At 70.8% G+C, this 57220-nt stretch carries 49 protein-coding genes and 1 pseudogene (1 of these 50 running past the window's edge); 26 read left to right on the plus strand and 24 right to left on the minus strand.

Annotation, left to right across the window (positions count from 1 at the left end):
* Nucleotides 1-187: 187 nt before the first annotated feature.
* The 3 genes from J2847_RS25935 to J2847_RS25945 all read left to right on the plus strand — a co-directional run bounded on the left by J2847_RS25935 (nt 188) and on the right by J2847_RS25945 (nt 3125).
* Nucleotides 188-787: a glutathione S-transferase family protein gene (locus tag J2847_RS25935; protein WP_209781677.1), complete on the plus strand. Its 600-nt coding sequence runs from the start codon at nt 188-190 to the stop codon at nt 785-787.
* A gap of 111 nt (nt 788-898) precedes the next feature.
* Complete coding sequence (locus tag J2847_RS25940) at nt 899-1822, plus strand: TauD/TfdA dioxygenase family protein (RefSeq protein ID WP_209781678.1); 924 nt, start codon at nt 899-901, stop codon at nt 1820-1822.
* A gap of 106 nt (nt 1823-1928) precedes the next feature.
* A complete protein-coding gene (locus tag J2847_RS25945; RefSeq protein ID WP_209781679.1) occupies nt 1929-3125 on the plus strand; it encodes an MFS transporter in 1197 nt (398 codons plus the stop codon).
* Between the two features lie 19 nt (nt 3126-3144).
* Here J2847_RS25945 and J2847_RS25950 read toward each other — a convergent pair whose 3' ends face one another.
* The 4 genes from J2847_RS25950 to J2847_RS25965 form a co-directional block, all read right to left on the minus strand.
* Nucleotides 3145-4008 carry an ABC transporter ATP-binding protein gene (locus tag J2847_RS25950; RefSeq protein ID WP_209781680.1) on the minus strand — a complete coding sequence of 288 codons (864 nt, stop codon included), beginning with the start codon at nt 4006-4008 and terminating at the stop codon, nt 3145-3147.
* Complete coding sequence (locus J2847_RS25955; RefSeq protein WP_209781681.1) at nt 4005-5654, minus strand: ABC transporter permease; 1650 nt, start codon at nt 5652-5654, stop codon at nt 4005-4007. The genes J2847_RS25950 and J2847_RS25955 overlap by 4 nt, the downstream gene beginning before the upstream one ends.
* Nucleotides 5655-5691: 37 nt before the next feature.
* Nucleotides 5692-6768 (minus strand): ABC transporter substrate-binding protein, encoded by a 1077-nt coding sequence (locus J2847_RS25960; protein ID WP_209781682.1) that lies wholly within the window; start codon nt 6766-6768, stop codon nt 5692-5694.
* 198 nt (nt 6769-6966) lie between these two features.
* Nucleotides 6967-7107, minus strand: coding sequence for a hypothetical protein (locus J2847_RS25965; RefSeq protein ID WP_209781683.1), 141 nt, complete (start codon nt 7105-7107; stop codon nt 6967-6969).
* Nucleotides 7108-7386: 279 nt separating this feature from the next.
* Here J2847_RS25965 and J2847_RS25970 point away from each other — a divergent pair, with 279 nt between their 5' ends.
* From J2847_RS25970 to J2847_RS25985, 4 genes are read left to right on the plus strand one after another with little or no spacing between them, the layout of a single operon-like run.
* The gene (locus J2847_RS25970; protein ID WP_233474790.1) at nt 7387-8334 is read left to right on the plus strand and encodes an aliphatic sulfonate ABC transporter substrate-binding protein; all 948 of its coding nucleotides are present in this window, start codon (nt 7387-7389) and stop codon (nt 8332-8334) included.
* Complete coding sequence (locus tag J2847_RS25975) at nt 8331-9191, plus strand: ABC transporter permease (protein WP_209781685.1); 861 nt, start codon at nt 8331-8333, stop codon at nt 9189-9191. The genes J2847_RS25970 and J2847_RS25975 overlap by 4 nt, the downstream gene beginning before the upstream one ends.
* A 4-nt stretch (nt 9192-9195) precedes the next feature.
* Nucleotides 9196-9996, plus strand: coding sequence for an ABC transporter ATP-binding protein (locus J2847_RS25980; protein WP_209781686.1), 801 nt, complete (start codon nt 9196-9198; stop codon nt 9994-9996).
* Between the two features lie 11 nt (nt 9997-10007).
* Nucleotides 10008-10916 carry a TauD/TfdA dioxygenase family protein gene (locus tag J2847_RS25985; protein ID WP_209781687.1) on the plus strand — a complete coding sequence of 303 codons (909 nt, stop codon included), beginning with the start codon at nt 10008-10010 and terminating at the stop codon, nt 10914-10916.
* 112 nt (nt 10917-11028) lie between these two features.
* On the opposite strand, the gene J2847_RS25990 is transcribed toward J2847_RS25985, so the two are convergent.
* On the minus strand, nt 11029-11856 hold the full coding sequence (locus J2847_RS25990; RefSeq protein ID WP_209781688.1) for a creatininase family protein: 828 nt from the start codon (nt 11854-11856) through the stop codon (nt 11029-11031).
* 221 nt (nt 11857-12077) lie between these two features.
* On the opposite strand from J2847_RS25990, the gene J2847_RS25995 reads away from it, so the two are divergent.
* From J2847_RS25995 to J2847_RS26020, 6 genes are read left to right on the plus strand one after another with little or no spacing between them, the layout of a single operon-like run.
* Entirely contained in the window at nt 12078-14138 is a 2061-nt protein-coding gene (locus J2847_RS25995) for a hydantoinase/oxoprolinase family protein (protein WP_209781689.1), read from the plus strand.
* Nucleotides 14139-14150: 12 nt separating this feature from the next.
* Nucleotides 14151-15950, plus strand: coding sequence for a hydantoinase B/oxoprolinase family protein (locus tag J2847_RS26000; RefSeq protein ID WP_209781690.1), 1800 nt, complete (start codon nt 14151-14153; stop codon nt 15948-15950).
* A complete protein-coding gene (locus tag J2847_RS26005; RefSeq protein WP_209781691.1) occupies nt 15947-17005 on the plus strand; it encodes an ABC transporter substrate-binding protein in 1059 nt (352 codons plus the stop codon). The genes J2847_RS26000 and J2847_RS26005 overlap by 4 nt, the downstream gene beginning before the upstream one ends.
* A gap of 8 nt (nt 17006-17013) precedes the next feature.
* Nucleotides 17014-18102 (plus strand): ABC transporter ATP-binding protein, encoded by a 1089-nt coding sequence (locus tag J2847_RS26010; RefSeq protein ID WP_233474791.1) that lies wholly within the window; start codon nt 17014-17016, stop codon nt 18100-18102.
* Nucleotides 18099-18968 carry an ABC transporter permease gene (locus J2847_RS26015; RefSeq protein ID WP_209781692.1) on the plus strand — a complete coding sequence of 290 codons (870 nt, stop codon included), beginning with the start codon at nt 18099-18101 and terminating at the stop codon, nt 18966-18968. Before J2847_RS26010 ends, J2847_RS26015 begins: the two co-directional genes overlap by 4 nt.
* Nucleotides 18968-19774, plus strand: coding sequence for an ABC transporter permease (locus J2847_RS26020; RefSeq protein ID WP_209781693.1), 807 nt, complete (start codon nt 18968-18970; stop codon nt 19772-19774). Before J2847_RS26015 ends, J2847_RS26020 begins: the two co-directional genes overlap by 1 nt.
* An 11-nt stretch (nt 19775-19785) precedes the next feature.
* On the opposite strand, the gene J2847_RS26025 is transcribed toward J2847_RS26020, so the two are convergent.
* The gene (locus J2847_RS26025; protein ID WP_209781694.1) at nt 19786-20610 is read right to left on the minus strand and encodes an IclR family transcriptional regulator; all 825 of its coding nucleotides are present in this window, start codon (nt 20608-20610) and stop codon (nt 19786-19788) included.
* 195 nt (nt 20611-20805) lie between these two features.
* Between J2847_RS26025 and J2847_RS26030 the strand changes: the two genes are divergently transcribed.
* The 4 genes from J2847_RS26030 (at nt 20806) to J2847_RS26045 (ending at nt 25242) form a co-directional block, all read left to right on the plus strand.
* Complete coding sequence (locus tag J2847_RS26030) at nt 20806-21579, plus strand: ABC transporter ATP-binding protein (RefSeq protein ID WP_209781695.1); 774 nt, start codon at nt 20806-20808, stop codon at nt 21577-21579.
* A 76-nt stretch (nt 21580-21655) separates the two neighbouring features.
* Entirely contained in the window at nt 21656-22429 is a 774-nt protein-coding gene (locus J2847_RS26035; RefSeq protein ID WP_233474792.1) for an ABC transporter permease, read from the plus strand.
* A gap of 68 nt (nt 22430-22497) precedes the next feature.
* Entirely contained in the window at nt 22498-23511 is a 1014-nt protein-coding gene (locus J2847_RS26040) for an ABC transporter substrate-binding protein (protein ID WP_209781697.1), read from the plus strand.
* A gap of 453 nt (nt 23512-23964) precedes the next feature.
* Nucleotides 23965-25242, plus strand: a complete 1278-nt coding sequence (locus J2847_RS26045; RefSeq protein WP_209781698.1) for an APC family permease — start codon at nt 23965-23967, stop codon at nt 25240-25242.
* A gap of 242 nt (nt 25243-25484) precedes the next feature.
* Here the strand turns inward: J2847_RS26045 and J2847_RS26050 are convergent.
* The 6 genes and pseudogenes from J2847_RS26050 to J2847_RS26075 form a co-directional block, all read right to left on the minus strand.
* Nucleotides 25485-25682 (minus strand): annotated as a pseudogene (locus J2847_RS26050) (transposase); the annotation flags it as partial.
* Between the two features lie 238 nt (nt 25683-25920).
* The gene (locus J2847_RS26055) at nt 25921-27243 is read right to left on the minus strand and encodes an NtaA/DmoA family FMN-dependent monooxygenase (RefSeq protein WP_209781699.1); all 1323 of its coding nucleotides are present in this window, start codon (nt 27241-27243) and stop codon (nt 25921-25923) included.
* A gap of 82 nt (nt 27244-27325) precedes the next feature.
* Nucleotides 27326-28351: an ABC transporter substrate-binding protein gene (locus J2847_RS26060; RefSeq protein WP_209781700.1), complete on the minus strand. Its 1026-nt coding sequence runs from the start codon at nt 28349-28351 to the stop codon at nt 27326-27328.
* Between the two features lie 47 nt (nt 28352-28398).
* Nucleotides 28399-29532 (minus strand): ABC transporter ATP-binding protein, encoded by a 1134-nt coding sequence (locus J2847_RS26065; protein WP_209781701.1) that lies wholly within the window; start codon nt 29530-29532, stop codon nt 28399-28401.
* Entirely contained in the window at nt 29532-31325 is a 1794-nt protein-coding gene (locus tag J2847_RS26070) for an ABC transporter permease (protein WP_209781702.1), read from the minus strand. Before J2847_RS26070 ends, J2847_RS26065 begins: the two co-directional genes overlap by 1 nt.
* Nucleotides 31326-31355: 30 nt before the next feature.
* Nucleotides 31356-32846, minus strand: coding sequence for a SidA/IucD/PvdA family monooxygenase (locus J2847_RS26075; RefSeq protein WP_209781703.1), 1491 nt, complete (start codon nt 32844-32846; stop codon nt 31356-31358).
* Nucleotides 32847-33022: 176 nt separating this feature from the next.
* On the opposite strand from J2847_RS26075, the gene J2847_RS26080 reads away from it, so the two are divergent.
* The 5 genes from J2847_RS26080 to J2847_RS26100 are packed head-to-tail and all read left to right on the plus strand — an operon-like array spanning nt 33023 to nt 38146.
* Entirely contained in the window at nt 33023-33991 is a 969-nt protein-coding gene (locus J2847_RS26080) for a LysR family transcriptional regulator (protein ID WP_209781704.1), read from the plus strand.
* Nucleotides 33988-35097, plus strand: a complete 1110-nt coding sequence (locus tag J2847_RS26085) for an ABC transporter substrate-binding protein (RefSeq protein ID WP_209781705.1) — start codon at nt 33988-33990, stop codon at nt 35095-35097. The genes J2847_RS26080 and J2847_RS26085 overlap by 4 nt, the downstream gene beginning before the upstream one ends.
* On the plus strand, nt 35094-35576 hold the full coding sequence (locus J2847_RS26090; protein WP_209781706.1) for a tripartite tricarboxylate transporter TctB family protein: 483 nt from the start codon (nt 35094-35096) through the stop codon (nt 35574-35576). Before J2847_RS26085 ends, J2847_RS26090 begins: the two co-directional genes overlap by 4 nt.
* On the plus strand, nt 35573-37096 hold the full coding sequence (locus J2847_RS26095; RefSeq protein WP_209781707.1) for a tripartite tricarboxylate transporter permease: 1524 nt from the start codon (nt 35573-35575) through the stop codon (nt 37094-37096). Before J2847_RS26090 ends, J2847_RS26095 begins: the two co-directional genes overlap by 4 nt.
* A gap of 51 nt (nt 37097-37147) precedes the next feature.
* Nucleotides 37148-38146 (plus strand): tripartite tricarboxylate transporter substrate binding protein, encoded by a 999-nt coding sequence (locus J2847_RS26100; RefSeq protein WP_209781708.1) that lies wholly within the window; start codon nt 37148-37150, stop codon nt 38144-38146.
* A gap of 54 nt (nt 38147-38200) precedes the next feature.
* Here the strand turns inward: J2847_RS26100 and J2847_RS26105 are convergent, their stop codons facing one another.
* The 10 genes from J2847_RS26105 to J2847_RS26150 all read right to left on the minus strand — a co-directional run bounded on the left by J2847_RS26105 (nt 38201) and on the right by J2847_RS26150 (nt 49633).
* A complete protein-coding gene (locus J2847_RS26105; RefSeq protein ID WP_209781709.1) occupies nt 38201-39268 on the minus strand; it encodes a CMD domain-containing protein in 1068 nt (355 codons plus the stop codon).
* Nucleotides 39265-40701 (minus strand): NAD(P)/FAD-dependent oxidoreductase, encoded by a 1437-nt coding sequence (locus J2847_RS26110; protein WP_325169481.1) that lies wholly within the window; start codon nt 40699-40701, stop codon nt 39265-39267. The genes J2847_RS26105 and J2847_RS26110 overlap by 4 nt, the downstream gene beginning before the upstream one ends.
* A 42-nt stretch (nt 40702-40743) precedes the next feature.
* Complete coding sequence (locus J2847_RS26115; protein WP_209781711.1) at nt 40744-41472, minus strand: ABC transporter ATP-binding protein; 729 nt, start codon at nt 41470-41472, stop codon at nt 40744-40746.
* A 13-nt stretch (nt 41473-41485) separates the two neighbouring features.
* Nucleotides 41486-42415: an ABC transporter ATP-binding protein gene (locus J2847_RS26120; protein WP_209781712.1), complete on the minus strand. Its 930-nt coding sequence runs from the start codon at nt 42413-42415 to the stop codon at nt 41486-41488.
* Nucleotides 42416-42422: 7 nt separating this feature from the next.
* A complete protein-coding gene (locus J2847_RS26125; RefSeq protein WP_209781713.1) occupies nt 42423-44261 on the minus strand; it encodes an ABC transporter permease in 1839 nt (612 codons plus the stop codon).
* A gap of 26 nt (nt 44262-44287) precedes the next feature.
* Nucleotides 44288-45487, minus strand: a complete 1200-nt coding sequence (locus J2847_RS26130) for an ABC transporter substrate-binding protein (RefSeq protein WP_209781714.1) — start codon at nt 45485-45487, stop codon at nt 44288-44290.
* Between the two features lie 43 nt (nt 45488-45530).
* Nucleotides 45531-46718: an ABC transporter substrate-binding protein gene (locus J2847_RS26135; RefSeq protein ID WP_209781715.1), complete on the minus strand. Its 1188-nt coding sequence runs from the start codon at nt 46716-46718 to the stop codon at nt 45531-45533.
* Nucleotides 46719-47016: 298 nt separating this feature from the next.
* Nucleotides 47017-47790, minus strand: coding sequence for an ABC transporter ATP-binding protein (locus tag J2847_RS26140; protein WP_209781716.1), 774 nt, complete (start codon nt 47788-47790; stop codon nt 47017-47019).
* A gap of 4 nt (nt 47791-47794) precedes the next feature.
* Complete coding sequence (locus J2847_RS26145; RefSeq protein WP_209781717.1) at nt 47795-48640, minus strand: ABC transporter permease; 846 nt, start codon at nt 48638-48640, stop codon at nt 47795-47797.
* Nucleotides 48641-48643: 3 nt separating this feature from the next.
* Nucleotides 48644-49633 (minus strand): aliphatic sulfonate ABC transporter substrate-binding protein, encoded by a 990-nt coding sequence (locus J2847_RS26150; RefSeq protein WP_209781718.1) that lies wholly within the window; start codon nt 49631-49633, stop codon nt 48644-48646.
* A 333-nt stretch (nt 49634-49966) separates the two neighbouring features.
* On the opposite strand from J2847_RS26150, the gene J2847_RS26155 reads away from it, so the two are divergent.
* The 4 genes from J2847_RS26155 to J2847_RS26170 all read left to right on the plus strand — a co-directional run bounded on the left by J2847_RS26155 (nt 49967) and on the right by J2847_RS26170 (nt 55420).
* A complete protein-coding gene (locus J2847_RS26155; RefSeq protein ID WP_233474793.1) occupies nt 49967-52009 on the plus strand; it encodes a sigma-54-dependent Fis family transcriptional regulator in 2043 nt (680 codons plus the stop codon).
* A gap of 198 nt (nt 52010-52207) precedes the next feature.
* Nucleotides 52208-53062, plus strand: coding sequence for an amidohydrolase family protein (locus J2847_RS26160; RefSeq protein ID WP_209781719.1), 855 nt, complete (start codon nt 52208-52210; stop codon nt 53060-53062).
* Nucleotides 53063-53111: 49 nt separating this feature from the next.
* Entirely contained in the window at nt 53112-54242 is a 1131-nt protein-coding gene (gene ssuD, locus J2847_RS26165; protein ID WP_209781720.1) for an FMNH2-dependent alkanesulfonate monooxygenase, read from the plus strand.
* A complete protein-coding gene (locus J2847_RS26170) occupies nt 54242-55420 on the plus strand; it encodes an acyl-CoA dehydrogenase family protein (RefSeq protein WP_211114856.1) in 1179 nt (392 codons plus the stop codon). Before ssuD ends, J2847_RS26170 begins: the two co-directional genes overlap by 1 nt.
* Before the next feature lie 169 nt (nt 55421-55589).
* Here the strand turns inward: J2847_RS26170 and J2847_RS26175 are convergent, their stop codons facing one another.
* Nucleotides 55590-57095 (minus strand): PLP-dependent aminotransferase family protein, encoded by a 1506-nt coding sequence (locus J2847_RS26175; RefSeq protein ID WP_209781722.1) that lies wholly within the window; start codon nt 57093-57095, stop codon nt 55590-55592.
* Nucleotides 57096-57108: 13 nt separating this feature from the next.
* Nucleotides 57109-57220 carry the 3' end of an ABC transporter ATP-binding protein gene (locus J2847_RS26180; RefSeq protein WP_209781723.1) on the minus strand. 743 nt of this gene lie beyond the right edge of the window, so the window shows 112 of its 855 coding nt (coding positions 744-855); the start codon falls outside the window, past its right edge; the stop codon is at nt 57109-57111.

Here is a 57220-nt window from a genome sequence, read left to right on the forward strand (position 1 = left end):
AGGACCCGAAATCCTCGTGTCAGCATGGTTCCACCTGAGTCAAATTTAACAGTTTGTTTTCGCAGAAAACACGGTGATCCAACGATCATAACTCATAGAAATATTGCTGAATACAGCATATTCCTATTGATACAGTAGATATTTGTGCTAACCTCCTCTCGACGCCATCCAAAAAGGAACCGCCGCAATGGCCACCCCCCTCGTCGTCTGGGGGCGACGAAGCGCGTTCAACGTTCAAAAGGTTCTGTGGCTGGTCGGGGAGCTTGGGCTCGAACACCGCCGGATCGACGTCGGCGGACCGTTCGGCGGACTCGACGATCCGGAGTTCCTGGCGCGCAACCCGAACGGCCGCATCCCGGTCATCGAGGATGGCGGCACGGTGGTCTGGGAATCGCACAGCATCCTGCGCTACCTCGCCGCGCGCCACGCCCCCGGCCGCTTCTGGCCGGAGGATCCGGCGGCGCGCTCGCGCGCCGACCGCTGGACGGACTGGGCTCTGTCCAGCCTCCAGCCGGCCTTCGTCGATCTGTTCCGCGGCTATTACCGCACGCCGGACGACCAGCGGGACTGGGCGGCGATCCGCGGCGCGCTGGAACGGACCGCGCGGCTCTACGGCCTGCTCGACCGCCATCTGGCCGACCGCCCCTATCTGGCGGGCGACGAGTTCACCATCGCCGACATTCCGGCGGGGGCCTCGCTGTTCCGCTATTTCGCGCTCGATCTCGACCGCCCGGCGCTGCCCAACGTCGAGGCGTGGCACCGCCGCCTGGCGGAGCGCCCGGCCTAGCGCGCCCACGTCATGGTCCCCTTCGAGGATTTGAAGGGCCGGCTCGATTTCTGAGCGCGCCCTTCCCCCCTTCCATCCCGCCCCCGCCCTTCGCATCAGGAGCTTGGATCGATGAGCACCGCCTCTTCCACCGACACCCTTCCGCCCGGCCTCGACATCAAGCCGATCAACGGCAACATCGGTGCCGAGCTGCGCGGCGTCGCCCTGTCCGGCGACCTCCACCCGGCGACGCTGAAGGCCATCCAGGACGCCGTGTACACCTACAAGGTGGTGTTCGTCCGCGACCAGCATCACATCGACGACGCCCAACAGGAGGCGTTCGGCCGGCTGTGGGGCGGTCTGGTCGGCCACCCGACCGTTCCCTCGCTGGGCGGGACCGAGGCGATCCTCGACGTCGACGGGGCGCGGGGCGAGCGCGCCAGCTCCTGGCACGCCGACATCACCTTCCTGGACGCCTACCCCAGCGTCACCATCCTGCGCCCGCACGTCCTGCCCGAGCGCGGCGGCGACACGCTGTGGGGCAACACGGTCGCCGCCTACGCCGAGCTGCCGGAGCCGCTGCGCGAGCTGGCCGACAAGCTGTGGGCGGTCCACTCCAACCTCTACGACTACGTCGGCGACCGCGGCTCCGTCCACAAGGATGGGCTGAAGCGCTACAACGAGGTCTTCACCTCGTCGGTTTACGAGACCGAGCACCCGCTGGTCGCGGTGCATCCGGTCACCGGCGATCGCACGCTGATCGTCGGGCATTTCCTGCGCCAGATCATCGGCTTCGGGACGTCGGATTCGCAGCGGCTGGTCGGCATCTTCAACGACCACGTCACCCGTCCGGAAAACACCGTGCGCTGGCACTGGTCGCCGGGCGACGTGGCGATCTGGGACAACCGCGCCACCATCCACCGTGCCGTCGACGATTACGGCGATCTGCCGCGCATCGTCCGCCGCACCACCGTCGCCGGCGAGCCGCCGGTCGCCGTCGACGGCCGCCGCAGCTTTACCCGCGCCCTCGGCAAGAAGCCCGGCCTCGCGGCCTGACGCGGCAAGCCCGCGGGCGAAAGCCCGGATGGCGCCGGTCCGCCGGCACCATCCGGGCTTTGCGTTTGCGGGCTTGCCGTCAACAAGGCATGACAGGAAAGCCGCCTTGACCGACACGACACTGAATGGCTGGCGCGACACGAACCGCTTCCTGCTCGTCTTCGGCCTGCTGACCTCGCTGATGGGCACCAGCGTCGGCGTCGCCAAGCTGACCACCGCGCTCTACGCCATCACGCTCGGCGCCGATCCCGAACAGCTCGGCCGGCTGGCCGCCGGACAGGCTGTCGGCACGCTGGTGATGAGCGTCCCGATCGGCTTCCTGGTCGACCATTACGGTCCCCGGCGGCTGTTCGTGCTGGGCAGCGCGCTGGCCGGGCTGACCTACGCGCTGGTCCCGGCCGTCGCCTCGCCGTCCTTCCTGTTGGGCTGCACCACCGCCGTCAGCTTCTTCATGCCGCTGCGTTTCGTCTCGCTGAACACCGTGTTCTTCGAGCAGCTCCGCCGGATAGGAGCCGGAAAGTCCGGCTGGTACCGCGCCACCCATCTGACCGGGCAGTTCCTCATCGGTCCCGGTCTGGCGGTCGCGCTGATCGCCCATCTCGGCTACGCGGGAACCTGGTGGACGCTGGCCGCGAGCTTCGTCCTGACCATCGCGTTCTCTTCCCTGGTGTTCGGGCGCCTGCCGCCCCGCCCGCTGGCCGATGCCCCCGGAAGGCTGGCTCCGCGCCGCATCGCCGGAGAGCTTGCGGCGTTGCTGCGCGACCGCGAGCTGCGCACGGTCTGCCTGATCGGCCTGGTCATCGAAGCGATCCTGACCTACCAGACGAGCTTCATCGTCGCCATCGCGCTGACCGTGTTCGGCCTTGGGGAAAGCGGCGCGTCGGCCTTTGTGACGGGCACCGGCCTGTCCTTCATCGCCACCCTCTTCCTGGCCGGCAGCGTCGTGGAGCGGCTGGGAGGAAACGCCAGCTGCCGCATCGGCTTCACGGCAGCGGCCATCGGGCTGCTCGGGCTGGGGCTGGCGGAAACCCCGGCGGCCCTGTGGCCGGGCGTGCTGCTCCTGGGCGCCGGGCTCGGCCTTCTGCAAACGGTGACGCTCGCCCGGACGGCGCGGATCGGCGGCCGGCTCGGCCAGGGGAAGGTGTCGGGGTTGACCCTGCTGACCTTCCCGGTGGGCAGCATCCTCGGCGGGCTGGTCGGCGGCTGGGCCGGGCAGCGGCTCGGCTTGCAGACGGTCTATCTGCTGTTCATTCCGGCCCTGCTCGCCCTGCTCGCCTGGCAGTGGCGGAGCCGGCCCCTCTGACCATCGGCGCGACGGGCGGTCACGGCACTGCCGCGACCGCGCCACCATGGGAGTCGCCGTGGGGGCCGACATGGGGAATATGCACGCCCAGCCGCTCCAGGACATGGTCACGCAACGCCACGAATTCGGGGCTGGACCGGTCGGCGCGGGCGGCCTCGGGAACATGGATGTCCTCGGCGATGCGACCCGGACGCGGATGCATGATGACCACGCGGTTGCCGAGATAGACGGCCTCGTCCACGTCATGGGTCACCAGCACCGCGGTGGCGCCCTCGTGGCGGACGATCCGCTTCAGCTCGTCCTGGAGACGGAGCCGGGTCAGCGCGTCCAGCGCGCCGAGCGGCTCGTCCAGCAACAGGAAGCGCGGGCGGTTCACCAGCGCGCGGGCGATGGCGACCCGCTGCGCCATCCCGCCCGAGAGCTGCCCCGGATAGGCGCCGGCGAAATCGGTGAGCCCGACCAGCGCCAGATGCTCGCGCACCGTCCGGTCCTTTTCGGCCCGGCTCAACCCGCTGCGCAGCAGCGCGGCCGCGACGTTGCGCTCGGCCGTGAGCCAGGGCAGCAGCCGATGGTCCTGGAAGACGATCGAACGGTCGAGGCCCGGACCGCGCACCGGCTTGCCGTCGAGCTCGACGCTGCCACGATGATCGAGGTCGAGCCCGAGGATCAGCCGCAGGAGCGTGGACTTGCCGCAGCCCGACGCTCCGACGATGGCGACGAACTCGCCGGGGGCGATGGTCAGGTCGATGCCGGACAGGACGTGGATGCGCTCGCCGTTGACGGAGAAATGCTTGTCCAGTCCACGGATGCGCAGCGTCGGCGACGGCGTTTCGACGGGGAAGACCCGATCGTCCGGAGCCGTGGGGGAAGGGAGGGCGCTCATCGGGTTTTCCACCTCACAAGCAGGGCTTCGGCGCGTTCGGCCAGCGCGTTGTAGACGAGACCGATGGCGGCGAAGATCAGGATGACCAGGAACAGCAGGTCGATCTGGAAGAGCTGGCTTCCTTCGCTCAGCCGCCCCCCGAGGCCGGACGAGATGTTGAGGAAGAGTTCGGAACCGACCGTCGCCAGCCAGGCGTAGATCAGCCCCGCGTGCAGTCCGGTGAAGATGGAGGGCAAGGCGGCCGGCAGGGCGACCAGGCGGATGTAGTCGTGCCGGCGGAACAGCAGCACCGCCGACAGCTCGCGGTAGCCCGCCGGCACTTGCGCGATGCCGTACCAGGTGTTGATGACGATCGGCTGGAAGGCGGCGACGCTGATGAACGCGATCTTGCCCACGTCGTTGCCGCCGAACCACATCGCCAGCAGCGGCACCCAGGCGAACAGCGCGGTCTGGCGCTGGGCGACCACCGTGGGGCCGACGACGGCGGCGAAGAGGCGCGACACGCCAAGCGCCGACCCCAGGACAAGCCCCACCGCCGCGCCGATCGCGAAGCCCAGGATGTTGCGGTGGAGCGTCGCCGCCACGTCCGCCAGGATGGTGCCGCCGGTGATCTCCGCGTGGAAGCGCTCGACGATCGCCAGCGGCGACGGCAGGAAGCGCAGATCCACCCAGCCGAACCGCCGGGCCGCGATCCACAGGACCAGAACGGCCGCGAAGGCGAGCACGGCCCGCCCGTCCCACCCGCCAAGCCATCCGCCCGGACGCCGCGACGGCACGGAGGAGACGACGCCGGCCGCGCCGGTCTCGCGGCCCCAGGGTTGTGCCCGGCGTTCGACCCATCCCAGAGCGGTGTCGAGCGACAGGCCGAGAAGGCTCACGACGATCATGGCGATCAGCACCAGATCGAGCTGGAAAAGCTGCCGCCCCCAGGTCATCAGGTAACCGAGCCCCTCGAAGGAGGCGAAAAGTTCGGCCAGCACCAGCGTCTGCCAGGCGTTGGCCAGCCCCTCGCGCAGCCCCGTGAAGATCGAGGGCAAGGCAGCCGGCAGGACGATCAGCCGCAGCCGGTCGCCGGCCCGGAAGGCGAAGGCGTCGCCCAGTTCGCTCAGCGCCGACGGGGTCCCGGCGATGCCGCGCTCGGTGCCGATGAACACCGGGATCGCCGCCGACCAGGCGATCACCACGCATTTCAACGCCTCGTCGATGCCCAGGAACAGCGCCAGCAGCGGCATCCAGGCCAGGACGTTGACCCGCGAGACCGCCTGCACCGGCGGATAGACGTAGGCGCGGAAGGTGGGGAACAGCCCGGCGGCGGCGCCGAGGAGCAACCCGAACCCCGCGCCCCCGGCGAACCCGACCGCCACGCGCCACAGGCTGACCCCCACATGCTCGGCGAGTTGGCCGCTGGCCCAGAGCTCCGCGAGGCTGCTCCAGACCAGCGGCGGGGCGGGCAGTATCTGCGGCGGCAGCCAGCCCTGGTCGGCCGACACCCACCACAGCGCCAACAGGACGGCCGGAAAGGACAGGCCGAGAAGAAATCCGGGAAGCCGGACCCGGAGGCCGGCCAGCCCGGCCGACAGGCGCCGTCCGAGGGGCGCGCCGTCACCGGCGGCCGGGGTTTCGATCGTTGTCTGGGAAAGGCTCATGGCGCGTCCTTCGGGGATAGCGTCGCGTCGCGTTCCGTCACTTCGTGTCGAGCGCCCCGGCCTGGACGATCCGGCCCTCGGCGTCATGGGAGGACCAGAAAGTCTCCAGCTTCAGCTCGGCCAGCGCGCGGTCGAGATACTGGCGGTCGAACCAGCTCTCGATCCGGGGATCGCCGCGCAGCAGGCCGTATTCCTTCGCCGCCCGCGCCTGCTCCTGGTAGCGCGCCACGACGTAGCCGTCGATCAGCGGGCTGAGGACGTCCGACAGGCGCACGCCCTCGAAATTCGCCTCGAAGGTCTCCTTGGGGAAGCCCGAGAGCGTCCAGGCGTCGAAGGCCTCCGCCCGGTTCTTCTCCTGTGAAATGAAGTGGGCGGCCTTGACGATCGTGTTGACCACGCGCTGGGTCAGGTCGGGGTGGGCCTGGGCGAAGACGTCGGTCACCAGGAAGGAGGTGTTGCGCCCGAGCGTCGGGTTGTCGCCCTTGGTGGTGTAGGGAATCGCCACCACGCCCCGCTGGGCGAGGGACAGATACTCCTGCCCGCCGAAAACCGCGTCCACGTTGCCCGACGTCAGCGCGGCCACCGCCGCGCCCGCGTCGAGGTTGACGAAGCGCACGTCCTTTTCGGTCAGGCCGTGCAGCGCGAGGATGCGGTCAGTGGCGTTCTGAAGGTTCGTGCCCTTGAACAGGGCGACCTTGCGCCCGCGCACGTCCTCCACCCGCTTGATGGGGCTGTCGGGCTGCACGGCCAGATAGATCGGATCGTTGCGGCCGGTGGCGAGGATGAACTTGTGCTTCAGGCCGTTCGCGCGGCCGACGATCGCCGGCAGGTCGCCGAGCAGGAAGAAGTCGAGCTGGCCGGCCGCCACCGCCTCGTTCAACGCCGGGCCGGCGCCGCGGTAGAAGGTCCAGGTCACCTTGACGCCGGGGTCGTTCGCGAACTCCTTCTCGATCAGTTCGCGCGCCCGGACATAGGGAACCGCGGTGCTGTGGGAATACGGCTTGTTGTCAGCTCCCACCCCGGGGAAACCGAAGCGGATTTCGGTTTCCGCCGCCGCCGGTCCCGCGAGCGAGAGGGCGACGGCCAGAGTGGCGAGGATGTGCGTCAGCTTCATCGAGCGGCTCCTGTTCACGCAGGGTCGAAGCGGCCGTGGCGGCAGAGATGCGAGCGTGCCCGCCCGCTTCCAGTTTGCACGGATCGATCCGGACGGCGGGGACGATTCATACATCGTTGTCTGGTTGTTAATTTTTATATATCATATTTTCCTGTTGTTTCATGCGAAATCTGAATAGTTCTTGGCGTAAAATTTCTTTCAGGATAAGAAAGAAAACATGTCTTTACTGTTGTTTTCCGTGATGCTGGTGGCCCTTTCCAGCACCGCCGGCTCCCAATCCCCATTCATCGCAGCCAGAGCGCGGCGGCCCGCTTCTTCCGAAAACAGGGACGCTTCCAAGGAGCCACCCCCGAGGCCTGGGTTCCATCCCGGCGAGGTGGAGCAATCGATGGGGATACGTCCCGGTTGCGTGCCGCCCTCCGGCCCGACGCCATTGCGAAGATGGCTTGACAGAGGCGCGCGTACAATGGAATACAAATCACTACTATGTTTGTGGGGATAAGCCTTGGCCTCGCTGTGGGTCCGGCTCCGCCCCCGAACGCCGGCCCCCGTTCAGCGGCCCGCGTGGCCCGACAACAAGAGAGATTCCAAACCATGGCCGCTTCCAGGATTGTCGCCTTGGCCGTCGCGGCCGCCATCGGTCTCGGGTTGACCGGCACGGCCGCCGCCGCAGACGCCCTGCGCATCGCCACGCAGCCCTTTCCCCTCTATGCGCCGCTGTTCGTCGCCAAGCAGAAGAAGTGGCTGGACGAGGAGCTGGCCAAGGCGGCGCCGAACACCGCCGTCCAATGGTCGTCCTTCCCCGCCGGCCCGCCGATCAACGAGTCCCTCGCCGCCGGCCAGCAGGACGTGGGCTTCCTCGGCGACACGCCGGCGCTGGTCGGCAAGGCGGCCGGCCTGGACACCAGCGTCGTCGCCCTGAGCTCGGACGGTCCGAAGAGCCTGGCGGTGATCGTCGGCGGCGGCTCCCCGATCGCCTCGCCCAAGGAGCTGAAGGGCAAGAAGGTGGCCGTGACCAAGGGGTCCTACGCCCACCATCTGCTGGCGCTGGTCCTCGATCAGGGCGGCCTGACCTTCAACGACGTCGAGCTGGTCAACCTGCCGGTCGCGGAAATCCCGCCGGCCATCGTCGCCGGCACCATCGACGCCGGCGCGGTGTGGGAGCCGATCCTGACCCGCTACGAATCACAGAAGGCGGTTCGCGTGCTGGCCGACGGCACCGGCATCAAGAAGGGCCTGCTGCTCATCGTCGCCGACAACGGCTTCCTCAAGAACCGGCCCGAACAGGCGAAGGCGCTGCTGAAGGCGTACAAGCGCGCGTCGGACTTCATCACCGCCAATCCCAAGGAAGCGGCCGAACTGATCAGCGGCGACGTGAACCTGCCGCCCGACCTGCTGACCCAGGTTCTCCAGCGCATGCATTACGACCCGGTCATCCACGACGACGACGTGGCCGAGGTCAGGAAGACCGAACAGTTCATGCGGGCCTACGGCCTGATCAAGACCGCCGTCGATGTGGACGCCTTCTTCAACCGCAAGCCGGCGGTCGAGGCGGGACTGCAATGACCGGCGGGCTGGCCGCCGAGGCGCCGTCGGCGCGACGGGCCGGGCAACAAACCGGATCCGGGGCCGCGGTGGCGGCCTTGCGCTCCCCTCTGGCCGGGCTGGGGCGGCTGGCGCTGTATCTGGCGCTGCCGGCGGCTCTGGTGGCGGCGTGGCAGACCGCGTACGAACTGGGCTACATCCGCCCCATCCTGCTCCCGCCGCCCACCAAGGTGGCCGGGGCGTTCGTGGAGCTTGCGGTCAGCGGCGACCTGTTCCGCCACCTGGGCGTCAGCCTGCTGCGCGTGCTGGAAGGCTTCGCCATCGCCGTCCTGATCGGCCTGCCGCTGGGGATCGGCATCGGTCTGTCGCGGCTGCTGGACCGGCTGACCGACCTGATCATCCAACTGACCAAGCCCATTCCGCCCATCGCCTGGATTCCCCTGGCGATCCTGTGGTTTGGCATCGGCGAGGCCGGAAAGGTGTACATCATCTTCCTCGGCGCCATCTTCCCCATCCTCGTCAACACCATCGACGGCATCCGCCAGACCGACCACCGCCATGTGGAGCTGGCGCGCGTGCTGGAGGTGACGCGCGGGCGCTTCATCCGTCAGGTCGTGCTGCCGGGAGCGCTGCCCAACATCATGACCGGCCTGCGCGTCGGCCTGATGGTGGCCTGGATCTGCGTCGTCGCCGCCGAGCTGATCGCCGCCTCCTCGGGGCTGGGCTATCTGATCACGGACGCCCGCCAGATGAGCCAGACCGACCAGGTGCTGGTGGGGATGATCACCATCGGTGCCATGGGCAAGCTGCTCGACGTGGTGCTGCGCGCCGCCGAACGCCGCTTGGTCACCTGGAAATCCACCTTCTCGGGACGCTGACGCCATGGCCGCCTCCGCCGCCGCCTCCGCCGCGCGGGCCGACGACCTGCTCGTCGGCCCGCTGTCCAAGACCTTCACGCTCAAGACCGGATCGGTCCAGGCGCTCAGCGACATCCGGCTCGACGTTCCGGGCGGGCGCTTCATCAGCATCGTCGGCAGCTCGGGCTGCGGCAAGAGCACCCTGCTGCGCATCATCGCCGGGCTCGAGACCAGCGACGGCGGTGCCGTCACCCTGGGCGGACGGCCGGTCGCCGGCCCCGGCCTGGACCGCGGCGTCATCTTCCAGGAGCACCGCCTGCTGCCCTGGCTGACGGTCGAACAGAACATCGCCTTCGCTCTGAAGAACCTTCCCAAGGCCGAGATCGCCCGGCGGGTGCGGGAGCATCTGGAGCTTGTCGGGCTGGACGGCTTCGCGAACGCCCATCCGCACCAGCTGTCGGGCGGCATGGCCCAGCGCGTCGCCATCGCCCGCGCCCTGGTCAATCGGCCGCGGGTGCTGCTGCTGGACGAGCCGTTCGGCGCGCTGGACGCGCTGACCCGGATCCAGATGCAGCAGGAGATCCTGCGCATTTGGCAGGCGCAGCGAACCACCATGGTCCTGGTCACCCACGACATCGACGAGGCCATCTTCCTGGGCGACGAGGTGGTGGTGATGTCGTCGCGGCCGGGGACCATCAAGACGGTGCTGCCGGTGCGGCTGCCCCGCCCGCGCGACCGTTCGAGCCCGGACTTCATCACGCTGCGCAAGGACATCCACCGGGAGTTCTTCACCGCGGCGGAACTCCCGTTCGCCTACGAAATCTGACAGGGGGGATCATGAGCTTCTACCGCGACTTCCACGACAAACGCGCCATCGCCGACTGGAACGGCCGCGAGCGCCCCGGCTACGAGACCATCGTGGTGCGCCCGCTGTCGCCCGCCCTGGGCGCCGAGGTGTCCGGCGTGGATCTGTCGAAGCCGCTGAGCGAAGCGCAGCTGGCCGACATCCTCAAGGCCATCGGCGACAATCTGGTGCTGGTGTTCCGTGACCAGGACATCACCGCCGAGGACCACAAGCGCTTCGCCCGTCACTTCGGCACGCTGCACCGCCATGTGCTGGGCGGCGCCCGGCAATTGTCGTCGACCGACCACGACCCCGAGATCCTGGCTTGGCGCACCGGCCCCGAGACCCGCTTTACCGCCGGCGACGCCTGGCACGCCGACGTGTCGTGCGATCCCGAACCCATCTGGGGTTCGTTCCTGCGCGTCACCCGGCAGCCCGGGATCGGCGGCGACACCGCCTTCGCCAACATGCACCTGGCCTACGAATCGCTGTCGGAGCCGCTGAAGACGCTGCTGGACGGCCTGACAGCCGTCCATGACGGGGGCAAGGCGTGGACGGCGGGCTACGGCGCCGCGCCCCAGCCCGGCCAGTCCTTCCCGGCCACCGAGCATCCGGTCGTGGCCCGCCACCATCTGACCGGGCGCAAGTACCTGTTCGTCAACGAGGCGTTCACCAGCCACATCGTCCAGCTGACGCGCGTCGAAAGCGACGCCATCCTGAGCCTGCTGTTCCGCCACATCGAACGGAACCCGGCGTTCCAGACCCGCATCCACTGGCAAGCCAATTCCCTGGTGTTCTGGGACAATTGGGCCACCCAGCACCACGCCATCTGGGACTACTACCCACAAGAGCGGTGGGGCGAACGCGCCTCGGCGTTCATCGGCTCGGCCCCGCGGGGCTGACCAGCGGTCCCCACGGTCCGCGCCGAACCCCTGCGCGGACCGTCAGCCTCTCCATCGACGCGCCTTCGGGCAGCCGTTCCAAAACACCGATGACGGATCCGGGCTGGAAAGGTCAGCCGACCCGCCTGGCGTAATGCAGCACGAAACGCGCCACCCGCTCCGTCAGCGCCTCGACGAGGGCCGCGCCGGTTTCGGGCGAACTCAGGCGGGCGTCGCCGTGCAGCACGCCGTTGGGCGTGATCTCGTCGACGGCGACCGGCATGGACACCTCCGCCCCCTCGAAGGTCACCGTGCCGAACCCGGCCATCGGCAGCCCCAGCACCTCGCCCGGCGGAATCGGTTCGGGCACCAGATCCGGGCGCATCAGGCCGGGAAACAGATGGTGGTAGACGCTGGTCAACGGATCGGCGCCATGCCCGGCGCTCCGCTTGGCCCGCTCCGGCCCGAGAATCTCGGACAGCAGCCCATAGCCGATCCGCCACAGGTACAGGCTGGGGATCAGCACCCGCCTTTGCCGGTAGACGCCGCGGGTCACGTCGTTGATCGGCTCGACGTTGCCGCCATGCCCGTTCAGCACGACGAGCCGGTCGATTCCCTGGTCGACGAGGCTGGCGAAGACGTCGCCGAGCACCGCCCGCATGGTGGTCTGGGAAAAGGCGATGCCGCCGACCGTGGTGGCGAAGAAGTTGCCGCCGCCAAACGGCAGGGTCGGGGCGACATAGGTCTCGACCCCGCGCGCGTTGGCCCTGGCCGCCACGAGGTCGGCGATTCCCCCGGCGGCGAGATGATCGCCCATCGGTGCGTGCGGCCCCTGGTCCTCGTGGCTGCCCATCGGCAGCAGCACCACGGGACGCCGGGCGAACACCTCGCGGGCTTCCTGCGCGGTCAGTTCGGCAAGCCTCGTCTTGGCCCGGCGATCGGGTGGGTGCGTGTCGGTCATCGGAAGTCCTTCGCGGCTCGTGTCATAAAATGATTATCATATTTGCATAGCGAATTTATGCCGAATGATCCAAGCATCGTCCCGGCCTGTCAACATTTTTTATGCAGCCGCAATGCTTGGCGCTTGACAGCGGACAAACGGCCCGTCAGGCTAATTTGCAGATATAAAATTCGCATAGCGAATATACAGACCCATACCAACCCGTGGAGACAGCCTTCGCCATGCACAGCCGCATTGGGTTCGACGTCGGCGGCACCTTCACCGATTTCGTGCTGCACGACGCCGCGACGCGGGAGATCCGCTGCTTCAAGCTGCCCTCGACGCCGCACGACCCGTCCGAGGCGATCGGCGCCGGCCTGTCCCAGATCCTCGCCCCGGCCGAGATCGGGGCGGGCGGGATCGAGCCATCCCGCATCGGCCGGATCGGCCACGGCACGACCGTCGCCACCAACCTCGTCATCGAGCGCAAGGGCGCCCGCACCGGGCTGCTGACGACCAGGGGGTTCCGCGACGTGCTGGAGATCGGCCGGCAGACCCGCCCGCATCTCTACGACGCCACGGTGCGGCGCCCGCCGCCCCTGGTGTCCAGGGCCAACCGCATCGAGATCGACGAGCGCGTGCTGGCCGACGGCACCGTGCTCATCCCGCTCGACCGGGCCGGGGTGGAACGCGCCGCCCGCCGGCTGGCGGCGGCGGGGGTCGAGGCGGTCGCCGTCTGCTTCCTGCACAGCTACCGCTTCCCCGGCCATGAGCGCGAGGCCCGCGACATCCTGCGGACGATCCTGCCCGACGCCTATGTCAGCCTGTCGTCGGACGTCCTGCCGGAGTTCCGCGAGTTCGAGCGCCTGTCCACGACCGTGCTCAACGCGGCGGTGGGGCCGCGCATGGGCGGCTATCTCGACCGTTTCCTGGCGGCTGTGCGCCGGCTGGGAATCGCCGCCGAACCGCACACCGTCCATTCCAACGGCGGGCTGATGTCGGCGGCGGCGGTGCGCGAGTTGCCGGTGCGCACCTGCCTGTCCGGGCCGGCGGCGGGAGTCGTCGGCAGCGCCGAGATCGGCCGGGCGGCCGGCTTCCCCGACCTGATCACCTTCGACGTCGGCGGCACCTCGACCGACGTGTCGCTGGTGGCGGACGGGCGGCCACTGTTCACCTCGGAACGGCTGATCGCCGGCTATCCCGTCAAGACGCCGATGGTGGACATCCACGTCATCGGCGCCGGCGGCGGCAGCATCGCCGCGCTCGACGAGGGCGGAGCCCTGAAGGTCGGGCCGCGCAGCGCCGGGGCCGTGCCCGGCCCGGCGGCCTACGGCAGGGGCGGCAGCGAGCCGACCATCACCGACGCCAACATCGCGCTCGGCCGTCTCGATCCCGCCGCGCTGCTGGGCGGCCAGCTCGCGGTGGACGCCGACGCCGCGCGCGACGCGCTGCGCCGCCGCGTCGCCGTCCCGCTCGGCCTGCCGCTCGAAGAGGCGGCGCACGGCATCATCCGCATCGCCAACGCCACGATGAGCCGGGCGATCCGCTCCATCTCCACCGAACGCGGTCACGACGCCCGTCGCTTCGCCCTGTTCGCCTATGGCGGCGCCGGACCGCTGCACGCGGGCGAGTTGGCGCAGGATTGCGGCATCCGCACCGTTCTCGTCCCTCAGGAGCCCGGTACCTTGTGCGCGCGCGGCATCCTGCTGTCGGACGTCAGCATGGATTTCGTCCGCAGCGTCATGGAGCTGACCGATCCGGCGGGCTGGCCGGGGATCGCGGCGGGCTTCGCGGCGCTTCGCCGCGACGCCGCCCTCTGGCTCGGCCGCGAAGGCATCGCGCCGGCCGAGCGGCGCTACCGGCACACCATCGACGCCCGCTTCCAGGGCCAGAACTTCGAAATCCCGGTGCCCATCGACGATCCTGAGGCAACCGGCCCCGACCCCTTCCTCGCGCGGTTCCGGACCATCCACCGTCAGACCCACGGCTACGACATCGCCGGCCGCGCGGTCGAGATCGTCAACCTGCGCGTCCAGGCCATCGGCCCGGTGGAGCGGATCGCCTGGACGCCGCCGCCGGCGGCGGGGAGCCCGGGCGACGCCCTCAAGGCGCATCGGCGGGTCTATTTCGGGGGCGGCGACGGCTGGCTCGACGTGCCGGTCTTCGACCGCGCGGGGCTGCCGGCAGGGACACGGATCGACGAGCCCTGCGTCGTCGAGGAGATGAGTTCGACCACCCTCGTGCTGCCGCGCCAAAGCCTGGGGATCGATCCCGCGGGCAACCTCGTCATCACCCTCGCCTGAGGCCCCGCGACCATGCCGCCCGCCGCCCTCGCCACCGCGCCCGTCGCCGACCCCATCGCTGCCGACCCCATCGCCATGGAGATCTTCTCCAACCGGCTGCTCGCCATCGTCGACGAGATGGGCCACACGCTGATCCGCTCCTCCTTCTCGACCAACATCAAGGAGCGCAAGGACTGCTCGGTGGCGATGTTCGACGCCGCCGGGCGGCTGATCGCCCAGGCGTCGCACGTCCCGCTGCATCTGGGATCCTTGACCGGCAGCGTGCGGGCGGTGCTGGCCAGCCGGACGCCGGAGGCGATGGAGCCGGGCGACGCCTTCATCTGCAACGACAGCTACCTCGCCGGCGGCACGCACGCGCCCGACATCAGCATCGTCACCCCGGTCTTCGTCGATGGCCGGGTCGCCTTCTTCGCCGCCAATTGCGGCCATCATTCCGACGTCGGCGGCAGCGTGCCGGGCTCGACCTCGCACACCGCGCGCAGCGTGTTCGAGGAGGGCATCCGCCTGCCGGTGCTGCGCATCCTGCGCGGCGGCGAGCTGGACACCGACCTGCTGGAGATGATCGCCCACAACACCCGCGACTTCGAGGAACGGATCCTCGACCTCAAGGTCCAGATCGCCACCAACCAGCGCGGCGGCGCCCTGATGGCGGATCTGGTGGCGCGGATGGGCCACGCCGAGGTGACCCGCGCGATCGACGATCTGCTCGCCTACACCGCGCGCCGGCTGCGCCGGAGGATCGTCGAGACCGGTGACAACCAGGGAAGCTTCACCACCTATCTCGACGACGACGGTTATGGCGGCGACCCGGTGCCGGTGCGGGCGACCGTCACCCTGCGCGGCGACCGGCTGAGCGTCGATTTCACCGGGTCGGGGCCGCAGTCGCGCGGCAGCTTCAACATGCCCCGCAACGCACTGGAGGCCAGCGTCTACTACGCGGTCAAGGCGATGCTCGACCCCGACCTGATGCCCAACCAGGGCATGGTCGAGGCGATCACCATCCACGCCCCGGAAGGGACCATCGTCAACCCGCGCTTTCCCGGCGCGGTGGGATCGCGCGCCAACACCGCCCAGCGCGTCGCCGGGGCGGTGATCGGCGCCTTCTGCCGGTTCCTGCCGGTCGAACGGCGGGTGGCGTCGGGCAACGACGTGATGTCGACCGTCGTGTTCTCCGGCCCGGCCAACCGCGGCGGGCGGACCTTCGTCTATGTCGAGACGATCGGCGGCGGCGCCGGGGCGCAATGGGACGGCGACGGCACCGACGGCGTGCACGTCCACGTCACCAACACCTCGAACCTGCCGGCCGAAGCGCTGGAGAAGGAATACCCGCTGCTGGTGGAGGAATACGCCCTGGTGACCGACAGCGGCGGGGCCGGGGAGTTCCGGGGCGGCATGGGAATCGCGCGGCAGATCCGCTCGCTCGACGACCGGATCGTCTGCCACGCGCGCCTGGACGGGGCGCGGCGGGGCGCCGCCGGCATCGAATCGGCCAAGCCCGGCGGGCGGAGCCGCGTCGTCCTCGACAAGGGGCGGCCGCAGGAAACGCAGGCCGCCTCCAAGATCGTCAATCTCGCCCTGGCCGCCGGACGCTCGATCCGCGTCGAGACGCCGGGGGCGGGCGGCTTCGGCCCGCCCGAACGGCGCCCCCCGGCGCGCATCGCCGGCGACCTCGCGGAGGGCAAGGTGACGCGGGCCGCCGCCGAGGCCGATTACGGCGCCGCCGCGGTCGCGGCCGCCGCCTCCCTGGTCGCCGCCTCCCTGGTCGCCGCCTCCCTGGTCGCCGCCTCCCTGGTCGAAGGAACCCCACGATGACGATCACACGCCGCGCCCTGGCGCGCGGGGCCGCCGGCCTCGCGCTGAGCGCCCCCTTCATCGCCCGCGCCCGCGCGCCGGACACCACCCTCACCCTGGCGTCGTTCAGCGGCGTGTTCCAGGAAAACTACCACGCCGCCGTCGTCGAACCCTTCATGGCGGCGCATCCCGGCATCCGGGTGAGCTACGCCGGGATGCGGAACTCGGCCGAGATGCTCGGCACCCTGCGCGCCCAGCGCAACGCGCCCCAGCTCGACGTCGTCCTGCTCGACATGACCTCGGCCAGGGTGGCCAGCGGCGAGTCCCTGTTCGAGCCGATCGCGCGGGAGTCGCTGCCGGTCCTCGACGAGTTGGATCCGCGCGCCTTCCTGCCCGGCGTCGCCGGACCGGCGGTCACCGCCGACCATCTGGTGCTGATCTACGCGCCGGACCGCGTGAGCCCGGCGCCGACCTCCTGGCGCGAGCTGTGGAAGCCGGAGCACAGGCGCAAGGTCGCCTTCGCCGGCGTGCCCGATCTGGGCGGCGTCGCCCTGGTGCTGATCGCCAACCGGCTGGCCGGCACCGACGATTACCTGGGCGGCGTCGACCGGGGCATCGCCCTGCTGGGCGACCTCGCCCCGAACGTCCTGTCCTTCGACCCCAAGCCCGACGCCTATGCCTTCATCGTCAACGGCACCTCCGCGCTGGGCTACGGGTGGAACGGGCGGGCCCAGCTCTACGCCCGGCAATCGCCGGGCCGCATCGCCGCGACGGTTCCCGCCGAGGGGTCGGTGATGCTGCTGAACACCATCAACCTCGTCCGCGATGCGCCTCAGCGGGAGGCCGCGCGGCTGTTCATCGCCTACGCGCTGGGCGCCGCGGCGCAGAGCGCGGTCGCCGACCGCATGTTCTACGCGCCGATGAACCGCCGGGCGGTGGTCGGCCCCGACGCGCAAAGCCGGATCGTCCGCCCCGACCAGACGGCGTCCTGGCTGCCGGTGAACTGGCTCGACATCGCCCCGCTGCGCGACCGGATCAACGATTCCTGGCGCCGCAACGTCGTGACGCGCGGGTGACGCCGCCCATGCCGCCGATGCCCGAAACCCTGACGCTGGACCGGCTGGAAAAGCGCTTCGGCACGGCTCCGCCGGCGGTGGCGGCGCTGTCGCTGACGGTCGGCGCCGGCGAGATGCTGGGCCTGCTGGGGCCGTCCGGCTGCGGCAAGACGACGGTCCTGCGGATGATCGCCGGGCTGGCGGCGGCCACGTCGGGCCGCATCCTGGTCGGTGGCCGCGACATCACCCGGCAGCCCGCCCACGGGCGCGGCATGGGCCTCGTGTTCCAGAACTACGCGCTGTTCCCGCACATGAGCGCCGCCGCCAACATCGCCTTCGGCTTGCAGATGCGCCGGCTTTCCGCCAGGGACATCCGCGACCGCACCCGCCGCGCGCTCGATCTGGTCCGCCTGGGCCCTCTGGCCGAGCGCCGGCCCAAGCAGCTGTCGGGCGGCCAGCAGCAGCGCGTCGCCCTGGCCCGCGCGCTGGTGATCGAGCCAAACGTCCTGCTGCTGGACGAGCCGCTGTCCAACCTCGACGCCACCTTGCGCGCCGACATGCTGGCGGAGATCCGCGACCTCCAGCGGCGCCTCGGCATCACGGCGGTGTTCGTCACCCACGACCAGTCGGAAGCGCTGGCCGTCTGCGACCGGATCGCCGTCCTGCGCGGCGGCCGGCTGGAGCAGGTCGGCACGCCGCGGGAGATTCACGACCGCCCGGCGAGCCGCTTCGTCGCCGGCTTCGTCGGGCGGGTCAACCAGTTGCCCGCCCACCGGGCCGCCGACGGGTCCTTGAGCGTCCACGGCCATGCCCTGCCGGGGGATTCCGCCGACGGCCGGGCCGGAACGGTCCAGTTGCTGGTGCGCCCGCACCACATCCGCCTCGACGCCCCGGCGACGGCCGTTCCCGACGGCGACCGGTTGCGGGTCGGCGGCGTTCTCCGCGACCGGATCTTTCTCGGCGACCGCACCACGCTGACGGTCATGGTCGGTCCCACCCCGGTCAGCGTCGAATGGCAGGGAAGCGACCCGCCCGCCGCCCTCGCCCCCGGCGATCCGGTGGCGCTGTCCTGGCGCCGGACCGACATGTCGGTCTTTCCGGAGGACGACCCGCCATGAACGCCGACGAAGCGGCGGAAGCCCTGCCAAGGCTCGCGCTGGCCTCCCTGATCCTGCCGGCGCTGGCCGTGACCCTGCTGACCTTCCTGTGGCCGCTGCTGCGGCTGGCCGGCTACGCCTTTCACGAAGGCGCACCCGGCGGCGCCATCGGCGCGGACTGGACGCTCGTCACCTGGGCGAAGGTCCTGGGCGACGGCTGGCATCACCGCCTCGTCCTGAATTCGCTCGCGCTGGCAGCGACGGTCACCGCGCTGACCCTGGCCGCCGCCTATCCGTTGGCGCTTGCCGTGCATCGCAGCCCACCCCGCTGGCGCAACACGCTGGTGATCGTCTTCGTGTCGCCGCTGCTGCTGTCCGCCGTGGTCCGCAGCTATGGCTGGCTGCCGATCCTCGGCGACCAGGGAGTCGTTCCCGGCCTTCTGCGGAGCGCCGGCATCGAGCCGCCGCCGCTGCTGTTCAACGGGACCGGGGTGGTGGTGGGGCTCGTCGAAATCCTGATGCCCTATGCGATCCTGTCGCTGCTGGCGGGCTTCGGCCGCGTCGCCGGCGATCTGGAGGATGCTGCCGCCAGCCTGGGCGCGCCGCCCTTCACGGTGTTCCGCCGCGTCATCCTGCCCTTGAGCGCGCCCGGCATCCTGCTCGGCGGACTGCTGACCTTCGTGCTGACGGTCGGCAGCTTCGTGACGCCGAAGCTGCTGGGCGGCGGGCGGGTCCCGTTGATCGCCACTGAAATCCACGACCAGGCCATCGTCACGCTCGACTGGCCGGTGGCGGCGGTCCTGTCGCTGGTCACGCTGCTGCTGTTCGGAGTCCTGCTCGGCGCCTACGGCCGCGTGATCCGCCGCGTCGAGGAGGCGATCGGCTGATGCCGTACCCCACGACACACTGGGCCGGACGGCTGGGCTTCGGGCTGCTGGTGGCGGTGCTGGCGGCCTATCTGCTGGCTCCGGTCATCCTGGTCTTCCCCATGTCCCTCTCGGCCGACACCGCTCTGTCCTGGCCGCCGTCAGGATGGAGTCTGCGCTGGTACGCCGCGCTGGCGTCGGACCGGGGCATGGTCGAGGCCTTGCGCAACAGCCTTCTGCTCGGCGCCGTGGTGACGGCCGTCTGCCTGCTGATCGCCGTTCCCGCCGCCGTCGCGCTGGTCCGGGGCCGGCTGGCGCCGCTGGCCCTTCTGCTGACCCTGCCGCTTCTGCTGCCCTCCATCGTTCTCGGGCTGGGCCTGCTGATCGTCTTCGTCCGGTTCGGGCTGGTCGGGAGCTGGCCGGGGCTGGTGGCGGCGCATCTGCTGGTCACCCTGCCCTACGCGCTGCGGGTCCTGGAAACGGCGCTGCGTGCGCTGCCGCCCGGTGTCGAGGAGGCTGCCGCCAGTCTGGGCGCCCGGCCGCTGGCGGTGACGCTGCGGGTCACCCTTCCTCTGGCGGCGCCCGGCATCGCGGCGGCGGCGATCCTGGTGTTCCTGGTCTCCTTCGACGAGGTGGTGATCACGCTGTTCGTCGCCGGACCACACCTGACCACCCTGCCGGTGGCGCTCTACCACCATGTCGAGAGCCGGACCGACCCGCTGGCCGCCGCCGTTTCCGCCCTTCTCGTCCTCGTCACCCTGGTGTCGGTCCTTGCGCTGGAACGCCTGGTCGGGCTGCGCCGCGCGGTCGGCGGCGGCGGGTCATGACGGCGCGCCGCTCAGCTCCGGCGCGCGGTCCCTTGGGCGGCCATGGCGTTCAGGTCGCCGATCAGGAGCGACAGCTCGCCGGCGATCTCGCGCAGCATGGGGCCGGCCTCGGCGCGGATCCTGGCCTCGGTGAAGTCGGTCGCCGCCCCCGAGCAGCCGAGCAGGTAGACGTCACGCGATTGGCGCACGCTCAGCGGCAGCGCCACGCCGTTGATGATCTTCTGCGACTTGCCGCAATTCACAACGAAGCCGTCGCGCGCGTAATCCGCCATGGCGCGCTCGATGTCGGCAAGCAGTTCGGCGCCGCCCTCCTGCGCCTCGACCTTCAGATCCGCCAGCAACCGCCGCCGCTCCTGCGACGGCAAGCCGGCGAGATAGCCCCAGCCGATCGCCGAGCGCGACAGCGAGACCGTGGACCCGGCCGACAGGTTCAGCGTCAGCATGGTGTCGGCCTGCCAGCGCTGGAGCAGCAGGATCGCGTCGCGTTCCCGGATGGCGATCGAGGCGGCGCCGCCGAACCGTTCGGCGATCCGCTGCAGATAGGGGTTGACCGCGTCGGCGAAACCCGCCCGGCTGACCGCCGAATAACCCAGCATGAGGACCGCCGGACCGACCGACAGCTTCTTGCTCGCCGGGTTGGACACCAGATAGCCGCACTCGATCAGCGTGTAGCACAGGCGCCAGACGCTGGGCTGCGGCAGGCCGGTCAACTGGGCGATCTCGACCGTGGTCAACTCGCGCCGGTTCAGCGAGAAGCAGCGCAGGATCTCCAGCCCGCGCGACAGCGCGGTGACGAACTGGCGGTCCTTCGGCTCGTCGTCGGTAGTCTTCGGCATGTGTCCTCCCCTCGGCCCTTCTGTTTGGCCGATGACTACAGTTCAAATTCGTTATTTGCAATGCAAATATCGTGGGGTATCCTTCATCGCTGCCATCGCCGCGCGGCGCGGGCCGCCCGCCCGTTCTCCCCGCGCGTCCCCGTCTTCCGACCGATAAGGGGGCGGGGGCGATGGAATCCTGAGGTTCGTCGCATCATGGATCTCCTCGCCCAAGCCATCGGGCATTCCTTCGACGGCCTGACCGTGCTCGCCGATGTGTCGCTCGCCATCCGCTCCCGCGAGGTCGTCGCCATCGTCGGGCCGTCGGGCTGCGGCAAGAGCACGCTGCTGTCGATCCTCGGCGGGCTGGTGGTGCCGGCCTCCGGCCAAGTGCTGATCCGGGGCCGCGAGCCGCCGGGTTGCATCAGTCCGATCGCCGCCGTCTTCCAGGATTTCGCCCTGTTGCCCTGGCGGTCGGTCGAGGACAACATCCGGTTCGTGCTGGACCACCGCCCGGTCGGCCCGGCCGAAAAGCGCGGCATCGTCGCCGACGCGCTGCGCCGGACCGGGCTTTCCGAGTTCGCCGCCGCCTACCCGCGCCAGCTTTCCGGCGGCATGAAGCAGCGGGTCGGCATCGCCCGCGCGCTGGCGGTGCGGCCGGCGATCCTGCTGATGGACGAGCCGCTGTCGGCGCTGGATTCACAGACCCGCGCGGTCCTGATCGAGGATCTGACCCGGCTCCTCGACGCCGAGCGGGTCGGCGTCGCCTATGTCACCCACACCCTCGACGAGGCCGTCCGGCTGGCCGACCGCGTCGTGGTGCTGTCCGCGCGGCCCGGCCGGATTCAGGACGTCGCCGACGTCGGCATCCCGCGGAGCGAGCGCGCGCGGCCCTCCGCCCAAAAGGAGCTGGCAGCCCTCCAGGCGCGGCTCTGGGCGTCCATCCGCGATGGCGCCATCGCCGCCGAACGCGAGGTCGCCCGTGCTTGACCGGCCGCCGCCCCCATCGGAAAAGGCCGCTTTGCAGGGTGCCGGGCCAGAGAAAGCCGGCCAACCGGCCCGGCCCATGCCGTTCCGGGGCCGCGGATTCGCGCCGGCCGCGACGGCACCGCCGGCGATTCTCGCCTTCGCGACACTGATAACCGTCTGGCAGGCCGTGGGAACGGCGGAGTGGGTCAACCCGCTGTTCCTGCCGAGCCCGGCCGCCATCGCCAGGGCGCTGTGGACGCTGGCGGCCTCGGGCGAATTGTGGACCCACCTGACGCGGTCGGCCCTGCGGGTCGGCGGCGGCTGGATCGCCGGCACCGCCGGCGGTCTGGTCGTCGGCTGCGCGGTCGGCCTGTTCTCCCTGACACGGTCGGTCGGGCTGTCGCTGGTCTCGGCCTTCTACCCCATCCCGAAGATCGCGCTGCTGCCGCTGCTCATCCTCTGGCTCGGGATCGGCGAGACGCCGAAGGTGGCGACCATCGCGCTGGGGGTGTTCTTCCCCACCGTCATCGCAGTGTGCGGCGGCGTCGACCAGGTCCCGCGCAACCTGATCCGCATGGCGCAGAGTTTCGACGTGCCGTTTTCCACCATCCTCCGGCGCGTGATCCTGCCGAGCGCCCTGCCGGCCATCCTGTCGGGCTTCCGCATCTCCAGCTCGACGGCGCTGCTGCTGGTCGTGTCGTCGGAAATGATCGGCGCCGACAGCGGGATCGGTGCCTTCATCACCCAGGCCGGCAACCTCATGAAGACCGCCGACCTGCTCGCCGGGGTGGTCGTCCTCTCCATCCTCGGGCTCGTGGTGGCCCGGACCATCTCATGGCTGGAAAGGCGCGCGCTGCGATGGCGCGCCTGAGCCCTATCTCCGAGCCCGATCCGCCGCACGCGCCGTGCAACCGCCTTTCAAACGGGGAGTTCCCAATCATGGTGACACGTCGTCTCCTTCTCGGCGGGGCCGCCGCCACCATCGCCGGCGCGTCGTGGCCGGTCCGCTCCGCCACCGGCATGCTCCGCCGGCTGCGCATCGGAACGCTTCGACCGGTGTCGTCGGCGCCGCTGTTCCTCGGGCATGAACTTGGCTATTTCGCCGATCTCGGCTTCGAGTCCGAACTGGTCTTCTTCGACGCCGCCCAGCCGATCGCCGTCGCCGCCGCGTCGGGCGACATCGACCTCGGCTGCTGCGCCTTCACCGGCGGGCTGTTCAATCTGGCGGGAAACCGCGCGTTGACGGTGGTGGCCGGCGGCAGCCCGGAAGCGCCCGGCTATCCGCTCGTCGGCTATCTCGCCGGCCGCCCGGCCCACGAGGCGGGGCTGAAAACCCTGCGGGATTTCCCCGGAAGGACGGTGGGGATCACCCAGATCGGCTCCAGCTACCATTATTCGATGCATCTGCTGGCGCGCAAACACGGATTCGATCTGGCGCAGGTCCGCCTGCAGCCGCTCCAGAGCCTGTCCAACATGGCGGCGGCGCTGACCGGCGGCCGGATCGACGCCACGCTGCTGCCGACCACCCTGGTGCCCGATCTCCTGCAATCGGGCGCTGCCCGGCTGCTCGGCTGGGTCGGCGATGAGACGCCCTGGCAGATGTGCGGCGTGTTCGTCTCGGCCAAGGCGGCGGCGGACCGGGAAAACGTCGGCCGCATCCTGCACGCCTATCGCCGGGGGTGCGAAACCTACGCCGCCTCCCTCCTGGCCAAGCGGGTGGACGGGATCGTCCCGCTCGACGCCGAAACCCGTCCCCTGCTCGACCTCCTCGCGAAGCACGCGCGGCTTCCGCCCGAACAACTCGCCAAGACCCTGCCGTTCATCCGGGCGGACGGCCGGTTGGCGCTCGACAGCGTCCAGGACCAGATCGACTGGATGGCGGGCAGCGGTCTTGTCACTGAACGCTTCGCGGTTCGGGACATCGTCGACACCGGCTATGGCTACATCGTCTGACGCAACCACCCGCTCGTCTTGTGGATCGCGTCCCGGTGAGTGGTGTCTGAGGGAGCCTCTGTGCTCTTCGGCGAGTTGAAGGCGCCGGCCTACTCCGCGGCAATGGGTAGCGGATCAGCGGCCTGAGGGGGGCTGTGAATCGGCTCGGAAGCGGGACCCCTATCAGAAGCAATGTAGCCCTTTGTAAATGAATGAGTTTTGGTCACCAATGTGGGGTCCCGATCGGCGCCGATCGGGATCCCACCTCAGCAGAGTTTTTCTCAACCACTTCAAATGATTGTGGTGCGTCGGCTTGGGGTTCCCGTTGACTGCTGGTTCACAGCTATTGCGGCAAGGTGCTGAGTTCCGAGGCGATCGTCGCCGCGCTGGACAGCGGACGGCCCATTGAATTCCCGGTCATCTACACGCCGTAACCGGACCACCTCCCCACCCCTTGACCGAGGACGACGCCCTATGGCCGACACCCCGACCCTGAAGCCGACGCTGGGACTGTTCAGCGCCGTGATGCTGGCGCTGAGCGTCGTCGTCGGCGCCGGCATGCTGATGCTGCCCGGCCTCGTGTTTCGCAGCGCCGGACCGGACGCCTACTGGAGCTGGATCGGTGATTCGCTGATGTCGCTGCCGCTGCTGTGGGTGTTCGTCCGGCTCGGCCGCGCCCACCCCTCGGCCGGCGGGGTGTCCCATTTCGTTCGGGTCGCCTGGCCGCGGGCGCAGGCCGGGGTCGCCTTCGTGCTGCTCGGCGCCTTCGGGCTCGGCATTCCCTCCATCGCCCTGACCGGCGGCTATTACGTCGCCGAGGGGCTGGCGCTCCCCGGCGGCACGGCGACCGCCGGTCTGGTCGCCGCCGCCCTGCTGGTGGGAGCGGCGGCGATCGTCCGGCACGGGGCGACGCTGGCGAGCCGCTGGCAGAACGCGGTGATGGTCGCGCTGCTGCTGATCCTCGTGGTTCTGGCCGGCAGCACGCTGCCACGCTGGGGCCGCGAGTTCCACTGGCCCGACGCCGCCGCGCTGCCCGCGGTCTGGCAGGGCATGGCGCTGGCCTTCTTCAGCTACACCGGCTGGGAGCTGTTCGCCGCCCTGTCGGAGGAGATGAGAAACCCGCGCCGCGACTTCCCGCTGGCGGTGGTGATCAGCTTCGTCGCCGTCTCCCTGCTCTACCTCGGCGCCGCCCTGGCGGTGCAGAGCACGGTGGCGGTCGACGACCCCCGGCTGATCCGCGCGCCCTTCCTGCCGGTGGTCGAGGCACTGGTCGGCGGGGCTTCCGGCCGGGCTGCGCTCGGCGGGCTGGTCGCCCTCATCATCGTCGCCAACCTGGTCGGCGCCGTCTGGGCGGCGTCGCGCCTCGTCTTCGACATGGGGCGCAACGGTTTCCTGCCTGCAGCGCTCGACGCCGGCCGGCTCGACGCGGGCGGCACGCCGGCACGGGCGCTGGCCACGGTCCTCGCCGGATTCCTGGCGGTGATCGGTTTTCACCTGATCGGCGGCGTGCCGCTCGACGCACTGCTGACGCTGGCCGGGCAGAACTTCTTCCTGCTCTACCTCGCCTGCGTCGCGGTGTTCGTGAAGATCGTGCCGGATCGCCGCGAGCGCGCCTTTGCCCTGCTCGCCCTGGTCGGGCTGCTGGCCTTCGCTGGGGCGTTCGGCTGGAGCCTGCTCTACCCGCTGGCGCTGTTCGCCCTCCCCTACGCCGCCCGCCAGGGCAGGGTCGTCCATTTCGGCCGCGCGGGATGATCAGCCCCTCCGCGCCCGCTGTCGCATGCGGAGCGCCGAGGGGACAGCGAGAGCGCGGCAGGGATCGAAGCCGGAGGCCGAGACTCCGCAGGAGGCTCGGTTCACGAGAGCCCGGTGCACGGGCCATGCCCGTGCAGCCGCCCCCATTTCGGCAGCAATGCGCCGATAGTGTTGAAAAAGTCGGGCGCTGCCCGAGTGCCGCTCTGTTGATCGCAAGGGCGGAACAGCAGGCACCGGCCCCTTCACGCCGGCCTGGGCTCCGGCATGGGGATGAGCTTGGCGAGCTTGCGGAGGTTCTGGGCGGCGGCGGCGAGGTGGAACTCGTCGCGGGCGCCGTTCGGCCCCCGCAATCGCAGGCGGTCGAGCCCCAGGATGCGTTTGAGGTGCGCGAACAGCATCTCGATCTTTTTCCGCTCGCGCCGCGAGATGGCATAGGCGTCGGTGGCGGCGAACCTTTCCCTCCGCGGTGATGCCATGAACCTGAAAGACATTTTTCGCCAGATCCAGACCGATCGTCGCCAGCGTGGTCATCAGCCGCTCCTGCAAGGTGGCTTCTTCGACGGACCCAGCTTGACACCGTTTCCCGGTGAAAGGGCCCTCCACCACATCATCTCACGGTCGTTTTCCCGTCATACCGCCCAGTTCATATCGTTTGTGAAACCGCCACCCCTGGATCGTTCAGGCGCCCTGGAGCCCATAATGCGCGGACAGGGTGTCGCCCTCATACCCGGTGCGGAACAGGCCGCGCTTCTGCAGGATCGGGATCACCTGCTCCACGAACCCCTCCAGTTCGTCCGGGGTCATGTTGCCGATGTTGAAGCCGTCGGCGGCGCGGTTGACGAACCAAGCCTCCAGCGTGTCGGCAACCTGCTCGGGCGTGCCGATGACGACGCGGTGCGGACCGCCGACCGGCTGCCGGGTCAGGAACTCCCGCAGCGTCGGCCGCTCACGGCGCAGCAGGGCGACCAGCGCGTCGGTGTGCCCGCGCGAGGCGGCGCGCTCCGGCGCGCGGTCGAGGATGTGGTCGGGAACCGGCGAGTCGAGGTCGAGGTCGGCGGGCTCCACCCCCAGCCGGGCGGCGAGCTGTTCGACGATCAGCGTCCGGCTGGTCTGCTTCTCCAGCAGGGACTGCCGCTTGCGCTCGGCCTCCTCGACCGTCCCGCCGAGATAGAGATAGACGCCGGGCAGGACGAACACCCGGTCAGGGTCGCGCCCTTCGGCGCGGACGCGGTCCTTGACGTCGCGGTAGTAGGCTTGCGCGTCGGAGAGGTCGAGGCCGATGGAGAAGATGGCGTCGGCGTGGCGCGCGGCCAGAGCGCGGCCCTCGGCGGAGCCGCCGGCCTGGAACAGCACCGGGCGGCCCTGCCGCGAGCGGGGAAGCTGCGCCGGCCCTTCGACGGAAAAGAAGCGGCCCTCGTGCTGGACGTGCTGGATGCGCGACCCGTCGATCTGGGGCGCTCCGCCGCCGGGGGCCGGACGGACGGCGTCCGGTCCCCAGCTGTCCCACAGCCTCCGCACCACGGTCACGAACTCGTCGGCGCGGGCGTAGCGGTCGGCGCGCTCCGGCAGGGCCGCCAAGCCGAAGTTGCGCGCCGCGTGCGGGTCGTAGGTGGTCACCACGTTCCAGCCGATCCGGCCGCGGCTGACATGATCGAGCGCGCCGAAGCTGCGGGCGATGTTGTAGGGCTCGTTGAAGGTGGTCGAGGCGGTGGCGACGAAGCCGATGCGCTCGGTCAGCACCGACAGGGCCGACGCCAGCACCACCGGATCGATCACCGGCCGCGGCGGGCGCCCGCCGCCCTCGAACAGATGCAGGTAGTTGGCGAAGAAGACGGCGTCGAACAGCCCGCGTTCGGCGATGCGGGCGATGCGGAGGTAATAGTCGAGAACGAAGTCGGCCGGCGCGTCGGCCGAGTCCCGCGTCCAGGCGCCGGCGTGCTCGCCGGCGGTGTTGCCATGAAAGTTGAGGTGGATTTGGCGGCGTATCGGGCGTGGGCTCATGGCAAGGCTCTCCTGTGTCCGCCCGCCGGGAAGGCGGGCGGGGCGTGTGTCGTGTTCGGTGGGCGCATCGGTCGACGATGGCCTAGTCGAAGATGGCCAGGGTGCGGGTGCGGAAGCTCTTCACCTGCCCCTCCCATTGCGCCAGCGGGATGCCGGTGAAGCGGTAGCCCTCCAGCGCCGGCAGGTCGGGCGGCACCGGCGCGCCGGTGCGGGTGCCGTAGCTCGACGCCTTGGTCAGCGCGGTCTGGCCCGCCGTGCCGAGCAGCCAGCCCTTGAACAGCCGGGCTGCGTTGGGGTGCGGGGCCTGGCGCAGCAGGCTGAGGCCGGGGCCGAAGGTGACGGCGGAGTCCGCCAGATACTTGACCTTGATCGGCGCCCCGTCGCGCTGGAGATTCCCGACATTCTGCGTCGGTCCCCACAGGCCGAAGGCGACGCGGCCCTGCGCCACATGGGTGAGGAGCTGCGCCGCCGTCGGCGACACCTGGCCGTTGGCCTTGATCGCCTTCAGCTGCTCGTCGGTGATGGCGTCGTTGTGGGCCAGCGTGGCGCCGACCAGATCGGGCGCCGCGGCGCCGGTGTAGCGGGTGTAGCCGAACTTCCCGGCCCAGCTCTTGCCGATGGCCTCGTCCAGCGTCCTGGGAAGCTGCTCCTCCTTCACGAGGGTGGTGTTGTAGACCAGCGTGAACAGGGTGGTGAAGGGAACCTGGAACAGGCCGTTCGCGTCCTTGTACTGCGGATCGAGGGCCGCCGCCTCGTCGGGCGTGTCGGGCTCCAGCCGGCCGTCGGCGGTCAGCGTGGCGATGTCGCCCATGCCGCTCAGCACGAGGTCGCCGACATGGTTGCCGCTGGCCGCTTCGGCGGCGATGCGGCCGACCAGCGGGGCGCCGCCGCCGGAGATCACCGCGGGCTGCACGGCGATGCCGGGGTAGGCCCGGGCGAAGGCGTCGAACACCGATTGCAGGTGGCCGTAGGGGGTGTAGAGCACGAGCTGGGTCTCGCCGGCCTGCCTGGCCTTGGCGTAGAGGGAATCGAGGCTTTCCGCGTGGGCGGCGGCGGCGGCCGTCAACGACAGCGCGGTGGCCAGCGGGAGAAGGGGAAGGCGCAGCATCGGAGGCACAGGTCCTTGGATCGGGGGTGAAGGGGGCGGGGGCGGAGTCAGGCCGCCGCGTCCAGCGCGACGAGATCGTCCGCCGGCAGGATGGCGCGGAGCGTGGCGCCAACGGCGCCGAGCAGGCCGGGGGTGCAGCGCTCGGCCGGGATGTTGGCGGTGAGGATGGCGTCGTCGGCGGTGCGCAGGCGGAACTGGTGGTGGTCGCCGAGGAAGCTGACATCCTCGACCCGGACCGGCAGGCCGTTGGAGGAACCGCCCGGCTGGCCCTCCGCCCGTCCTGCGGCCGGTTCGGCGGCCAGCCCGATGCGGCTGGCGCGGATCAGCAGGTCGGCCGTCCGTCCGCCTTCCAACGGGCCGGTGCGGCGGGCGATCAGCGGGGCGGACACCCCCGGCAGCGCGACGGCGGCGCGGTCGCCGTCGACGGACAGCACGCGGGCCGCCAGTCGGTTCTCGTAGCCGACGAACTCGGCGACGAAGCGGGTGCGCGGCGCGCGGAACACGGCGTCGGGGCTGCCGATCTGCTCGATCCGCCCCTCCTTCATGATCGCCACCCGGTCGGCCAGCGCCAGCGCCTCGGTCTGGTCGTGGGTGACGTAGACCGCCGTGTGCCGTGTCTCGCGGTGGACCAGATGCAGATCCTGCCGCAGGCGGGCGCGCAACTGCGCGTCGAGGTTGGACAGCGGCTCGTCGAACAGGATCAGCCGCGGCGAGGCCGCCAGCGCGCGGGCGAGCGCGACGCGCTGCTGCTGGCCGCCCGACAGCTCCGCCGGGTAGCGCTCGCCATAGCCGGCGAGGCCGACCCGGTCGAGGGCGCCGACGACCGCCCGGCCCACCGCCTCGCGCCCGACGCGGCGCGCGCGCAACGGATAGGCGACGTTGTCGTTCACCGTCATGTGCGGCCACAGCGCGTAGCTCTGGAACACCATGCCGATGTCGCGCTTGTCGGGCGGCACGAACAGGCCGCGCCCGGCGTCGGCGACGACGCGGTCGCCAAGCAGGATGCGGCCGCCGTCCGGCTCCTCCAGCCCGGCGATGCAGCGCAGCGCCGTCGTCTTGCCGCAGCCGCTGGGGCCGAGCAGGACGAAGAACTCGCCGTCGTCGACCGTGATGTCGAGCCGCTCGATGCCCCGGCCGTTGCCGAAGCCTTTGCTCATCCCGTCCAGTCGGATGGTGCTCATCAGGCGGCCTGCCTTTCCAGGGTGGAGGAGCGCGGGACGCGCGGCGTGCCGAGCGCCGGGCGCCGCCGTTTGACGGCAAGCAGGCGCAGGGCGCCCAGCCCCGACAGCCCGGCGGCGAACAGGCCGGCCATCGTCGTCACCAGCAGGGCGGTGGCGTCGCCGAGTTGCCCCTGGGTCTGAAGCTGGTAGATGTGCGAGGCGACGGTGCCGAGCGTCGGGGTGCCGAGCAGCAGCGGCACGTCGAGGTTGCCGGCGACGGCGATGGCGACGAGGAACCAGCCGGTCAGGAAGCTGGGCGCGATCAGCCGCCCGACGACGTCGAGCAGCGCGCGGGGCGCCGACGCGCCGGACACACGGGCCGCCGCCGTCAACTCCGGCGCGATCTGCGCGCTGGCCGCCTGGGCCGCCTGCATGGCGAAGGGCAGCGCCACGACGACCAGGGCCAGCACCAGCATCCAGACGGTGCCGTAGATCTGGCGCAGGCCGGGAACGCCGACATAGGCCCACATCACGGCCAGCGCCGTGACGATGCCCGGCATGGCGAAGGGAATCAGCGTCATCAGCCGCAAGGCCGAGCGGGCGGGCACCGGCAGGGCTTGACCGGCTTGGGCGAGCAGCACGGCGAGCGTCATCGCCAGCGCGCCGACGCCGACCGCCAGCAGCGCGGTGGTGCGCACCGCGTCGATCATGCCGGGGCGTTGGAACACGCGCTGGTAATGCACCAGCGTGAAGGAATCGAGCACGCCCGGCACCGACTGGACGGAGCCCAGCAGCAGCGACAAGAGCGGTCCGATCACCGCCACCAGCACGAAGGCGAGGATGGCGGCGTTCCCGGCCAGCCCCCAGCGGCCCAGCCGCAACCGGTGCTGGCGGGTCGCCTTGCCGGCGACGGTCACGAAGCTGCGCCGGCCGAGGACGCGGGCCTGCAACAGGCTGAGCGCGGCGGCAACGAGCACCAGCAGCAGCGACAGCGCGCTGGCGGTGGCGTATTGCGGCGGGTAGGCGTGGACCAGCCGGTCGTAGATGGCGGTGGACAGCACCTCGATCCCCGCCGCCTGCCCGAGGATCAGCGGGATGTCGAAGGAATGCAGCCCGGCCACGAAAGCGAGGATCGCCGCCCCGCTGAGCGCCGGGGTCAGCAACGGCAGGTCGATGCGCAGGACGGTGCCGAAGCGCCCGACCCCCGAGACCAGCGAGGCGTCCTCGTGCGCGCGGTCGAGCGCCAGGAAGGCCGGGGCGAGCAGCAGGTAGGTGAAGGCGGTGGCGCGGATGGCGATCACCGCCAGCAGGCCGGGCCCGGACTCGACGTTGACGAGTCCCGCCTCCGGCCCGAAGGCGGCGCGCAGCGCCGCGTTGGCGAAGCCGATCGCCGGGTTGCCGAGCAGGCTGAAGCCGATGCCGTGGAACAGCGACGGCGTCGCGTAGATCACCACCATCGTCGGGGTGACGAGCCGGCGCAGGCGCAGGTCGGTCCGCTGCGCCAGGAAGGCGAAGCCGGCCGCCGCGACGACCGCCACGGCGGTCGACAGCAGGGCGAGCAGCACCGAATGGGCGGCGGCGCTCCACAGCTTGGTCGAGCCCGGCAGGGCAAGCAGCGGCTCCACGCTCCAACCGCCCGGCATGCCCGGCGGCGCCGTGCGGAAGACGCCGATGGCGAGCATCGCCGCCGGCCACACCAGCAGCAGCGCCAGCCCGGCGAAGAGCGGCAACGGCCACAGCCGGCGCCGCCGGCGGCGGAGCCAGGACCATGCGGACCGGGCATGATGATCGTCGTGAAAAGGGGCTGGTGCCATGGTGGGCGTCTCCCGTCCGTCGACCGGCTGTCAGGCGCTGCGGAAGGCGGCCTTTTCCGGTTCGGGGGTCTTGAAGGCGAGGAAGTCGGCGTAATAGGCGTCGGCGTCCTCGACGAAGAGGTCGCGCACCAGCGCGTTGGTCAGCCGGGGAACGCTGAAGCGCAGGCCGGGGGCGCCGGCCGAATTGCCCATGCTGGCGACGGCGCTGCCGTTGAAGTTGTGGATGTTGCGCAGGAAGGGCGCCGTTCCCGGCTCGCGCTCCAGGAATTCGAAGGCGGGACCGAGATAGGGAAAGCGGGCCAGCCGCCCGCTTTCCTCGCCGGGCGGCGGGGTGAAGCGGTCGCCCCAGCGCGCGATGCGGTCGGCGAAGGGGACGAGCAGCGGCGAGCCCGCCGGATCCGGGTCGAAGCCGGTGCCACAGATGACGAAATCCACCTCATGGTCGCCCCGCTCGGTCTCCGCCAGGATGCCGGTCGGCCGGACCGTGGCCCGCCGCCACGCCGCACCGGTGCGCAGGTGGAAGTTCGCGAAGGCCGTGCAGCGCGCCACTGAGGTCGGCGGCGGCGGGTTCGGCGCGCTTTCGAAATGGCGGTTGAAGCGCCAGCGGTGGCGGTCCGGCAGCTCGGCGAAATGCCCCATCACCCCGGCGAAATCCATCCAGTACAGGGCGTTGATGGTGGGCAGGGTGTCGCGCCGGATGAACATCTCGACGCTGGCGGCGCCGGCCTCCAGCGCGGTCGCGGCGTTGTCGAAGGCCGAGGCGGCGGCCCCGATCACCGCCACCCGCCGTCCGGCCAGGGCCGTGAAGTCGATGTCCTCGGCCGAATGGGCGTAGAGGGCGCGGGGCAGCGCCTGGACCGCCGCCGGGATGCGCAGGCCGCCGCAGCCGATCTGCCCGGTCGCCAGCACCAGCTTGCGGGTCAGGCGTTGCTCCACCCCGTCGGGGCCGGACAGGGTGACGCGCAGGAGGCTGCCCGCCGGCTTGACGATGACGGGCTCGATCGCGGTCACGCTCGTCCCGTTGCGGACCGGAAGATCCAGCGTGTCGCGGAACCACAGCAGGTAGGCGTTCCAGTCGCCGCGCGGGATGCTGGTGATCCGCTCCCAGGCGTCCGGCCCGTGCTTTGCCTCGAACCAGGCGCGCGGGGTCAGGCTGGGGATGCCGAGGTCCGGCCCGGTCACCGCCTTGGGCGTGCGCAGATGGCGCATGCGGGCGAAGGTCGTCCATGGCCCTTCGCGGCCGCGCGGCGCCTTGTCCACCACCAGGATGTTACCGATCCGCTCCTGGCGCAGGGCGAAGGCCAGCGTCAGGGCCGATTGCCCGCCACCGACGACCAGCACATCGAGCGGCTCCTGCCCCTCGACCACGCGCGGCAGCGTCCAGCGGCGCGCCTTCGGGTAATCCAGATGGGACAGGTCGGCGGCGACGCGCTCCGCCAGTTCGGCGAGACAGGAGGGGGACGGGATGCCCGCATCGCCGCCCGGCCGCGACGGCCGGGTGATGGGAAGGGTCGCTGACATGGGAAAGCACCGGATTTCATTGTGAATATCGGGTCCTGAGAAACGCTAACTCCCAAAAACCTATTAATCAACTATATTTATAGGCTTCTAAAATTCTGTGAATCATGCCTAATTCCCCAGCGCTCTTTTGTCCGTGGTTGCCGCTCCACCGCGCGAAGGGAGGAGGAGGTCAGAAAATGTCGATCAGTTTCAGCCGCTTGCGCAGCTTCGTCGCGGTCGCCGAGGAACGTCAGTTCCAGCGCGCGGCGGAGCGGCTGAGCGTGTCGCAACCCTCGCTCAGCGGCCAGATCCGCGACCTGGAGGCGGTGCTCGGCGCCGTGCTGTTCGTCCGCACCACCCGCAAAGTGCAACTGACGGCCGAGGGCGAGCGCTTCTTCCACCGCGCCCGCCAGATCCTCGCCGACGTCGAGGCCGCGGTGTCGGACCTGCGCGACCGGTCGGACCTGAAGCACGGGCGGATCGTCGTGGCCGCGACGCCGTCGATCGCCTGCTCCCTGGCTCCGGCGGCGATGGGCGCCTTCCAGGCCCGCTTTCCCGAAATCACCGTCCAACTGCATGAGCTGACCGCGCCGGAGATCGAGGAGATGCTGCGCAACGGGCTGGCCGACATCGGCTTCGGCCCCCTGCCCTCGGGTCCGTCGGACCTCGCCGCCACGCCGCTCTTCGTCGAGCGCTTCCGGGGCGTGGTCGCCGCCGGCCACCCGCTGGCCGGGCAATCCAACGTGACGCTCACCCGCTTCCTGGAGCATCCGCTGATCGCCACCGACCACGGCACCGGCATCCGCGAGGCCATCGACCGGGCGCTGCGCGACTGCGGCCTGCGCGCCGGCACCGGGCACCACCTGCACCGCTACGAGACCATCGTCGCGCTGGTCGAGGCGGGCATGGGGGTGGCGCTGCTGCCCGAACTGTCCTTGTTCACCAGCGATCTGCGCCGGGTGAGCGTGCTCGACGTCGTCGAGCCGGAGATCACCCGCGAGATCGGCATCCTGCGCCGCAAGGGGGGCTGCGCCTCCTCGGCGGCGTCCGAATTCTTCGCGCACTGCACCTCCGAAGCGGTCCTCGCCCCCTTCCACGAGCGCTGGGGGCTGGGCCCCAAGCGCGGGCGGACCGCCAAACCCACCACCCGAAAGGCCAAGGCATGACCACGCTCTCCACCCCGCCCGACCTCCGTCCCGCCGAAACGGAATTGACCGCAACGGAACCGACCGACGTCTGGTACACCGTCTGCCCGGTTCCCGCCGCCTCCAGCCTGGCGATCGCGCGCGGCGAGCTGGACGAGGCCTTCCGCGACGGCGACGTGCGGCTGAACTCGATCCGCTCGCACCCCGACCGCAAGGTGCGCGAGGCGCATTACGACCAGAGCCAGCCCAACGCCTTCCGCGAGGGCGGCAACGTGCCGCCGCTCTGGGCGAAGTCGGTGGGCCGGAACCTGCGGGTCATCGGCCTGTCCTGGGTCGAGACCTATTCGGCGGTGCTGGCGCTGCCCGGATCGGGCATCCGCGAGCCGGGCGACCTGCGCGGCAAGCGGCTCGGCCTGATCGGGCGGCCGAACGACCCGGTCGACTACCCGCGCGCCACCTCCCTGCGCGGCTACCACGCGGCGCTGGAATCGGCGGGGCTCGGCTTCGACGACGTCACCCTCGTCAACATCCCCATCACCGAGACTCTGGTCGGCAAGCCGCCGGAGGCGGGCGCGCTCAGCCGCTCGCTGTTCAGCGCCCGGCTGATGCGCCGCCGCCAGGGTCCGGAGCTGCGCGCGCTGCTGCGCGGCGAGATCGACGCGCTCTACCTCAACGCCCAGGGCGCCGAGGTGCAGGCGCTGCTCGACGCCGAGGTCGTGTTCGACGTCGCCGCCGCCCCGGATGTCCGCAGCCGCATCAACAACCTGTCGCCGACCGTCTTCACCGTGCGCGGCGAGCTCCTCGACAGCCGGCCCGATATCGTCGCGCGTTATCTGGCGCGGGCAATCCGCACGGCGCGCTGGGCCAAGGCCAACCCGGTCGAGGCCAAGCGCGGCATCGCCCGCGACAGCGGCATCGCCGAGGAGTGGGTCGACGCCGTCTACACGCCCGAGGTGGCGGCCATCCTGGAGCCGACGCTGGACGACCACCTGATCGCCCTGCTGGAGGACCAGAAGAACTTCCTGCTGCGCCACGGCTTCCTCGGCGGCGATTTCAGCGTGCCCGACTGGATCGCCCGCGGTCCGTTGGAGGAGGCGCTGCGTCTGGTCGCCGACGACCCGCGATGAGCGTCCATACGGAATCGGCGCCGGAAACGGGCCGCCGGGCGACAGGCCCGGCGGTCGACCTGTGGGCGGCGGGGCTGTTCGTCGCCACCGGGACGGCGTGGCTCGGGCTGGCCGGCGGCTACGCCATCGGCAACGCCGGCCGGATGGGGCCGGGCTTCTTCCCGGCGCTGGTGGCCGGGCTGCTGCTGGCGGTGGGCGCCGCGATCGGCGGGACGGCGCTGGCGCGCGGCTCGGAGCGGTTCGAGCCATTCCGGCTGCGGCCGTTGGCGGCAGTGCTCGGCAGCGTGCTGGTCTTCGGGCTCGCCGTCGACCGGCTCGGGCTGCTGCTCACGGCGGTGCTGCTGGTGGTGATCGCCGGACAGTCGCTGCCCGGCGGCGGCCTGCGCCAGACCCTGCTGCTGGCCGCCGGCCTCGCCGCCGCCTGCTGGCTGCTGTTCATCGTCCTGCTGGGCGTCCCGCTGGAAGCGTTGCCGCGATGACCGACCTGTTCGCCAATCTCGGGGCCAATCTGGGGCTCGGCCTGTCGGTGGCGGCCTCGCCGCAGACCGTCCTGTGGTGTCTGGTCGGCTGCCTGCTCGGCACGCTGATCGGCGTGCTGCCGGGCATCGGGCCGGTCGCCACCATCGCCATGCTGCTGCCGGTCACCTTCTACCTCGATCCGGTGTCGGCGATCATCATGCTGGCTGGCATCTATTACGGCGCCCAGTATGGCGGCTCGACCACGGCGATCCTGATGCGGCTGCCCGGCGAATCCTCGTCGGTGGTGACCTGCCTGGACGGCAACGCCATGGCACGGCGCGGCCGGGCCGGGGCCGCCCTGGCGGTGGCGGCGCTCAGCTCCTTCTTAGCCGGCACGGTCGCCACGCTGCTGATCGCGCTGTTCAGCCCGTCGCTGACCGCGCTGGCCCAGAGCTTCGGCCCGGCCGAGTATTTCTCGCTGATGCTGCTCGGCATGACCGGGGCGGTGGTGCTGGCCCACGGCTCGGTGCCCAAGGCGGTCGCCATGGTGCTGCTCGGCCTGCTGCTCGGGCTGGTCGGCACCGACGTGGAATCGGGGATGCAGCGTTTCACCTTCGGCATTCCCGAGCTGGCCGACGGCATCGACTTCGTGCCGCTGGCGATGGGGCTGTTCGGGCTGGCCGAGATCATCGTCAACCTGGAGCGCGGCGTGGCGAAGGTCGACGACGTCGCCGCCATCGGCCGGCTGCGGCCGACGCGGGAGGAGATGCGCGCGGCCGTTCCGGCGGCGCTGCGCGGTACGGCGGTGGGCTCGCTGCTCGGCCTGCTGCCGGGCGGCGGGGCGGTGCTCAGCGCCTTTGCCGCCTACACGCTGGAAAAGCGGCTGTCGCCCACGCCCGAGCGCTTCGGCACCGGCGCCGTCGAGGGTGTGGCGGCGCCCGAGGCGGCCAACAACGCCGGCGCCCAGACCTCCTTCGTGCCGCTCCTCACGCTCGGCATCCCGGAAACCCCGGTGATGGCCCTGATGGTGGGGGCGATGATGATCCACGGCATCCAGCCCGGACCGCAGGTGATGACGGCCCAGCCGGCGCTGTTCTGGGGCCTGATCGCCAGCATGTGGATCGGCAACCTGATGCTGCTGGTGATCAACCTGCCGCTGGTCGGGCTGTGGGTCCGGCTGCTGCGGGTGCCCTACCACCTGCTGTTCCCGGCTATCCTGCTGTTCTGCGCGATCGGCGTCTACAGCGTCCACAACAGCGCCTTCGACGTGCTGCTGACCGCGCTGTTCGGGCTGGTCGGCTACGGGCTGGCCAAGCTGAAATGCGAACCGGCGCCGCTGATGCTGGCCTTCGTGCTGGGGCCGCTGATGGAGGAGAATCTTCGCCGCGCGCTGCAGCTCGCGCACGGCGACGCCGGCGTGTTCGTGCGGCAGCCGATCAGCCTCGGCCTGCTGCTGGTCACGCTGGCCCTTCTGCTGGGCGCCGTCCTGCCGGCCGTCCGCCGCGTGCGCGCGGTGGCCTTCGCCGAAACCGACACCTGAAGACCGGCACCCGTTCAAACCCATCCTCCAAACATCCGGGATCCTGATCCGATGCACACTCCCTCACCGCTCCGCCGCCATCTGCGCGGCCTCGCCGCCGCCCTGCTGGCCGCCTCCCTCGGGGTCGCAGGCGGAGCGGCCACCGCCGCCGACTTTCCTGCCCGCCCGATCCGCCTCGTCGCCCCGGCCGCGCCGGGGGGCAGCCCGGACATCCTGGCGCGCACCGTCGGCCAGTTCCTCAACGAGCGGGTCAAGCAGCCCGTGGTGGTGGAGAACAAGCCGGGCGGGGCCGGCAACATCGCCCACGAGCTGGTGGCGCGGGCGGCGCCCGACGGCTACACGCTGCTGGTCGCCACCGACCAGCTCGCGATCAACGACAGCCTGTTCCACGACCTGTCCTATGGCGGTTCGCGCGGCTTCGCCGGGGTGGTCCAGGCGATCTCGGCGCCCCAGGTGCTGGTGGTGAACAGCACGGTTCCGGCGCGCAGCGTCGCCGAGTTCCTCGACCTCGCCCGCGCCAGGCCGGGGGAGATCGCCGTCGCCACCCCGGCGGTCGGCACGGTCGGGCATCTCGCCACGGCGCTGCTGCAGCGGCGGACCGGGGTGCGCCTCAACCACATCGTCTACAAGAGCGCCCAGCCGGCCATCGCCGAGGCGCTGAGCGGCCGCGTCCAGGCGGTGTTCGTGACGCTGGCCCCGGCGCTGCCGCACATCCAGTCGGGCGCCCTGCGGGCGCTGGCCGTCTCGACGGCGGAGCGCTCGCCGGCGGTGCCCGAGGTGCCGACCACCGCCGAGGCCGGGCTGAAGGACTTCACCTTCAGCTCCTGGCAGGGCTTCTCGGCGCCCGCCGCGACCCCGGCGCCGGTCCTCGACGCGCTGAACGCCCATTTCAACGCGGTTCTCGCCGATCCGCGAACCCGGACGGCGCTGACCGCCCAGGGCTTCGACGTCGCCGGCGGAACGCGCCAGGCCTTCGACGGCCTCGTCGCCGCCAGCGCCGCGCAGTGGGGCGACGTCATCCGCGCCGCCGACATCAAGCCGGTCGATTGACGCGGTTCCACACCCGCTAAAGCGTACCCCGGCGTTCAGGGCGATCGTGCCCGGTCAGCGCGCAGCCTCGCCCAAGCTCAGCATCAGACGATTCGCCCAAGCGAAGATGGCGACCGCCAGCACCAGATCGAGACTATCGCCCTCCTCAAACCCGGCGTCGCGCAATCCGGCGACATCCTCATGGGCCAGGGCGGACGGGGTGGCGGTCAGCCGGGCGGTGGCGCGCGCGATCGCCCGCTGACGCGGGTCGGCGATGCCGGCCACGCCCTGGGCGAACAGGGCCTGCACCGTATCTCCCCGGCCGGTCAGTTCGGTGAAGCGGCGGGCGTGGACCGACGCGCAATAGACGCAGCCGTTCAGGACCGACTCGACGGCCGTCGCCAGTTCACGCTCCGCCCGAGGCAGGCCGCGCGGAGCGTACATGATGCCGTTGAACAGCGGCGTCCGGTGGAGCAAGGATTCCGGCTCGTGGGCCAGCACCAGCGAATAGGCGCCGATGGCCGTGTTCGACGGCGTCACCGCCAGCGCCTCCAACTGCTCCGGGCTGGCCTGCTCCAGCACCAGCGGGGGGATCCAGGGCGTCCAATCCAGAATATCGGCGGTGAAGCCGAGGACCGCGTCGGCCGGAACCGGTGCGCCGCCGGGTGGCTCCACCGCTTCGCCGCCGCGCCCATCCAGCGCACGCAGACCCGCCAGCAGGCGAAGCTGGTAGTTGACCAGGGCGATCAGTTGCGACAGGGCGACGATGCCGTGGGCGTCGAGGCCGGCCGCCTCCAGGGCGCCCAGATGCTCCGGCCGGGACTCGCGGGGCGCGCGGGTGACCCGCTCGGCATGGGCGAGCAGAGCCGGGCGCGCGACGGCGTCTCCGGCGAGCGCGCGGTAATGGTCGGCGAGCCTCTCGTCTCCGCCCAAGGCGGCGATCCGCCCCGCCACCGCCGCGCGTTCGGCCGCAGGAAAACGGCCGGGACGCCGGGGCGCCAGCAGGACGTCGTGAGCAGCCTGGGTGCGGCTGCGGATGTCGGCCCGGCGGGCGCGCAAGGCGACAAGGGGTGCGCCTTCGGCGAGTCCGGCCAGCCGGTCGATGAGGTCGGGCGCGACCGCGCCGGCAACGGTGACGGTCATTGGAAAGCCTCCGCTTCGGTCCATTCGTCCCCCAGCAGTTCCGGCGTCTCGAAAGCGAGCAGCCGCTGCCAGTGACGGTCGTAATCCTCGGTGAACAGAGCGGCGACGATGCTGTCGGCCAGCCGCTCCGCCCCGGCGCTGATGCCGGGGATGTCGCCGGTCACCTTGCCATGGCTGAGCGAGGCGGCGTAATTGAAAGCGTGGATGCGGGACAGCCAGGGCGCCTCGCCGGGGACGCGCTCTAGGAATTCGAAATCCGGACCGAGATAGGGGTGCTCGGCGAAGTCGCCACCTTCCTCGCCGGGCGCGACGTAGCGGTCGCGCCACAGGAGGGCGTGGCGGGCGATCCCGGCCAGTTCCGGCCGCTGCGCCCAATCCACCGAGAATCCGGTCGCCAGGATAACATGATCGACCGTCACCACCCCCCGTCCGGTGTGCAGCGTCAAGCGGCCACCGTCCGGCTTGGCCTGCTCGATCGGGCAGCCGGTCAGCAGGGCGAAGTTCGGGTGACGGGAGCAGCGCAGCATCGAGTTGTGCGGCGCCGGCACGCCGGTGTCGGCGATGTACTGGTTGTAGGCCCAGCGCCGCTCGTCCGACAGGGTGTGGAAGCCCAGGACCATGCCGGGGTGTCCGGCGCCGATCCCCTTGTTGATGCGCGGCAGCGTCGCGCGGCGCACCAGCATCAAGACCTTGGCGGCTTCGTTCTCCAACGCTTCGGCGGCGTTGTCGACCGCGCCGGCACCGGCGCCCAGCACCGCCACCGTCTTCCCTTTCAGCGCCTGGAAGTCGATCGCTTCGTGGGCGTGGCTCCAGAAGCGCTTGTCCACTCCCTTCCAGAAGGGCGGGATGAAGGGACCGCCCAGACCGTCGCGGCCGTTGGCCAGGATGACGCGGCGCGCCCGCACCCGCCGCAGCCCTTCCGGCCCGGTCAGGTCCAAGGTCACGCCGCTCCCGTCACCGGAGATCGCCGTCAGGACGGTTTCATTTTCCACCGGGGGGTTGGTGACGCGGCGGTACCAATTCAGGTAATCGAGCCATTGCAGGCGCGGGATCCGGTGCAGTTCCTCCCAGGCGGCGCGACCGAACTGGGCCTCGAACCAAGCGCGGAAGGTCAGGTTGGAAAAGCCCAGCGCCGGACCGGCCAGCGTCTTGGGCGAGCGCAGGGTTTCCATGCGGGCGTAGGTCGCCCACGGCCCTTCCCGCCCGGCCGGGGCACGGTCGAACAGGCGTATGTTGGCGACGCCGACCTTGCGCAGGGCGAAGGCGGCGGTCAGCCCGGCCATGCCGGCGCCGACGATGGCGACGTCGAGAACGCCCCCAGGCACGCCGTCCTGCGGCGGCACCCAGTCGGCCGGCGGCAGGGTGAGAAGGTCGAGGTCGCGGGCAAGCCGCGCTTCCAGCGCGTCCAGGGAGCGGGGGCCGGGGTCGGTCACGTCTGCGGTGTCCTTGGTCATCGAAAAGAAGGGCCGGCGGGGTCACGCGGCCCGGGTGCCGCCGAGATAGGCGTCGCGGATCTGAGGATCGCGGGCGAGGTCGGCGGCGGGTCCGGACAGCACGATGCGCCCGGTTTGCAGAACATAGCCGCGATGGGCGATCCGCAGGGCAAGGCTGGCGTTCTGCTCCACCATGAAGACGCTGACGCCCTGCCGGTTGATCGTCCCGATCAGCTCCAGCACCTTGTCGACGTGCAGCGGCGACAGGCCCATGGTCGGTTCGTCCATGACGATCAGGCGGGGCCGGCCCATCAGGGCGCGGGCCATCGCCACCATCTGCTGCTCGCCGCCCGACAGGGTGCCGGCCTGCTGGGCGTGGCGCTCCCGCAGCTTGGGGAAAAGGTCGAGGACCCGCTCGTGATCCTCGACCACCGCCTTGCGGTCGTCGCGGGTGTAGGCCCCCATCAGAACGTTCTCGCGCACCGTCATGGTGGCGAACAGCCGGCGGGATTCGGGGACCGAGCCGATGCCCCGCCGCACGATCTGCGGCGTGGCCAGGCCGGTCAGCGGCCGGCCGTCGAAACTGACCTGGCCGGAACGCGGCTTCAGCAGCCCCAGGATGATCTTCATCGTCGTGGACTTGCCGCTGGCGTTGCCGCCGAGCAGGCAGACGATCTCGCCCTTCCCCACCTCCAGCGACAAGTCGAAGTGGACCTGGACCGGTCCGTAGAAGCTGTTCACGCGGTCGAGCCGCAACAACGCGTCGGTCATTCCTCAGCCTCCCCTACCTGGCCGCCCGGGCGACAACCGGCCGTTCCCCATGCTGGTTGCCCCCGCCCTGCCCGGCCCCATCCGGCTCGGCCCCATCCGGCTCGGCCAAGCCCCCCACCGCCTTGTGGCCGAGATAAGCCTCGATCACCGCCGGGTCGGCGGCGACGGCGGCCGGCAGCCCTTCGGCGATGCGGGCGCCGTGGTCCATCACCACCACCCGGTCGGACAGCTGCATCACCAGATCCAGCTTGTGCTCGATCAGCAGGATCGTCAGGCCACGCCCCTTGAGAGAGCGGATGATCGCCAGCATCTCCGCCGTCTCGGTCGGGTTCATCCCGGCGGTCGGCTCGTCGAGCAGCAGCAGGCGCGGGCGCAGCGCCAGCGCGCGGGCGATCTCCAACCGGCGGCGGTTGGCGTAGGACAGGCTGTGCGCCGGCTGGTCGAGGCGCGGCGTCAGCCGTTCGCCGAACAGCGCGACGATCTCCAGCGCCTCGGCGCGCAGCCGCTCCTCCTCCGCCCGCACCGGCGCCGGGCGGACCAGGGCGAGCGCCAGCTCGGCCAGCGGCCCCAGCAAGGGCAGGCGCGGCCGCGGACGCACCGCGCGCAACCGGGTGTGGGCGCCGACCAGCACGTTGTCGAGCACACTGAGATTGCCGAACACCCGGCCATGCTGGAAGGTGCGGGCCAGCCCCAGCGCCGCCAGCCGCTCGGCGGGAAGGCCGCTGACGTCGCGGCCGTCGAAGGCGACGGCACCGGCGTCCGGCGCGTCGAGCCCGGCGATCAGGTTGAACAGGGTGGTCTTGCCGGCGCCGTTCGGGCCGATGACGCTGACCAGTTCCCCCTCCCCCACCGTCAGGTCCAGCCCGTTGACGGCGGTCAGGCCGCCAAAGCGGCGGGTCAGGCCGGCGACCTCCAGAAGGGGTTTTCCCGGTTGGCTCGTCATGGCGTCCTCACACCGTTCCCAGAAGGCCCTGCGGGCGGAAGCGGATCAGCAGAAGCAGGACGATTCCGTAGATCAGCATGCGGTACTCGGCCGCCGCGCGGAACAGCTCCGGCAGCCCGACCAGCACCGCCGCCCCCAGCACCGCGCCGGCGACGTTGCCGAGCCCGCCGAGGATGACCATGGTCAGCGCCAGCATCGACACCGGCGCCGGAAAGGTCTCGTGGTTGATGTAGGAGTAGAAATGCGCCATCAGCGCCCCGCCGATCCCAGCGACGAAACCCGCCACCGCGAAGGCCAGCGCCTTGTAGCGGTCCAGCTCGACGCCATAGGAGCGCGCCGCGATGTCGTCCTCGCGGATCGCCCGCAGGGTGCGGCCAAGATGCGAGTCCAGAAGCCGCGACTGGACCGCCGCCAGCGCCAGCAGGACGACCAGCGGCACCCAGTAGACCCATTGGCCGCTGACCAGCGGCGTGCCGGCCACCGCCAGCGGCGGAATGCCGGTGACGCCGATCGGACCGCGCGTCAGGCTCTCCCAGTTCAGGATGACCAGGGTGACGATCTCGCCCACCGCCAGCGTGGCGATGGAGACGTAATGGCCGCGCAGCCGGAAGGCCGGGTAGACCAGCGCGGTGCCCAGCGTCGCCGCGACCAGCCCGGCCAGCGGCACCGCCAGCAGCACCGGGACGCCCGCGTCGAGCGTCAGCAGGGCGGAGGCGTAGGCCCCGATGGCGAGCAGCCCGGCGTGCCCGAGCGACACCTGCCCCACCGTGCCGGCCACCAGCGTCAGGCTGAGCGCCAGCAGGGCGAACAGCCAGGCGTTGCCCAGCGTCTGCAACAGATAGGGCTGCCGGACCGCCAGCGGCAGGGCGAGCGCGGCGGCGGCGAGCCCCCAGACCGCCCAGCGCGGCAGCACGACCGGCCGGCTCGGCGCGATGAAGGTGCCGGTCAGCGGCTCCGGCGGCAGGCGGCGGGCCCGCGCGAACAGGCCATTGGGCCGCAGCACCAGGATCACGATCAACGCCACGAAGGCGAACAGGTTGCGGTAGCTGGTGCCGAACAGAGCAATGCCGTAACTCTCGATCAATCCCAGCAGCAGGCTGCCGGCGATGGCGCCGGGCACGTTGCCGACGCCGCCGATCAGTTGGGCGACGATGCCCTTCAGCCCGGCCTGGAAGCCCATGTTGGGGTCGATGGTGTTGTAGTACATACCGACCAGCAGCCCGCTGACCCCACCGAGCGCCGAGGCGATGGCGAAGACCGTGCGGTTGACCTTGTCGACGTCGACGCCGCATTGCCGGGCGGCGTCGCGGTCGAGCGCCGTGGCCCGCACCGCCCAGCCGAGCCGGGTAAAGCGCAGGAATCCGTAGAGCAGCGCGGCACTGCCCACGCCCACCCCGGCGATCAGCAGGTCGAGCGCACCGATGCTGCCGCCGCCGACGGCGATGCGCCATGCCGGCAGCTGGGTCGGCGGGGCGCGCGGATCCGGGCTGAACAGCAGTTGCGCCGTCTGGTCCATCACCACCGACAGGCCGATGGTGGCGAGCAGCGGCGCGATGCGCGGGGCCTCGCGCAACGGCCGCAGCCCCACCCGCTCGATCACGACGCCCAGCAGGCCGCACCCCGCCGCAACCACCACAAAGGTCACCGGCAGCGGCAAGGCAAGTTGCGTCACGCACAGCCAGCCGATGTAGGCGCCGACCATGTAGACCGAGCCGTGGGCGAAGTTGATCAGGTGCGAGACGCCGAAGATCAGCGCCAGCCCGACCGCCAGCAGGGCGTAGATGTTGCCGATCACCAGCCCGTTGATCGTGTAGTCGAGCCACGGGCCGAGGGAGGTGGGGAGCACGATGCGCGGTCCTTCCCGCCGGAGGTTCAGTTCGCCGCCTTGCCGGCGCCGTCCCACAGGGCGAAGGCGCCGTTGCGCACCACCAGCCGGGTGCTCAACGGCTTGTCGACGCGGCGGGTCTGCGGGTCGAAGCGGACGGTGCCGTAGACGACGCTCGGCGCGTCCTTGACGGTGGCGAGGCCGTCGCGCACGGCGGTGCGGTCGGTGCCGGACTGGCGGATCACCGTGGCCAGCAGCAAGAGCGCGTCGTAGGCGCGGCTGGAGTAGGCGTCGGGCTCGGCACCGTACTTGGCGACGTAATCCTTCACGAAGCCCTGCACCACCGGACGCGGGTCGCCGGGGAAGAAGGGGGTCGTGGTATGGACGCCGTCGACCGCGGCACCGCCCAGCTCCAGGAATTTCGGGGAATAGACGGAACCGGCGGCCACCACCGGCTGGGCCAGCCCGGCCTCGCGCAGCTGCCGGGTGATCTGGGCGCCGTCGGCGTAGTAGGACACCAGCACGATGCCGTCCGGCCGGGTGTCGCGCACCCGCACCAGGGCGGAACGGAAATCCTTCTCGTCGGCCAGATAGCCCTCGGCGCCGACGAGTTCGGCCCCACGTTCCTTGGCCGCCTTGGCGAACAGGTCCTTGCTGGTGCGGCCCCAGTCGTTGTTGATGAACAGCACGGCGATGCGCTTCAGCCCCAGCGCCGTCACCGCGTAATCGGCCAGGACCGGCATTTCCTCCGCCTGGTTCAGCGCGTTGCTCCAGATGAAGTCGCCGCTCCTGGTGAAGTCGGGGTGGGAATTGGTGAAGCCGAACTGCACCAGCCCGGCGTTCTGGTAGATCGGCGAGGCCGCCATCGAGGCGGCGCTGGTGAAGTCGCCCAACTCGGCGACGATGCGGGCGTCGGCGGCGAACTTGCGGGCGATGGCGACGGTCTGCTTAGGGTCGCTCTGGCTGTCCTCGAACTGGACGCGGAGCGGACGGCCCTGGATGCCGCCGGCCGCGTTCACCTGGTCCAGCGCCAGATCGAAGCCGCGCTGCCACTGCGCGCCGTACTGGGCGTATTGGCCGGTCAGCGGGCCGCTGACGCCGAGGACGACCGGCTCCTTCGCCGGATCGGCGGGCGGGCCTTGTGAAAAGGCCGGCTGGACGACGCCGAGCGCCGCGAGGACGGACAGGGCGCCGGTGACGAGCGCCGCGGAACGGACAAGCAAGGCGAGCGTGGGCAAGGCGGGCATGGGACAGGCTTTCGAAGGCGGGAGCGGATGCGGACGGGCCGGATCAGTGGGCGGGAGCGGGGACGCCGCCGTCCCACAGGGCGAAGGCGCCGTCCTTGACCACCAGCTTGACGTTGCGCACGCCGGACACCCGGCGGGTCGCGGGGTCGAAGCTGGCGCTGCCGAAGATGACGCTGGGGATGTCCTTCACGCGCGGGAAGGCGTCGCGGATGGCGGTGCGGTCGGTCCCGCCGGCCTCGATCACCCGGTGCGCCACCAGCGCCGCGTCGTAGGCGTAGGCGGAGAAGGCGTCCGGCTCCTCGTTGTGCTTGGCGCGGTAGGCGGCGACGAAGCGCTGCACCTCCGGCCGGGGTTCGGCGGGGAAGAAGTTGGCGCGGGTGTGGACACCCTCCACCGCCTCGCCGCCCAGCTCCAGGAACTTCGGCGAATAGACGGAGCCGACGGCGACCACCGGCTGGGTCAGCCCGACCGGCTTCAGCTGCCGGGCGATGGCCGCCCCGTCGGCGTAGTAGGAGATCAGCACGATGCCGTCCGGGTTGGCCTCGCGCACCCGCACCAAGGTGGAGCGGAAGTCCTTCTCCTCGGGCAGGTAGCCTTCGGTGGCCACCACCTCCGCCCCGCGCTCCGTCGCCGCCTTGACGAACAGATCCTTGCTGGTGCGGCCCCAGTCGGTGTTGAGGTGCAGCACGGCCAGCCGTTTCAGCTTCAGGGAGTTCACGGCGTAATCGGCGACGTTCGGCTGCTCCTCGGCCTGGCTGATCGAGTTGCTCCACACGAAGTCGCCGGTCCTCGTGAAGTCGGGGTGCGAGTTGGTGAAGCCGAACTGCACCAGCCCGGCCCGTTGGTAGATCGGCGAGGCGGCCATCGAGGCCGGGCTGGAGAAGTCGCCGAGTTCGATGAGAATTTTCGGATCGGCGACGAATTTCTGGGCGATGGCGATGGACTGGCGCGGGTCGTTCTGGCTGTCCTCGAAGACGTAACGCAGCGGCCGGCCCTTCACCCCGCCGGCGGCGTTGATCTCGTCGAGCGCAAGGTCGAAGCCTTTCTTCCATTGCGCGCCATACTGGGCGCCGGGACCGGTCAGCGGGCCGCTGACGCCGAACCACAGCGGCTCGCCCGTTGCGTTCGCCGCGGCGGCCGGGCTGCCGGCCAGGACGGCACCGGCAAGCAGCAAGCCGCCGGCCAGAGCGTTGAAAACTGCGGAGCGTCGCGAAAGGACCGGTCCGATCATGCCCGCCTCCCAAAGAAACGAATGACAGCGATTGACAAGAATGGCACCGCCGCCCCTTCGCGGGGCGTGGACCCGCGGACGGGCGGCGTCTAGGTACAAGAAGACAAGCCGTTGTCGGCGCCGTTGTGCAACGGACGGAACGGCACGCCCGCAACTCCCCGATCAACCACACTGCGGTTTGATCATAACCATTCTAATTTCCTACTGTAAATATGGATTTATATAAGCGTACCACTTTTCCAATCGTTGATTTTACACCCAACGCAATCCACCCCCGCTCCGCGCGACGGAGGAGCCGTCAGATCGCCGCCGCCGGGAAGGCCTCGTCGCCGTCGGTACGGTGACGGGAGGCGCGGCCGAGTTCACCCAGCAGCCGGCGTTTCCACTCCTCGAACAGAGGGTCGCTGCGGTCGCGCGGGCGCGGCAGCGGCGGGGTGGCCACCGTCAGGATGCGACCCGGCCGGGGCTGCATCACCACGACCCGGTCGGACAGGACCAACGCCTCCTCGATATCGTGGGTCACCAGCACCAGGGTCGGCCGGTCGTAGGCCCAGAGATCCAGCAGATGGTCCTGAAGGTCGCAGCGCGTCAGCGCGTCGAGCGCCGAGAAGGGTTCGTCGAGCAGCAGCACGGAGGGCCGCCCGACCAGCGCGCGGGCCAGCGCCGCCCGCTGCGCCATGCCACCGGACAGCTCGCGCGGCCAGGCACCGGCGAAGTCGATCAGCCCGACGCGGGTCAGCGCCTCGTCGGTGCGCGACCGGCGTTCGGCCTTGGGCAGGTGGCGGATGCCGAACCCGACGTTGTCGCGGATCGACAGCCAGGGCATCAGGCGCGGCTCCTGGAAGACGACGCCGATCTCTCCGCGCGGCCCCCGCACCGGCTGGCCGTTCAGGGTGACGGTGCCGGAGGTCGGGACCTCCAGCCCGCTGAGGAGGCGCAGCAGCGTGCTCTTGCCGCAGCCCGACCCGCCGACCACGCCGAGGATCTCGCCGGGCGCCACCTCCAGCCCGATGCGGTCGAGCGCCAGATGGCCGTTGGGGTAGCGCTTGGACAGGGAATCGACGAGCAGCATCGGCTCAACCCTCCGGCTTGAAGGAATCCTGCCAGCGCAGCAGCGGGCGGGACAGGGCGGCGAGCAGCCCGTCGGTCAGCTTGCCCAGCACCGCGAAGGCGAGGATGGAGGCGAGGATCGACTGCGGCTGGCCGGTCATCTGGCCGTCGACCAGCAGGAAGCCCAGCCCCTCGCTGGCCCCCATGAACTCCGCGGCGACGACGAACATCCAGCCCAGCCCCAGCCCGGCCCGCAGCGCCAGCACATAGGCGGGCAGGGTCGCCGGCAGCAGGATCCGCCATACCAGCTCCCAGCCCGACAGGCGGAAGACGCGCCCGACCTCGACCAGCTTGCGGTCCACCCCCAGGATCGCGCCGGACAAAGCGAGGTAGATGGGGAAGAACACGCCGACCGCGATCAGGATCACCTTCGAGGTCTCGAAGATGCCGAACCACAGGATGAACAGCGGCACCCAGGCGATGGACGGGATGGCGCGCAACGCCTGGAGCGTCGGGTCGAGCAGCCGCCGCGCGCCGGTCAGATAGCCGGTCAAGGCCCCCAGCAGGGTTCCCGCCAGCACGCCGAAGAAGAACCCCGCCGCCACCCGGCCGAGCGTCGCCAGCACATGGACGATCAGGTCGCCCGACCGCCACAGCCCCCACAGCGTGGCCAGGATTCGGCTGGGCGGCGGCAGCAGCCGCCCGTTGCCCCAGCCCCTCGCCACCGCCAACTCCCAGCCCAGCGCGAGGGCCAGCGGCAGGACGAGGCCGATCAGCCAATCCTTCCAGGGCAGGCGGCCCCGCTCCGCCGCTCCGGCGGAAGCGACGGGCGGCACCGGGGCGGCCGGTTCGGACACGGTCACGGCGGTCATCCCTTACGGCGCCAGCCCCTTGGTGTAGGACGGATCGATCAGCGCCGCGACCTGCCCCTTCACATCGACGTCGGCGGCCAGGAAGCCGACCTGCTGAAGCGCCAGACCGGCCTCCAGCAGCGTCGCCGCCTGGGCCTCGCCGATGGCGGCGTGGCCGAGGTCGGTGCGCTCCAGCTGGCGGGCGGCGACCGGTTCCGACAGCTTGGCGGCGGCGGCGATGGTCGCCTTCAGCTCCGCCGGGTTGGCGAGCGCGTGGGCGCGGGCCTTCTCGTAGGCGCGCAGCACGCGGCCGACCAGCTCCGGCTGCTCCTTGGCGAAGGACTCGCGGACGTTCAGCACGCCCCAGGTGTTGGCGCCGGCGTTGCGGTGGAACAGCCTGGCGCCGTTGTCCAGCTCGGCCTGCGCCATCAGCGGATCCAGCCCGGCCCAGGCGTCCACATCGCCCTTCTCCAGGGCCAGACGCCCGTCCTGGTGCTGGAGCAGGACCAGCTTCACGTCCTTGTCGGTCAGCTTGCTCTCGGCCAGGGCGCGGACCAGGAAGATGTGCGGGTCGGTGCCGCGCGTCACCGCCACGCGCTTGCCCTTCAGGTCGGCGACCGAGGCGATGGCGCTGTTCGGACCCGCCACCAGCGCGGTCCATTCCGGCTTGGAATAGACGTAGACCGACTTGATCGGGTTGCCGTTGATGCGCGCGATCAGCGCCGCCGAGCCGGCGGTGGAGCCGAAATCGAGGCTGCCCGCGTTCAGGAACTCCAGCGCCTTGTTCGACCCGAGGCTGAGCACCCAGCGGACGCCGATGCCGTCCTTCTTCAGCTCCTCCTCCAGATAGCCCTTCTCCTTCAGGACGAGGCTGACCGGGTTGTAATAGGCGTAGTCGAGGCGGATTTCGCTGATCGTCCCGGCGGCCCGCGCCGCACCCGGCAGGGCGGCGACCGTGGCGGCGCTCAGGGCCAGAAGGGCGAGAGCGGCGCGGCGGGTGATGGAAAGCGGCACGTGGGACCTCCCTGTGGATTGTCGTCTGATGGATCGGCGTCAGGCGGGAACCGGAGTCCGCGCGGTCAGGCTGCATTGCCTTTTCTTTTGATAGGCAATCCATGTGCCATTCGATCAGGTGGTTGATTTTTCTGAAGAACATTGTCCACGAACGCGCCGCGCAACGCTGCAAACGCAGCAGGCAGCGGGGAGGCGGTGCTGCCTATGCAGCAGACGGCCGATCGGACGGGAACGCGATTCACAGATAATACCTATTTTATTGGTGATATATTTCGAATTTCTCTGCACATACATTGGTGAAACTTGATGATTTAACGTTGCGCTGGTGTTGGCATGAGCAGGACCGACTTTCCCGATGAAGGGCCGGCGATCCGGGGGCCGGGCATCCGCGCGTCCGACCGCGAGCGGCGCCGCATCGTCTCCTTCGACCCGGAGGCGCGGAACCGCCACCAGACCACCATCCGCGCCACCGCCATGGTGGTCCAGGATCCGGCGTCGCAACGGCTGCGCGACGACCTCGACCGCATCGCGCCCTGCGACGCCACCATCCTGGTGATCGGCGAAACCGGGACCGGGAAGGAACTGGTCTCGCGCTACATCCACGCCAACAGCCTGCGGCATTCCGGTCCCTTCGTCGCGGTCAACTGCGGCGCCTTCACCGACACCCTGGCCGAGGCCGAGCTGTTCGGTTTCGAGAAAGGCGCCTTCACCGGCGCCCTGAAGACCCAGCCGGGCTGGTTCGAGGCGGCCCACGGCGGCACCCTGCTGCTCGACGAGATCGGCGACCTGCCGCTGGCGCTCCAGGTCAAGCTGCTCCGCGTCCTCCAGGAGCGCGAGGTGGTGCGCGTCGGCTCCCGCAAGCCGATCCCGGTGGATGTGCGGGTCGTCGCCGCCACCAACGTCGATCTGGAGGCCGCCGTCCAGGCCAGGCGGTTCCGCGAGGATCTGTATTTCCGCCTCAACGTCGCCCCGGTGCGGCTGGCGCCGCTGCGCGAGAGGCCGGCCGACATCCCGCCACTGGCCGGTTATTTCCTCGACCTCCACAAGGAGCGGCTTGGCCGTCCCGACCTGACGCTCGGCGCGGACGCGCTGCGGCGGCTGGCGCTCTGCCCCTGGCCCGGCAACATCCGGCAGTTGGAGAACACCCTGCACAACGCGGTGCTGCTGGCGCCCGGACCGGTCATCGGCGCCGACGACCTCCGCCTGCACGGCCAGGGGCCCACGCGCCACGCCGTGCCGGAGGCGCCGGACCTGGAAAGCGCTGTCAAGGCGCTGGTCGGACGCGCGGTGGCCGAGGGAGAAGCCGACATTCATGAGCGGATCGTCCGCGGCGCCATCCGCGCCGCCTTCGATCTGGCCGACGGCAACCAGCTGCGGGCCGCCGAGAGCCTGGGGATGAGCCGCAACGCCTTCCGCACGCAGCTGGCCCATCTCGGCGCCATCCCGCCGCGCCGCCGCCCATCGCCGAGCCTGCCGCCGATCCCGCCGAGCGCCCCGCCATCGGCCCGCCGGCTGGCCGAGCTTTCCATCGGCTACCAGAAATACGGGACCTCCAGCATCCTGAAGAGCCGGGGCGCGGTGGAGCGGCGGCTGGCCGCCCATGGCTACCGCGTCACCTGGACCGAATTCCTGTCGGGGCCTCAGTTGATGGACGCGCTCGGCAGCCTGCAGGTGGAGTTCGTCGCCACCGGCGAGGCGCCGCCCGTCTTCGCCCAGGCCGCCGGGGTGCCGCTGGTCTATGTCGGCCACGATCCGGCCGCCCCCAGCGGCGAGGCGCTGCTGGTCCGCCGCGACAGCCCCCTGCGCGGCGTCGGCGACCTGCGCGGCCGGACGGTCGCCCTGCACACGGGATCGAACGTCCATTACTTCCTGCTGCGCGCGCTGCAGGCCCACGGCCTGTCGCTCGACGACATCCGCCCCGTCCACACCCGCCCGGCCGACGCGCTGGACGCCCTGCTGGAGGGCCGCGTGGACGCCTGGGCGATCTGGGATCCCCTGCTCTCCTCGGCGCAGATCCGCGGCGACACGCGGGTGCTGGCCGACGGCAACGGGCTGGTGCCCAACCACCAGTTCTACCTGACCAGCCAGTCCTTCGCCGAGCGCGACCCGGAGGCCGTCGCCATCCTGCTCGACGAGTTGGGCAAGGCGGGCGAATACGCCGCCCTGCATGCCGCCGAGGCCGCAAGATCAATGACCGCCGCCTTCGGCATCGAAGCCCCGGCCCTGGAACTCGCCTTCAGCCGCCTGACCTACGGCGCCAAGCCGCTGGACGACCGGGTGGTCCGGCGGCAGCAGGGGGTTGCCGACAGCTTCCACGCGCTGGGCCTGCTGCGCTCCAGCATCTCGGTGCGCGAGGCGGTGTGGACAGGAACCTGAGGACGGGCGTGAGGACGGGAGCATGAGCACGGCGGCGGCCCGCTCCGCTGCCAATGCAGCAGGCTGTTGCCGGCGCTGTTGCCATGGCAGCGCCACGGCCGGAAGGCGTCCCCTCAACCCTTTGTAAATCCATGGAAATCGGTTGGCACCGATGTTGCGTTTCCCGGACCCGGCATTCCCATCCGGAGACCATCGCCCGTGTCCCGCAAGATCATCGACCTGCGCAGCCGCCCCGCCTTCCTGCATGATTTCTACGGCGCCACGCCCGGCACCCCGGCCTATGAGGGCGCGAAGTGGCTGAACCGGCGCGTCGGCTCGAAGGACGACGAGCACTTCACCCGCTCCCACACGCTGGACGGCTTCATCGCCGAGATCCATGACGCCGGCATCACGGCGGCGGCGGTGATCGGCCGCGACACCCCCGGCGTCAGCACGTCGAACGATCAGGTCGCGGCGCTGATCGCGGGACGGCCGGAGCTGATCGGCGTCGGCTCCGTCGATCCCCAGCGCCAGGGCGTCGCCGGGGCGTTGGCCGAGGTGGAGCGGGCGGTCGGCCGGCTCGGGCTGAAGGGGATCAACCTGGAGCCCGGCTTCCTCGCCCCGGCCCTCGCCTTCGACGACCCGCTGCTGCTGCCGGTCTACGACGCCTGCGACCAGTTCGGCGTGCCGGTGTTCCTGATGTCGGGGCCGACCACGCCGGATCCGGCCTTCAACGACCCCGCCCCGGTCGGGCGCATCGCGCGCGACTTCCCCAACCTGACCATCGTCTGCCACCACGGCTTCTGGCCGCACGTCGCCGAGATCGTCGGCATCGCCTTCCGCCATCCCAACGTCCACCTCGTGCCGGACATGTACCTCTTCCTGCCGGGCAGCCGTCTCTACGTCGAGGCCGCCAACGGCTTCCTGCGCGACCAGCTTCTGTTCGGCACCTCCTTCCCCTTCCGGGCGATGAAGCAGACGGTCGAGGATTTCCTGGCGCTCGGCTTCGACGAGGCGGTGCTGGACGGGCTGCTGTCCGGCAACGCCGAGCGCGTCCTGAAGCTGGACCTCTGACGCCCTTCCCCACTTTTCAGGCCCCCTCCTTTCCAGGAACACCCCGATCATGGACATCTTCTGGTTCCTGCCGGTCTACGGCGACGGCCCCTATCTGGGCAGCCAGGACGAGAGCCGCCCCGCCACCCTGGCCTATCTCAAGCAGATCGCGCAGGCCGCCGACCGGCGCGGCTACCACGGCGTACTGGTGCCCTGCGGAAAGACCTGCGAGGAGCCCTACATCGTCTCCGCCGCCCTGATCGAGGCGACGGAGCGGCTGCGCTTCCTGGTGGCGACCCGCCCCTCGGCGCTGACGCCGACCTTCGCGGCCCGGCTCGCCAGCAGCCTGGACCGGCTGTCGGGCGGGCGCTTCTACCTGAACGTGGTCGCCGGCGGCGACGCCGACGAGTTGGCCGGCGACGGCGTCTTCCTCGACCACGACGCCCGCTACGCCCACGCGGCGGAGTTCTTCTCGGTGTGGAAGCGCGTCCTCTCCGGCGAGCGGATCGACGCCGCCGGTGACCACGTCACCGTGCGCGGGGCCGAGGTTCCCCTGCCCCCGGTGCAGCGCCCGCACCCGCCGCTGTTCTTCGGCGGCTCGTCGCCCGCCGGGCACGCGACGGTGGCCGAGCATTTCGACACCTACCTGACCTGGGCCGAGCCGCCGGGCGCGGTGGCCGAGAAGATCGCCGACGTCCGCGCCCGCGCCGCCCGCCATGGCCGCACACTGACCTACGGCCTGCGCGTCAACGTCATCGTCCGCGAGACCGAGGCCGAGGCCTGGGCCGCCGCCGACCGGTTGATCAGCAAAGTCGACCGGCAGGCGGTGGAGACCGCGCACAGCGCCTTCCGCCGCTTCGAATCCGAGGGGCAGCGCCGCATGACGGAGCTGGCCTCGCGCCCCGATCTGGTGGTGTCGCCCAACCTGTGGGCCGGGGTCGGGCTGGTCCGCGGCGGGGCCGGCACCGCCCTGGTCGGCAGCGCGCGGCAGGTTGCCGACCGGCTGCTGGAATATCGCGATCTCGGCATCGACGCCTTCGTGCTGTCCGGCTACCCGCATCTGGAGGAGGCGCACCGGGTCGCCGACCTGCTGTTCCCGCTGCTGCCGGTGTCCGCCCAGCCGCCGGCCGCCCAGCCCGCCCCGGAGGTCGCCTTTGTCAGCCCCTTCGGCGAGCTTCAGCCCGCGCGCGGGGCGGCGTGATGCCCGCACCGCTCTCCAATCCGGCCCACCGCACCGCCCTGGCCGATCTGAAGCAAACCCTGGCGGCCACGGCGGTCGAGCGCGACCGCGCCGGTGGAACCGCCAAGGCCGAACGCGACGCGATCCGCCGCTCCGGCCTGCTCGACCTTGCCGTTCCCACCGGTCACGGCGGAGCCGGGGAAGGCTGGCCGGCGATCCTCGGCGCGGTGCGGGAACTGGCGCAGGTCGATTCCTCGCTGGCCCATCTCTTCGCCTTCCAGCACCTGATGGTCGCCTCGGTGCTGCTCTACGGCAACCCGGCGCAGCGCGAGGCGCTGCTGGGCGCGACGGCGCGCGGCCCCCTGTTCTGGGGCAACGCGCTGAACCCGCTGGACCGCCGCACCACCTTGGTCCCCCACACGAGCGGAGGCTGGATCCTGAACGGCACCAAGAGCTTCTGTTCCGGAGCCAGCGATTCGGACCTGTTGCTGGTGTCGGCGGACGATCCCTCCGGCACCTTGCGGGTGCTGGCCCTGCCGACGGCGCGGGCGGGCGTCGCCGTGCTGGACGACTGGGACAACATGGGCCAGCGCCAGACCGACAGCGGCACCGTGACCTTCACCGATGTGGCGGTGGACGCCGACGACGTGCTGGGACCGCCGGGGCCGTTCGGCGATCCGGCTTCCAGCCTGCGGCCCTGCATCGCCCAGTCGATCCTCGCCAGCATCTATCTGGGCATCGCCGAGGGGGCGCTGGCGGCGGCGCGCGGCTTCACCCTGGGCGAATCCCGGCCCTGGCGCGCGTCGGGCGTGGCCAGCGCCGCCGAGGATCCTTACATCCTGCGCCATTACGGCGAACTTCACGTCGCCATCGCCGGGGCCGAGGCGCTCGGCGACCGTGCGCTCGACCGGCTCCAGGCGGCGTGGGAGCGCGGGCGGGATCTGACCCCCGCCGAGCGGGGCGAGGCCGCCGTCGCCATCGCCACCTTCAAGGCGGCCAGCACCCGCGCCGCGCTCGACGCGACCACCCGCCTGTTCGACGTCACCGGCGCGCGGGCCACCGCGTCGCGTTTCGGTTTCGACCGCTTCTGGCGCAACGTCCGCACCCACTCGCTGCACGATCCGCTGGACTACAAGCTGAAGGAATTGGGGGCCTGGACCTTGACCGGCGTCCTGCCCGAGCCCGGCTTCTACTCGTAAAGATCGCCTCCATGGAAGGATGCGGGAGTTGCGAGGAATTGGCCCACCCAAGCGCTCCCGAGTTGGTCCCCGTCGGACTGGCTGGGTCTGGTTCCCCCAGGATGAGCCGCTCGACGGGGAGGCGGCGATCATCCGAGGCCGGAGGCTTTGAAGCACCGGCCCTCGGGCCTCATCCCCGGTCCTGTCCGGTCTCCCGCGCCGCGCGCTCCGTCCAGTCCTGCAGCAGGATCAGGGTGTGGAAGACGGCGCGCACCGCCAGCCGCATGCGGTCCTCGATCAGCCGCCCCTCCCCGTCCAGCGTGCCGGCGCCGGGGGTGATCAGGATGTTGGCATCGTCGGACAGGTTAGGCAGCACGCCGGCCCGCGCCAGCGCCTGGTTGAACAGGTTGCTGCGGGCGATGCGGTCCTCGTGCGTGAAGATCGGGATGCCCCAGGGTCGGTCGCCCCGGCTGGCCGGCGCCCAGGTCCGCTGGTAGTTGATCTCCACCCCGCCGAGGTTGGCCGAGGCGGCGATGGCGATGCCGTCCCACAGCCGCCCGCGCGCCCGCTCGAACTCGTCCAGCACGATGGCGTGGGTCTGCTCGATCGGCGCCAGGATCGTCTCCGGGGCGTCGCGCAGCGTGCGCAGCGCCGCCAGCGTGCCGTGCAGCGCCTCCTTGCCGGGATCGACCGCGACGTGCGAGCCCTTGCCGTGCGACGACACGGTGCCGAACCGCTCGCCATGGATGCCGAGCGCGCGGCGGATGTTGACCATCGGCCCCTCGCGCCCGACGATCAGTCCGGCGCTCGGCCCCCCGGCCACCTTGTCGAGGCTGAACAGCATGACGTCGGCGCCGATGCGGCGGATGTCGGTGCCGAGGAACGGCACGCCCCAGGCGTTGTCGGCGATGTAGGGCACGCCGAAGCGCGCGGCCAGCTCGCCGATCCGCCGGTGCAGCACCGCGGTGCCGTCGGCGAACCTGGTCCCGTAGCCGAAGCCCGGCGTGTCGTAGGCCAGCGAGACGAAGCCGCCCAACTCGGCGGCGTGGCGGTCCGCCGCGGCGCCCAGCGCCAGCGCAGCCGCCTCGGCGTCGACCTCCAGCAGCAGCGGCGCCGGGTAGCTCTTGATGCCGTGGACGTCGTAGCGGGCGCCCGGCAGCTTCACCAGCGCGACGTCGACGTTCTCCTGCCGGCGGCCGAGCAGGCCCAGCTCCCCGGCGGTGGCGCCGCGGTCGGCGAACAGATCCTTGTAGAATCCCGGCACCGGCCGGCCGTAGCTGGCGTGATGCTCGATGTGGCGCTCGTAGGGGACCACCGCCTTGACCCGCGACGGGTCGCCGCGCCCGACCAGCGACGGGGCGATCAGGGTTTCGTAGGAGACCCACAGCCCGGCCTCGGCGCTGTTGACCACCGCCGCGTCGTACTCGTCGCCGTAGACCGACTTCACGACCCGGCGGATGGCGTCGCCGACGCGGACCAGCGGCACCAGATCGCGCGAGCCCGCCGCGATGGCGTCGATCACCGCGCGGCGCAGGGGGCCGGGATGGCTGGAGTTGCTGGCCGACAGGCCGAAGCGGCCCTCCCAATCCTCGGGGATGGCGAGGTCGGCGGCGCGCCGCCCGGAATCCTCGACGATGGCGGCGGCGTGGTTCTGGAGGAACTGGTAGAGGTCGAGACGGAACGGGCCGGCGGGCATGGAGGGGACATCCTCAGGAATTGGGTTGGTGGGCATGCGCCTTGCGCGCCTCCTCGCGGACGAGCCGGACGACGTCGCGCCGCAGCGCCATCAGCACCGGGTCGTCGAGGAAGCCGTCGACGTCG

It is taken from the genome of Azospirillum agricola (assembly GCF_017876095.1).
In the GTDB taxonomy this organism is placed as follows: Bacteria; Pseudomonadota; Alphaproteobacteria; order Azospirillales; family Azospirillaceae; genus Azospirillum; species Azospirillum agricola.

Excerpts from the sequence above, each read along its gene's own strand:
- J2847_RS26010 (WP_233474791.1), top strand. The coding sequence starts at position 17,014 with ATGCCGCCGATGCCCGAAACCCTGACGCTGGACCGGCTGGAAAAGCGC.
- J2847_RS26060 (WP_209781700.1), bottom strand. The coding sequence starts at position 28,351 with ATGCTGCGCCTTCCCCTTCTCCCGCTGGCCACCGCGCTGTCGTTGACG.
- J2847_RS25950 (WP_209781680.1), bottom strand. The coding sequence starts at position 4,008 with ATGAGCGCCCTCCCTTCCCCCACGGCTCCGGACGATCGGGTCTTCCCC.
- J2847_RS26065 (WP_209781701.1), bottom strand. The coding sequence starts at position 29,532 with ATGAGCACCATCCGACTGGACGGGATGAGCAAAGGCTTCGGCAACGGC.
- J2847_RS26175 (WP_209781722.1), bottom strand. The coding sequence starts at position 57,095 with ATGCCCGCCGGCCCGTTCCGTCTCGACCTCTACCAGTTCCTCCAGAAC.
- J2847_RS25980 (WP_209781686.1), top strand. The coding sequence starts at position 9,196 with ATGGCCGCCTCCGCCGCCGCCTCCGCCGCGCGGGCCGACGACCTGCTC.
- J2847_RS26085 (WP_209781705.1), top strand. The coding sequence starts at position 33,988 with ATGACCACGCTCTCCACCCCGCCCGACCTCCGTCCCGCCGAAACGGAA.
- J2847_RS26000 (WP_209781690.1), top strand. The coding sequence starts at position 14,151 with ATGCCGCCCGCCGCCCTCGCCACCGCGCCCGTCGCCGACCCCATCGCT.
- J2847_RS26045 (WP_209781698.1), top strand. The coding sequence starts at position 23,965 with ATGGCCGACACCCCGACCCTGAAGCCGACGCTGGGACTGTTCAGCGCC.
- J2847_RS26170 (WP_211114856.1), top strand. The coding sequence starts at position 54,242 with ATGCCCGCACCGCTCTCCAATCCGGCCCACCGCACCGCCCTGGCCGAT.
- J2847_RS26105 (WP_209781709.1), bottom strand. The coding sequence starts at position 39,268 with ATGACCGTCACCGTTGCCGGCGCGGTCGCGCCCGACCTCATCGACCGG.
- ssuD (WP_209781720.1), top strand. The coding sequence starts at position 53,112 with ATGGACATCTTCTGGTTCCTGCCGGTCTACGGCGACGGCCCCTATCTG.
- J2847_RS25960 (WP_209781682.1), bottom strand. The coding sequence starts at position 6,768 with ATGAAGCTGACGCACATCCTCGCCACTCTGGCCGTCGCCCTCTCGCTC.
- J2847_RS26140 (WP_209781716.1), bottom strand. The coding sequence starts at position 47,790 with ATGCTGCTCGTCGATTCCCTGTCCAAGCGCTACCCCAACGGCCATCTG.
- J2847_RS26025 (WP_209781694.1), bottom strand. The coding sequence starts at position 20,610 with ATGCCGAAGACTACCGACGACGAGCCGAAGGACCGCCAGTTCGTCACC.
- J2847_RS26115 (WP_209781711.1), bottom strand. The coding sequence starts at position 41,472 with ATGACCGACGCGTTGTTGCGGCTCGACCGCGTGAACAGCTTCTACGGA.
- J2847_RS26015 (WP_209781692.1), top strand. The coding sequence starts at position 18,099 with ATGAACGCCGACGAAGCGGCGGAAGCCCTGCCAAGGCTCGCGCTGGCC.
- J2847_RS26020 (WP_209781693.1), top strand. The coding sequence starts at position 18,968 with ATGCCGTACCCCACGACACACTGGGCCGGACGGCTGGGCTTCGGGCTG.
- J2847_RS25975 (WP_209781685.1), top strand. The coding sequence starts at position 8,331 with ATGACCGGCGGGCTGGCCGCCGAGGCGCCGTCGGCGCGACGGGCCGGG.
- J2847_RS26100 (WP_209781708.1), top strand. The coding sequence starts at position 37,148 with ATGCACACTCCCTCACCGCTCCGCCGCCATCTGCGCGGCCTCGCCGCC.
- J2847_RS26145 (WP_209781717.1), bottom strand. The coding sequence starts at position 48,640 with ATGACCGCCGTGACCGTGTCCGAACCGGCCGCCCCGGTGCCGCCCGTC.
- J2847_RS25955 (WP_209781681.1), bottom strand. The coding sequence starts at position 5,654 with ATGAGCCTTTCCCAGACAACGATCGAAACCCCGGCCGCCGGTGACGGC.
- J2847_RS26090 (WP_209781706.1), top strand. The coding sequence starts at position 35,094 with ATGAGCGTCCATACGGAATCGGCGCCGGAAACGGGCCGCCGGGCGACA.
- J2847_RS26120 (WP_209781712.1), bottom strand. The coding sequence starts at position 42,415 with ATGACGAGCCAACCGGGAAAACCCCTTCTGGAGGTCGCCGGCCTGACC.
- J2847_RS26075 (WP_209781703.1), bottom strand. The coding sequence starts at position 32,846 with ATGTCAGCGACCCTTCCCATCACCCGGCCGTCGCGGCCGGGCGGCGAT.
- J2847_RS26040 (WP_209781697.1), top strand. The coding sequence starts at position 22,498 with ATGGTGACACGTCGTCTCCTTCTCGGCGGGGCCGCCGCCACCATCGCC.
- J2847_RS26030 (WP_209781695.1), top strand. The coding sequence starts at position 20,806 with ATGGATCTCCTCGCCCAAGCCATCGGGCATTCCTTCGACGGCCTGACC.
- J2847_RS25935 (WP_209781677.1), top strand. The coding sequence starts at position 188 with ATGGCCACCCCCCTCGTCGTCTGGGGGCGACGAAGCGCGTTCAACGTT.
- J2847_RS25940 (WP_209781678.1), top strand. The coding sequence starts at position 899 with ATGAGCACCGCCTCTTCCACCGACACCCTTCCGCCCGGCCTCGACATC.
- J2847_RS26035 (WP_233474792.1), top strand. The coding sequence starts at position 21,656 with ATGCCGTTCCGGGGCCGCGGATTCGCGCCGGCCGCGACGGCACCGCCG.
- J2847_RS26070 (WP_209781702.1), bottom strand. The coding sequence starts at position 31,325 with ATGGCACCAGCCCCTTTTCACGACGATCATCATGCCCGGTCCGCATGG.
- J2847_RS26055 (WP_209781699.1), bottom strand. The coding sequence starts at position 27,243 with ATGAGCCCACGCCCGATACGCCGCCAAATCCACCTCAACTTTCATGGC.
- J2847_RS26135 (WP_209781715.1), bottom strand. The coding sequence starts at position 46,718 with ATGATCGGACCGGTCCTTTCGCGACGCTCCGCAGTTTTCAACGCTCTG.
- J2847_RS26080 (WP_209781704.1), top strand. The coding sequence starts at position 33,023 with ATGTCGATCAGTTTCAGCCGCTTGCGCAGCTTCGTCGCGGTCGCCGAG.
- J2847_RS25985 (WP_209781687.1), top strand. The coding sequence starts at position 10,008 with ATGAGCTTCTACCGCGACTTCCACGACAAACGCGCCATCGCCGACTGG.
- J2847_RS25990 (WP_209781688.1), bottom strand. The coding sequence starts at position 11,856 with ATGACCGACACGCACCCACCCGATCGCCGGGCCAAGACGAGGCTTGCC.
- J2847_RS26095 (WP_209781707.1), top strand. The coding sequence starts at position 35,573 with ATGACCGACCTGTTCGCCAATCTCGGGGCCAATCTGGGGCTCGGCCTG.
- J2847_RS26130 (WP_209781714.1), bottom strand. The coding sequence starts at position 45,487 with ATGCCCGCCTTGCCCACGCTCGCCTTGCTTGTCCGTTCCGCGGCGCTC.
- J2847_RS26005 (WP_209781691.1), top strand. The coding sequence starts at position 15,947 with ATGACGATCACACGCCGCGCCCTGGCGCGCGGGGCCGCCGGCCTCGCG.
- J2847_RS25995 (WP_209781689.1), top strand. The coding sequence starts at position 12,078 with ATGCACAGCCGCATTGGGTTCGACGTCGGCGGCACCTTCACCGATTTC.
- J2847_RS26155 (WP_233474793.1), top strand. The coding sequence starts at position 49,967 with ATGAGCAGGACCGACTTTCCCGATGAAGGGCCGGCGATCCGGGGGCCG.